This is a genomic window from Nocardioides kongjuensis (assembly GCF_013409625.1).
GTDB classification, from domain to species: domain Bacteria; phylum Actinomycetota; class Actinomycetes; order Propionibacteriales; family Nocardioidaceae; genus Nocardioides; species Nocardioides kongjuensis.
In genome coordinates, this window is sequence record NZ_JACCBF010000001.1 from 339712 (window position 1) to 395771 (window position 56060).

Sequence of the window (56060 nt, forward strand, 5' to 3'; positions counted from 1 at the left end):
CGGATGCTGCAGCCTGCGAAGTACGGCGGCGCGGAGGCGCACCCCGCCGACTTCGCCGAGGCCGTGATGCGGCTGGCGAGCCTGGACGGCTCGACCGGCTGGGTCGCCGGCATCGTCGGCGTGCACCCGTGGGAGATGGCGATGTGCGACCCGCGTGTGCAGGAGGAGGTGTGGGGCGAGGACAACGACACGTGGATCGCCTCGCCGTACGCGCCGATGGGAGTGATCCGCCCGGTCGACGGCGGCTACGTCTTCAACGGCCGCTGGCAGTTCTCGTCGGGCACCGACCACTGCGACTGGATCTTCCTCGGTGCCTACCTCGGCGACGAGAAGGGCGAGGCGATCATGCCGCCGCGCGTCCACCACGTGATCCTGCCGCGCTCGGACTACACGATCGTCGAGGACTCCTGGGATGTCGTCGGCCTGCGCGGCACCGGGTCCAAGGACATCATCGTCGAGGACGCGTTCATCCCCGACTACCGCGTCGTCGAGTTCTCGCGGTTCACCGACGGCAGCCAGCCGCGCGAGGCCGGACTGACCAACCCGACGTACCACATCCCGTTCACCACGGCCTTCCCGCTCGGCATCACCTCGGCCGTCATCGGCATCGCCGAGGGCGCGCTCGCGGCGCACCTGGCCTACCAGCGCACCCGGGTCCAGATCACCGGCACCAAGGTGAAGGACGACCCGCACGTGCTGTTCGCGATCAGCCAGGCCGCGGCGGAGATCCACGCGTCGCGGGTGACCATGCTCGACAACGCCCGCCGCTTCCACGACAAGGCCGAGCGCGGCGAGGAGGTGACCTTCGCCGAGCGTGCCGAGTCGCGTCGTACCCAGGTCTCGGCGGCCTGGCGTGCCGTGCGCGCCATGGACGAGGTCGTCGCCCGCTCGGGCGGCAACGGGATGCGGATGGACAACCCGATCCAGCGGTTCTGGCGCGACGGGCACATGGGCCTCGCGCACGCCATCCACGTGCCGGGCTCGGTGTTCCACGTGCAGTCGCTGACCGCGATGGACGTGACCCCGCCGCCCGGACCGATGCTCTCGATGATCTGACCCCCTGCCACCGACTGAGACTGAGGAGAACAAGATGACCGCGATCCGTGGCCTCGGCTACCTGATCGTGCAGAGCCAGGACCTGCCCCGCTGGCGCGAGCTGACGGTGGACTGCCTGGCGATGCAGGAGACCACCGGGCCGGTGGCCGACGGCCTCTACCTGCGCATGGACGAGCGGCACGCGCGGCTCGTCGTGCTGCCCGGCGACGTCGACCGCGTGGTCGCCGTCGGCTGGGAGGTGCGCGACCAGTTCGGCCTCGCCGAGGTCGCCGCCGCCGTCGAGGCCGCGGGCGTGCCGTTCAAGGAGCTCAGCCAGGAGGAGTGCGACGAGCGCCGGGTCGAGGCGGCGATCCGCTTCGACGACCCGGCCGGTACGCCGGTCGAGGTCTTCTTCGGCCCGGTCCTCGACCACAGCCCGGTCCTCACCGGCCACGGGCAGAGGTTCGTCACCAGCGAGCAGGGGATGGGCCACGTCGTCCTCCCGACCACGGTGGTCGAGGAGACGGTCGCGTTCTACACCGAGGTCCTCGACTTCCTGCCGCGCGGCTCGATCCGGATGGGCGCGGCCCTGCCGCCGCGCCGGGTGCGCTTCATGGGCGTCAACCAGCGCCACCACAGCCTCGCCGTCTGCCCCGCGCCGCACGGCGAGGCACCCGGCCTGGTGCACCTGATGATGGAGGTCGACAGCCTGGACGCGGTCGGCCGCGCCCTCGACAAGGTCAACAAGGCCGGCTTCTCCTTGTCCTCGACCCTGGGCCGGCACACCAACGACAAGATGGTGTCGTTCTACGTGCGCGCGCCCGGCGGCTGGGACCTGGAGTACGGCTGCGAGGGCATGCTCGTCGACGAGGCGTTCTACACCGCCGAGGAGATCACCGCCGACAGCTACTGGGGCCACGACTGGTCCGGCTCCGAGCCGCTCGCCGCCTTCCTCCCGCCGGCGTGAGCGACGCCGTGCACGACGTCGATGTGGTCGTCGTCGGCTTCGGCTGCGCCGGTGGCGCCGCGGCCCTCGAGGCCCGGCGCACCGACGCCTCGGTGGTGGTCCTCGAACGCGCCAGTGGCGCGGGCGGCTCGTCGGCACAGTCCGGTGGCGAGCTCTACCTCGGTGGCGGGACGGCTGTGCAGGAGGCCCTGGGCTTCGAGGACGACGCCGACAACATGCTCGCCTTCCTGCGCGCGGCCCTCGGCCCGCACGCCGACGAGGAGAAGCTGCGCCTCTACTGCGAGGGCAGCGTCGAGCACTTCGACTGGTTCTGCTCGTTGGGGCTCGAGTTCGAGAAGTCGCTCTACGACGCACCGTCGTGGCTGCCGCCGACCACCGACGGACTGATGTGGCTGGGCGAGAACGCCTGGCCGTACGACGAGCTCGCCCGCCCCGTCCCGCGCGGGCACCGACCCGCCACCTGCGGCTTCGGCGGCTGGCTGGTGATGGACCGTCTGGTCGCCGCGTGCGCGTCGGCCGGTGTGGTGACCGCGACCGACACCCGCGCGGTGTCGCTGGTGGTCGAGTCCGGCCGCGTCGTCGGCGTACGCGCCCGGCGGTTCGGCGACGACGTCACCTACCGCGCCCGCCGCGGCGTGGTGGTCACCACCGGCGGCTTCGCCGACAACCCCGAGATGCTCAGCGCGCACGCGCCCGACCTGCTCGGCCACGGCGTTGTCAGCGACGGGGGAGACGACGGCAGCGGCATCGTGATGGCCCAGGCGGTCGGCGCCGCCGTGCGCCGGATGTCGGTCGTCGAGGTCGCCTACACCGCTCTCCCGGCGCTCGCGTGCCGCGGCATGCTGGTCAACGCGCGCGGCGAGCGGTTCGTCAACGAGGACGTCTACCCGGGGCTGTTCAGCCACGCCGCGCTGCACGAGCCCGGCCCGTGCTGGGTGGTCGTCGACGGGCAGGCGCTCGAGGAGGTCGACGAGGCCGACCTGTGGGGCACCGTGCCGTCGTACGCCGCCGAGACGATCGAGGAGCTCGAGTCCGACCTCGGCATGCCTCCCGGCGCGCTGGCCCGCACCCTCGCGGGCTACAACGACGGCGCTGCTCGCGGTGGGGACCCGTTGTTCCACAAGAACGCCCGCTGGACGCGGGTGCTGACGGGGCCGTTCGCCGCGATCGACCCGCGCATCGGCTTCCACAACCCGACCCACCGCGCCGCTCCCGGCGCCACCGGGTTCGCCGGCTTCACCCTCGGCGGGCTGCACACGACGGTCGACGGCGCGGTGCTGTCGCTCGGCGGCGACCCGATCCCCGGGCTGTACGCCGCCGGACGCGCCAGTTCCGGCATGCACGGGCAGGGGTACGTCTCCGGCACCTCGCTCGGCGACGGGACGTTCTTCGGCCGCCGGGCCGGCCGGGCGGCTGCTCAGTCCCGCTGACCCGGCAGAACGTGGCCCGTGGATCGCGCCGTCCCGGCAGAAGGTGGCCCGAGGATCGCGCCGACCCGGCAGAAGGTGGCCCGTCAGGCAACCAGACCGCGACCGCGCCGCGCCTCTGCGACACCGCGACGCAGGACTGCCTCGACGTCCGCACGCGGACCGAAGAGGTTTTCCTTGCGTACGGCGACGACCCGGAACGGCGTCTCGTTCTCCACGAGTGCGCGGCGATCCCGGTCGTGCCGCAGCTGGTCGGGACTCGAGTGCCACTCGGCGCCGTCGTACTCGGCGGCGAAGGCGATCTCCTCGTTCCCCAGGTCCAGCCTGGCGAGGAAGGTTCCCTCGACGTCGTACACCTCGAGCTGAGGGACGGGCCTAGGGAGATGGGCCTGGAGCCAGCGCAGCCGGAGGATCGACTCGGGCGGGGACTCGGCGCGGCCGTCGACGTACCCGACCATCAGGCGCAGCGTCGTCACCCAGCGCATCCCCTTGAACCGGGGTACGCCGGCTACGAGCTCCGCGGCGGAGAACCGGCCCAGCCGGAGCATCTGGTCCATCGCGGCGAGTGACGGCTCGACGTACCGCTGGCGGCCGAGGTCCCAGGTCGTTCGCAGCGGCGAGGTGACGCGTAGTCCGTCGAGCTCCACGACGTCGCCTGGGCCGAAGCTGCGCTCCCCGCTGGCGGTCAGGCAGTTGCGCAGGCGCCGGCCGGGCGCGGGCAGGAAGACGCAGACCGGCGCGAGGTGCAGGTGCTCGTTGGGCGCGAGCACCATGTCGGCGCCGTGCAGCCAGCCGGCATGACGGTCGCACACCACCGCGTCCGCGGGTACGACGAGCCGCAGGGCCGCGCAGCGGAGCTCGAGGCTGTCGGGGACCGGGTTGGCGACGTACACGCTGCGGACGAGGCGGCGCAGGAATCCCTGCTCGACCAGCCAGGCCAGCTGGCGTGGGGACAGCCCGGCTTCACGACGCGCGGTGGCCGTCGTGAACGGGACATCGAGCGGCAGCGGGAAGTCGGCGGGCAGGAAGGACAGGTGTTCGAGGTCGCTGTGTCTCATGGTTGGCCGCGTGCCTCGCGGAGGCCGCGGCCAACCATGGCGCCCCACGGCCTGTGGACGAGAGCGTGACATGCCCGTCGCGAGAGACATCGTTCGTCCGGGTCGGCCGGAACGCGAGGTCACTTTGTGCCGGGTCAGCGCGTATCAGGAGCTCTTTTGTGCCGGGTCAGCGCTTATTAGGAGCCACTTCGTGCCGGGTCGCTACTCGGAGGCGGCAGGGAGGAGCTTCCTGGACTTGGCCAGCGCGTCCCGGACGAGTGCCGACCGGTCGTGGCCGCTGCGGATCTCGGCGAGCTTCTCGTTGCCTGCGGCGACCCGTACCGGGCCGTCCTGGAGCAGGGAGAGGGCCTGGCGGGCGACGTCGTCAGGCTCGGAGACGTGCATGCCGGGGATGTCGAAGTTGAGGCCGGCGCGCTCCATGGCGGGGGTGCGGGTGACGCCGAGGACGAACTCGAGGACGTCGACGTCGTACTCCTGCATCTCCAGCCACAGGCCCTCGGCGAAGACCCGGCAGAACGACTTCACGGCCGCGTAGATGCTGATCTGGGCCGAGCCCATGTAGCCGGCGAGGGAGCCGATCAGCAGGATGCCGCCGCGGCGCCGTTCGCGCATCGGGGCGCCGAAGAGCTGGACGAGGGCGAGCTGGGCGGTGACGTTGAGGTCGATGACGCCCTGGAAGCGGTCGAGGTCGCCGGTGACGAACTCGTGGCCGTAGGTGTTGGCGCCCGCGTTGAAGACGAGCAGACCGACCTCGAGGCCGTCGGTGACCTCGGCGACCTGCTTGACGGCGTCCGGGTCGGTGAGGTCCACCGCCAGGGTGCGGACGTCGACCCCGAGCTCGCGGCACCCGGCCGCCGTCTCCTCCAGCGGCCCGGGCTTGCGAGCCAGCAGGACCAGGTTCAGGCCGGTCTCGGCGAGCTGCCGGGCGAAGGACGCACCGACGCCCTCCGAGCCGCCGGCGATGACGGCCCAGGGGCCGTGGCGTTCCAGGTCGACGCCCATCAGGCGTGCACCTCCGTGTCGTGCTGGTCGCGATGGTGATCGGGGTTGGTCTTCAGTGGCTCGTCGTCCACGACGTCCAGGGTGCCGCGTACGGCGGCCTCCCGGATCGCCTCGCGCAGGGCGGCGCAGCCGGTGAAGGTGGCGCCGTTGGGTCCGGGCCGCGGGGTCGAGGCGCGGCGCTCGATGCAGGTGGCGAGCGCCGCGTCGTTCCACTGGATGCTGGTCTGGTCCCACGAGCTCTTCCGGGCCTCGACGAGCGCGCCGCAGGTCCCGCACGAGACGGGCTGCATCGGGGCGTCGTCGAGCCGGACGTCGGGCCGGACCGCCATCAGACCGGCTGGCCGGAGGCGGCCGCGCGCTTGGCGATGTTCTCCTCGACCTCGTGCCGCCAGGCCTCGTTGGGCTTCGTGGTGTCGATCTCGAACTCGAAGCGCTCGGTCATCTCGGGGGTGACGTCGGCGGCGTCGACGTAGAACTGCTCGTACCAGCGACGCAGCTGGTAGACGGGCCCGTCCTCCTCGCACAGCAGCGGGTTCTCGATGCGGGCCTTGTTGCGCCAGATCTGGACGTCCTGCTCGAAGCCGATCCGGATGAAGTCGCCGAGTTTGCGCGCGGTGGCGGTGGCGGCCTCGTCCTCCACGCCGGCCGGCTTCTTGGTCATGATGCCGTACTGCAGCACGAACGAGTTCGCGTCGATCGGGTAGTGGCAGTTGATCAGCGTCGTGGGCATGTCGTTGCCGTCGCTGTAGTGGTAGGTGACGTCGTCGATCATGAACGACGGTCCGTAGTACGCCGCCGTCGAGGTCGTCCCGGTGCTGCGCGGGCCGTCGCCGCTGTTCTGCGGGCGGGCGACGTCCTCGCGGCCGGTGCCGGTCATCAGCTGGGTGGCGACGGAGCCCTCGAAGATGTTCTTGAAGTATGTCGGGAAGGTGAAGTGCACGTAGAAGAAGTGCGCCATGTCCACGACGTTGTCGACGATCTCGCGGCAGTTGGAGCCCTCGATCGTCGTGGTGTACCAGACCCAGTCGGTCCACTCGGGGTTGTCGTAGCCCTCGATCCGCGGGATGACGGCGTCCTCGGTGGGCGGGTTGCCCTCTGGGTCGTTCCAGACGAAGAGCATCCCGTCCTGGGTCATCGTCTGCCACGCGGCGGTGCGGGCGCGCAGCGGGACCCGGCGGGCATAGGGGATCTGCTTGCAGCGGCCGTCGCCGCCCCAGCGCCAGTCGTGGAAGGGGCAGGCGATCTCGTTGCCCTTGACCTCGCCCTGCGACAGGTCGCCGCCCATGTGGCGGCAGTACGCGTCGAGGACGTTGATCGCGCCGTCCTCGCCGGCGAACACGACGAGCTTCTGGCCGAAGGCGTTGATCTGGTGGGGCTTGCCGTCGTTGAAGTCGCGGACCAGCCCCAGGCAGTGCCAGCCGCGTGCGAAGCGGGTGGGCGGCGGACCCGACTCGATGTGGCGGACCTCGTCTCCGACTGCGGTCATGTGCGGATCTCCCCTCGAGGATTCGTCGCGCCGGTGGCAGGTACGCCGGGCACGGATGTCTGGTCCGGCGAGTCTGTCCGGCGCCGTACGACGGCCGGTGCCGTCGGTCCCACTCACCGGAAGGGCTGCGGCGGCCGTTCGACCCGTCCGGGATCCCACTGACCGGTAGCATTCGACCCGATCGCCCCCGTCTGGTCCGACCATCGGGACGCAGCCACCGGAGGGAGTCAGCAGTGCCACGGATCGCCGAGGGCCGGCCTGCGGCCAAGCCGAGCTCGAGCGTCCAGAAGGACCGCTACCAGCGGATCCTGAGGGCCGCGGCGAAGCTCGGTGCCGAGCACGGCCTGGAGCACGTCCAGATGAACGACGTCGCCAAGCAGGCGAACGTCGCGATCGCCACGCTCTACCGCTACTTCCCCTCGAAGGTGGACCTGTTCAGCTCGGTGATGCGCTGGCGGGTGGGGGAGTACGACCAGCCCGAGGTCGTCGCCGTGGCCGACCCGGCCGCCGGCGTGGCCGACCTGCTGATCCGGATCAGCCGCGAGATGGCCCGGATGCCGAAGCTCTCGCTGGCGATGATCCAGGCCAACAGCCAGGCCTACGCGATGGGCTCCCAGGAGTCGGCCTTCGACGACGTGCGCTTCGCGCGGATCGTCCAGCGCGCCGCGGGGATGAGCGAGGTGACCGAGGAGGCCGAACGCCAGGTCCGGCTGATCATCTCCTGCTGGTTCGGAACCCTGGTCTCGCTGCTCAACAACCGGTTCTCGATCGAGGACGCCGAGGACGACATCCGGGCCGCCTGCGCGCTGCTGCTGCGTCCGCTCGAGGACTGAGCCAGCGCCACTCCCACTGACCGGTGACCGCGACGGCCCGGCGACGCGATCGTCCCTAGTCTCCGGGGCATGCAGAGGTTCAGCGGCACCAACGTCATCGTCACCGGAGCCGCGTCGGGCATCGGCCAGGCCACGGTCGTGCGACTGGTCGCCGAGGGTGCGGCCGTCTTCGCCGTCGACCGCGACGCGGCCGGTCTGGCCGACACGGTGGCGACCTCGGTCGGGACCGGCCGGGTGATGACCGACGTCGTCGACGTCACCGACGAGGCAGCCGTCGTCGCCGCGGTCCGGGCGGCGCACGCCGAGCTCGGCAGCGTGGAGGCGCTGGTCAACGTGGCCGGTGCCCACCGCACGACACCGATCGCGTCCCTTTCGGTCGAGGACCTGCGGGACCTGTTCGAGATCAACCTGGTCGGTACGGCGCTCTTCTGCCGCGAGGTGGTCCCGCTGCTCCCCGACGGCACCGGCGTGATCGTCAACGTCGCCTCGACGTCGGCCGCTCACGGCAACCCCTACATGTCGGCGTACTCCGCCTCCAAGGGCGCGGTCCTCGGCTTCTCGCTGAGCCTCGCCGCCGAGCTCGTCGGCCGCGGGATCCGGGTCGTGCCGGTCTCACCGGGCACCGTCGACACCCCGTTGACCCGCTCGGTCGCCGTCGAGCCCGGCCTCGACCTCAGCGCGTTCGACCGGATCCGCTCGCCCCTCGGCCCGGCGCGTCCCGAGCAGGTCGCGGCCGCGATCGCCTTCGCCGCCTCGCCCGACGCGTCCTACCTCACCGGCCTCGACCTGCGGGTCGACGGCGGCTCCCACATCTGACCCAGCAGCCCAGACACAGCACGGAGGAAGTCCATGTCCCGCACCATCGCCGTCACCGGTTCCGCCAGCGGGATCGGCGCGGCCCTCGTGAGGATCCTCGAGGCCCGTGGCGACCGCGTCATCACCGTCGACCGGGTCGAGGCGGACCTGGTCGTCGACCTCGCGAGCGCCGAGGGCAGGGCCGCCGCCGTCGCCGGCATCACCGAGCGCTGCGACGGCGTCCTCGACGGTCTGGTGACCTGCGCCGGCACCTCGGTCCCGAGCCCGCTGATGGTCGAGGTCAACTACGCCGGCACCGTCGAGCTCGTCGAGGGCCTGCAGCCGGCGCTGGCCGCCTCCGAGGCCGGCCGGGTGGCCGTGGTGGGCTCGATCTCCGGCACCCAGCCCAACGACCCCGAGCTGGTCGACCTCCTCCTTGCCGGCCGTACGGCGGCCGCCACCGACCGTGCCGCAGCCCTGGTCGAGCAGGGAGCACCGACCCGGATCTACCCGTCCACCAAGGCGGCCATCGCTCGCTGGGCACGCACCACCTGCATCGCGCCCGGCTGGGCCGACGCCGGCGTACCGCTCAACGTGATCGCCCCCGGCGTCATCCTCACGCCGATGAGCGCCGGGCTGGTGGACGACCCGAGGATGCGCGCGGTGATGGACGCCGCCGTGCCGATGCCGCTGAACGGGTACGCCGAGCCGGAGGCGCCGGCCGAGCTGCTCGCCTGGCTGGTCAGCGAGGCCAACAGCCACGTCACCGGACAGGTCATCTACGTCGACGGCGGCGCCGAGGCGACGCTGCGCCCGGCCGAGCACTACTGAGCGGGGACCCGATGCCGATCGACCTCGCCACCGCCCTCGCCGCACCGCCGGCGGTCCGCACCATCGCGTGGACCCGGCGCGACGTGCTGCTCTACCACCTGTCCCTCGGCGCCGGCCGGCACGCGGACGTCGACCCCGAGCTGGCCTACACCTTCGAGCGTGACCTCCAGGTGCTGCCGACCTTCGCGGTGGTCGCAGGCAGGACGATCTCGGCCGGGGACGAGCAGCACGCTCCGGCGATGCGGATGCCCGGCATCGACGTCGACCTGCGCCGGGTCCTGCACGGTGGCCAGGCGCTCACCGTGCACCGGCCGATCCCCGCCGCCGGCACGGCCGAGCTCAGCACCCGGGTCGCCGACGTGTGGGACAAGGGCAAGGCCGCCGTGGTCGTGCTCGAGCACCGGGTCACCGACGCCGACGGTCCGCTGTGGACCGCGCAGATGCAGGTCTGGGCGCGCGGCGAGGGCGGCTTCGGCGGCGAGCCGGGGCCGGACACCTCGTGGAGCGCTCCCGACCGCGCTCCCGACCACGTCCTCGACAGCCCCACGGACCCGGGGCAGGCGCTGCTCTACCGCCTCAACGGGGACCTGAACCCGCTGCACGCCGAGCCGGCCTTCGCCGCGTCCGCCGGCTTCGACCGGCCGATCCTGCACGGCCTCGCGTCGTACGGAATCGTCGCGAAGGCGCTCGTCGACGGACTCCTCGACGGCGACGCCGGCCGGCTGCGCAGCCTCGCGGTCCGCTTCGCCGGGACCCTGGTCCCCGGCGAGACGATCCGCACCTCGGTCTGGCGCGACGGCGACCGGCTCGCGCTCTCGGCGTACTGCCCCGAGCGCGGCGACCGGCCGGTGCTCAGCCACGCTGTCGCGGAGGTGTCCCGATGACGCTGACCGAGCTCACCGCACGACCCGACGAGTCGGGCATCGACACCGCCGTGGCCGCCGTACGACGCCTCGCGGCGGCGCTCCTGGCCGCCGGCGGCCGGGTCGACCTCGACCTCGACGACCTGGCCCGACGGCTGAGCGCGATGGCCGGCGAGGTCGAGGGCCTCGCCCCCGAGCTCGCCGACCGGATGGTCGACATGTGGTCGGGGGAGGGCGTGACCCGCCACGACCCGGTCACCGGACCCGAGAACGCGATCGCGCCGCCGCTCGTGCTCTGCGCCGAGGACGGGGGATCGGTGGCCGGCACCGTCAACCTCGGCATCCCCTACCAGGGCCCGCCGGGTTGCGTGCACGGCGGCATCAGCGCCCTGCTGCTCGACCACACCCTCGGCGTGGCCAACGCGCACGCCGGCACGTCGGGCATGACCGGCACCCTGACCCTGCGCTACGAGCGTCCGGTGCCGCTGCACACCGACCTGGTCGTGCGCGGCTGGCAGGAGCGGGTCGAGGGCCGCAAGATCTGGTCGCACGGCACGATCACGAGCGGCGAGGAGGTCCTCGTCCGGGCCGAGGGCCTGTTCATCGACAAGCACCTGGCGCGGCCCGGCCAGGAGGTCTCCCGGTGAGCGGGAGGACCTGTGTCGCCCGCCACAGCGGCCGACCTACGCTGCCGGACGTCCTGGGGGAGCACGCTCCCCGACACTGCCTGAAGGGATGCGAGCGGATGTCCTTGGATCCGATGCCGGCCGCGCCAGCCACGCCGGCCGGCCCTGGGGCGGCCCGATGAGCCGCCGCCTGGCGCTGCGGCTCGGCGAGCTGGTCGCCGTGCTGCTGCTGGTCAGCTTCGGCGTGTTCATGATGGTGTCGCTGATGCCCGGCGACCCTGCCGTCGCCGTGCTGGGCGAGGGCCACACGCCCGCGGAGTACGCCGCCAAGCGCGCCGAGCTCGGGCTCGACGGCAACGTGTTCGCGCGGTACGTCGACTGGCTCGGCAACGCACTGACCGGCGACCTCGGCCGTTCGCTCGTGCCGCCCAACAGCGACGTCGTCCACCGTGTCCTCACGGCGCTGCCCGTCAGCGTCGAGCTCGCGGGACTGGGCCTGCTGATGGCGCTCGTGCTGGCGATCCCGCTCGCCATGTGGAGCGCCTCGCATGAGGGCGGCCTGGTCGACCGGGCCATCGGCGCCTCGATGTTCGCGATCTTGTCCGTGCCGTCGTTCCTGGGCGGCCTGCTGCTGATCGCGATCTTCGCCAACGGCCTGGGCTGGTTCCCGCGGGCCCAGTGGGTGCGCTTCGGGGACAGCCCGCTCGACAACCTCTACCACGCGTTCCTGCCGGCGCTGACGATCGCGCTGATGGAGCTCGCGCTGTTCACCCGGGTGCTGCGCAACGACCTGCTCGTGACGTTGCACGAGGACTACATCCTCGCCGCACGCGCCAAGGGCATGCCGCCGCTGCGGATCCTGCTGCGCGACGCGCTGCGCCCCTCGTCGTTCTCGCTGGTCACCCTGCTCGGGATCAGCATGGGCAGGCTGATCGGCAGCACCGTGATCGTGGAGTACCTCTTCGCGCTGCCCGGCATGGGCAGCCTGGTCATCAAGTCCGCCAACAACGGCGACTTCCCGATGGTGCAGGGCGCCGTGCTCCTCATCGCCGCGATCTACGTCGTCATCAACGCCGGGATCGACCTCTCCTATGGCTACCTCGACCCAAGGACCCGCCGTGCTCATGCCTAGGAAGAACCCCGTCGGGTCGAAGCTCTCGGCCCGCAGCCTCGGTGGCCTCGGCGCCGGGATGGTCGTCGCCGGCCTCGCCCTGCTCGTCCTGGGCTGGAGCGCGCCGCTGCTGCTGTTCGTGAAGGCCGTGCTCTTCCTGGCCGGCGTCATCGTGCTCGCCCAGGGCCTGTCCCGGGTCGTGTGGGCGGTGCGCGGCGGCCGGCCGGACATCCTGCTGTGGCTGTGCTGCGGCTGGCTGGTGCTGCTGGCCGTGGTCGCCCTGCTCGCCCCGGTGCTGCCCCTCGGCGAGCACGTCGACGTGGTGAAGGCGCTCGACGCGCCGATCTACGAGCCTCCGAAGCTGCTCTCGGCCTACCCCCTCGGCACCAACAACTACGGCCTCGACATGCTGTCCCGCTCGATCTACGGCGCCCGGACCTCGCTCGTCATCGCCCTCTCGGCGGTCGCGATCGGCACCGTCGTCGGCGGCAGCATCGGCGTCGTGGCCGGCTTCCTGCGCTCGGGCGTCGACAGCGTCATCGGCATCGTCACCAACGCCCTGCTCGCGGTCCCGCCCCTGGTGCTGCTGATCGCGCTCGCCACGGTGCTCGAGCCGAAGCTGCGCAACGTCGCGCTGGCGCTGGCCCTGCTCACCATCCCGAGCATGATCCGCCTGGCGCGCGCCAACACGATCGCCTTCGCGCAGCGGGAGTTCGTCCTCGCGGCCCGGGCGATGGGTGCGACCAAGCTGCGGATCATGTGGCGTGAGCTGGTGCCCAACGTCGTGCTGCCGATCTTCTCGATGATGGTCGTGATGATCTCGGTGCTGATCGTGGCCGAGGCATCGCTCAGCTTCCTCGGATTCGGCGTCCAGGCGCCCGAGCCGACCTGGGGCAACATGATCTCGGAGGCGGAGGGCAGCACCATGCAGGAGCACCCGCACATCGTGCTGGTGCCCGGCGTGTTCCTGTTCCTGACCGTGTTCTCGTTCAACCTGCTGGGCGAGAAGGCCCAGAAGCGCTGGGACCCGAGGAGTGCGAAGCTGTGAGCGACCAGACCGTTCTCGAGGTCGAGGACGTCCGAACCGAGTTCCAGACCGCCCGCGGCCTCGTCCGCGCGGTCGACGGCGTCTCGCTCAGCCTGCGCGCCGGCGAGACGCTCGGCATCGTCGGCGAGTCCGGCTCGGGCAAGTCCGTCCTCGGCCGCACCATCATGGGCCTGATCACGACCGGTCACGCCACTCGGGTGCACGGCGCCGTGCGCATCGCCGGCCAGGACGTGCACGCGATCAGCGCCAAGCAGCGCCGCAAGCTGTGGGGCTCCGAGGTCGCGATGGTGTTCCAGGACCCGATGACCAGCCTCAACCCCGTCAAGCGGGTCGGCACCCACATCACCGAGGCCCTGCGGCTGCACCTGGGCCTGGACAAGAAGGCCGCTGCGGAGCGGGCGATCGACCTGCTGCGCCAGGTCGGGATCCCCGAGCCCGCACGCCGGATGAGCCAGTTCCCGCACGAGCTCTCGGGCGGCATGCGGCAGCGCGTCGTGATCGCGATGGCGCTGTGCTGCGACCCCAGGCTGCTCATCGCCGACGAGCCCACCACGGCCCTCGACGTCACCGTGCAGAAGCAGATCCTCGACCTGCTCACCTCGCTGGCCGAGAGCCGGCAGATGGCGACCATCCTGATCAGCCACGACCTCGGCGCCGTCGCCGGCCGCACCGACCGGGTGCAGGTGATGTACGCCGGACGCGTCGTCGAGCGGTCCGCCACCGGTGAGGTGTTCGAAGCCCCCCGGCACCCCTACACCGAGGGCCTGCTGGCCTCGATCCCGCGCCTGTCCGACCCGCCGCACACCACGCTGCGCGCGATCGTCGGCTCGCCGCCGAACATGGCCAACCCGCCGGACGGCTGCCGGTTCGCCCCGCGCTGCCCCTACGTGCAGGACCGCTGCACCGCCGAGCAGCCGGAGCTGCTCGAGATCGGCGTGCGGCGTACGTCCCACGTCGCGGCCTGCCACTTCCCGCTGCCCGACGTCGACCTCGGCGCGCCGCGGGCCGCCCTCGCAGAGGAGATCAGCTGATGGCCGGAAGCGGAACCGCGCACCTGCGCCCCGACCAGGCGCCCGTCCTCACCGTCGACCACATGGTCGTCGAGTTCCCCGTCGGCCGCGGGCAGAAGGTGCACGCGGTCTCGGGCCTGAGCCTCGACCTGCTGCCGGGGGAGACCCTCGGCATCCTCGGCGAGTCCGGTTGCGGCAAGTCCACCGCCGGTCGCGCGGTGATGCAGCTGCCGTCGCCGACGTCGGGCACGGTCCGCCTCGGCGAGCGTGAGCTGACCGGACTCACCTCGCGGCCGTTGCGCAAGGCGCGCTCGCGGATGCAGATGATCATGCAGGACCCCACGTCGTCGCTGAACCCGCGTCGCAAGGTCAAGGACCTGGTCACCGAGGGCCTGGCGATCTGGGGCTTCGAGGGCACGAAGCAGGAGAAGGAGGACCTCGTCCGCGAGACGCTGTCCGCCGTCGGCCTCGATCCCGACGTGGTCTGGGACCGGCGACCGCACGAGCTGTCCGGCGGCCAGTGCCAGCGCGTGTGCATCGCCCGGGCCCTGATGATGAACCCCGAGGTCCTCATCTGCGACGAGCCGGTCTCCGCGCTCGACGTGTCGGTGCAGGCCCAGATCCTCAACCTGCTCGAGCGCACCAAGGAGCGCTACGACCTGAGCATGGTCTTCATCGCCCACGACGTGTCGGTGGTGAAGAACATCAGCGACCGGGTGATGGTGCTCTACCTCGGCAAGACCTGCGAGGTGATCCCGTCCGGCCGCATCGAGCAGGACGCGGCGCACCCGTACACGCAGATGCTGCTCGCCTCGATCCCCGGCGCCGGCGACCGCGAGCTGAGCGCGTCGGCCGCCGCCACCGAGCTGCCCTCACCGCTGAACCCGCCCTCGGGCTGCCGGTTCCGCACCCGCTGCCCGCTCGCCACCGAGCGCTGCGCGGCCGAGGAGCCCGAGCTGCGCGAGATCCGGCCCGGGCAGTACGTCGCCTGCCACCACCCCGTCGTCGAACCCCGCACCGAGGAGTGACCCCATGAGCAGCGCCCTGCCCGATGCCATCGCCACGGCCGCCGCGATCCGCTGCGGCGAGACCAGCGCCCGCGAGGTGGTCGAGGAGAGCATCCGGCGTATCGAGAAGCTCGACCCGCAGCTCAACGCGATGGTCGGCACGCGGTACGACGAGGCGCTCGCCGAGGTCGACGCCGGCCTGCCCGACGGGCCGTTGACCGGGGTCCCGGTGGTCATCAAGTCGCTCGCCGCCGACGTCGCCGGGCTGCCCACGACCGGCGGCAGCCGGCTGTTCGCCGACGACGTGAAGGCCGAGGACAGCGAGCTGGTGCGCCGCTACAAGGCCGCAGGGATGGTCGTCCTGGGCACGACCAACACCCCCGAGCTCGGCAAGAACGGCAGCACCGAGCCGGTGCTGCACGGCGCGTGCCACAACCCGTGGTCGCTCGACCACTCGACCGGCGGATCCAGCGGCGGCTCTGCCGCAGCGGTCGCCGCCGGCCTGGTGCCGGTCGCCCACGGCAACGACGGCGGCGGCTCGATCCGGATCCCGGCCGCCGCCTGCGGACTGTTCGGTCTCAAGCCCAGCCGGGGCCTGATCCCCGGGGCGCCGTACCCGTCCACGCTCGCCGGCCCGACCAGCGTCCACGGCGCGCTCACGACGACCGTGCGCGACACGGCGCTGCTGCTCGACGTGTCCGCGGGCCGCGTGCCCGGCCAGGCGTCGTACGGACCGACGGCCCCGGCCGGCGGGTACCTCGCCTGCGTCGACCGCGAGCCCGGCCGGCTCCGCGTCGGCCTGGCGACCGTCGTCCCCGACGGCCCGGAGACGGACCCGGCCGGTGTCGCGGCGGTCCGTCGTACCGCCGACCTGCTCGCCGTCCTGGGCCACGAGGTCGTCGAGGTCACGCTGCCGGTGGCCTACCCCGAGTTCGCGCGCTGGTCCGGCCTGATGATGGGCGCCAACCTGGTCGCCCACGTCGACGACCGGCTGGCCGCTCTCGGTCGCGATCTGCGCGACGACGACATCGAGCCGTTCACGAGGGTGATGTACGAGCGCTACTCGGCGATGCCCCTCGCCGACCTGTTGCGCGCCCTCGAGGGCTTCGAGCAGGTGGGCTTCGCGACCGCGCGTCTGTTCGCGGACGTCGACGTCGTGCTGACCCCGACGCTGTGCATGCGCACGCCCCGGCTCGGCGTCCTCGACACCACGAAGCCCGAGGTGATGTACACCGTCGCACCCGCGATGGCCGGCTTCACCAGCCTGGTCAACACCACCGGTGGCGCGGCGATGTCGGTGCCCGCCGGCCTCGACCCCGACGGCCTGCCGCTCGGCGCGCACTTCTTCACCGACCTCGGCGGCGAGCCGCTGCTGCTCTCCCTCGCCGGCCAGCTCGAGCGGGCCGCCCCCTGGCCGCGGCACGCGCCGCTCGCCGGCTGAGTCGGCGTCGACAGTCCGCGGCGGTGGAGCTGCTCGTCCTCGCCGCGGTGGCGCTCGTGGTGTTCGTGGTGGCCGCGCTGGTCCAGGCGGTGACAGGCTTCGGGTCCGCGCTGGCCGCCGTACCCGGACTGCTGCTCGTCACCGACCCCGCGCCGGCGGTGGTTGCAGCGACTGTCGTCAGCCTCGTGCTGACCACCGGCATGGCCCTGCGGGAGCGGGAGCACGTCGAGCGGCGTGACGCGGTGGTGCTGACCGTGACCGGCCTCGTCGGCATGCCCGTCGGACTCGTCCTGCTCGCCGTCGCCGACGAGGGGCTGCTGTCGGCGGGCATCGCCGTGGCGATGCTGGTGATGGTCGCGCTGCTCGCCGCCGGGTTGCGCGTCGGCCGGCGTGGCCTGCCGGTCGTCGGCGTCGTCAGCGGGGGACTGCTGACCTCCACGGGGATGAACGGGCCACCGCTGGTGATGGCGCTCGTCGACCGGGAGCCGCGGCGCTACCGGGCCACCCTGCAGGCCGTGTTCGCGGGCCAGGACGTCGTCGCGGTGGCGGCATTCGTCCTCCTCGGTCATGTCGACGTCGACGTGCTGGCGCTCGCCGTCGGCGGCGTCGCGGGGCTGCCGCTCGGGTGGCGGTTGGGCGACGCGATCTTCCACCGGGTCTCGCCCGCCCAGCTGCGTCCGCTCGTCATCGGCACGCTGGTCGCCTCGGCACTCGCGGTCCTGGTGACCGCGCTCGCCTGAGGAGCCCATCGGCCGGGCTGCCGGGCACGCCACGATCCCCGCGAGCACTCGGTTCGCGGGGTGCGGGGCGGGGTCGCTACTCGTCGGGCGGGTGCACCGGGTGGGTGCCGCGGTGGTCGACCCGGAACCGGAACCCGCTCGGACTGGTCCACACGTAGGTCGCCGGCATCGGGGTCTCGTAGCGCCAGGCTGAGTGGGTCTTGGCGCGGTGGTGCCGTCGGCACAGTGGGACGAGGTTGCAGGGGCAGGTCGGCCCGCCCCGGTCGTGGGGCTGGTGGTGGTCGATGTCGCACCGGGTCGCGGGACGGGTGCAGTGCGGGAACCGGCAGATGTGATCACGAAGGATCACCCTCGTCTTGTGCCGGTCGGGGATCTCGTAGGCCGTGACGGGGAGATGGTCGGCGAGGTCGATGACCGGACGCACGATGATCGTGGTGTGCCGGGCACGTAGCCACTCCCGGATCTGCGCGGTGCTGACGGGGCAGCGGCCTTCGTCCCACCGCCCGACCGGGTTCACCAAAGGGTGGTCACCGGTGAGGCTGGTGTCGGTGACGTGCACGTTCAGCACGACCTTGCGGCCGGGGACGGTCGCGACCACCTCCCCGGTGTCGGGGTCCGGGACCAGCAGGTCGAGTGCCAGGTCCTGACGGGCGAGCTCGGCAGCGGCCTTGGAGCGGCGCACGTCGAGTGACGAGTCGTCCCCGAGCCGACCGAGCACCTCCGCCCGGCGTCCTACCGCTTGGTCGAGGTCGTGGCCGTCGGCGGCATCCAGGAGCCCGTCGAGGTGCACGAGTCCGTGCTCGTCGACGTCACCGATGTCGAAGTGCCGGTGGTCGGCAGCCTTCTGGCGGTCGGCTTCCGCGCGTTCGGGGTCGTAGCGGAGCACGGCTTCGGCGACGAGGCGTTCGAGCTGGGCCCACCCGATGCCGGAGGCGTTCCACAGCTGCCGGTCCACGAACCCCGCCGCCTCACCCGACAGGCCACGGGTGAGGTCCGCGATCCGTTCGGCCCGCCACGGCGCCAACCGCCCCGCCACCACCGCCTCGTAGACGTTGGGCAGCCGCCACGCGCACTCGATCACCCGCCCGACGTAGGCCTTGCCACCGTCGGGGGTGCGGCCGAGGACGGCGACGAGCTCCATCAACGCGAACTCCGACACCAGTGGTGCGCCGTCACCGGCGATCGGGACGCCGGTGTCGAGGTAGCCCTCGGTGATGGTCGCGGCACCCTGAGGGCCGGACACGATGTGGTCGCTCGCCCAGGCCGTGATGTCCTCCCACTCCTCGATGACGAGGGTGTTGCGGGAGCGGATCCGGTCGCCCACGCGCGACAGCAGGGCTGCCGTGCTGCGGGGGTGGGTTCCGAGATCCATGACTGAATTCTCCCATCCACCTCCGACAGAAGCGAACGTTCAGAACCCGCCTGGGGACAGGAGAAACTCGATTCCCGGGGTGTGGAGAACCGACGTCACCGACCGTCACGAAGGTGGCTGCGGGACCGCAAGCCGACCGCGGAACCCAGCCACCTCCCCACCTTCCTCGTCACTGCCCTTTCGGAACCCGACCGGCTACGCAACCGAAGGCCCGAGCACGGTCCCCGCAGCAGCGCTCAGCGCCTGAGCACAGGTCAGCCGTTGATGGTCTCGATGCCGGTGGTGTCCAGCTTCGCGACGCCGAACGCGGCGTACGTCTGGTACGGCGAGCGCCCCTCGAAGTACGGCGTCAGCTGGGCGTCGAGCTCGTCGACGCTGAACGTGCCGTCGGCCGCGACGAACTTGTTCTCGACGGTGGGGGCGGCCATCAGCGCGACCATGTCGCCGTACACGACGAAGACCTGGCCGCTGATCTGGGCCGCAGCGGGGGAGGCGAGGTAGCCGACGAAGGACGCGACCCGCTCCGGCGCGAGGATGTCGAGCCGCTGGGTGTCGCCGTCCTCGGCGAAGACCTCCGAGGTCATCGCGGTGCGGGCCCGCGGGCAGATCGCGTTCGCGGTGACGCCGTACCGCTCGAGGCCGCGGGACGTCGACAGGGTCAGTGCCACGATGCCCGCCTTGGCAGCGGCGTAGTTCGACTGGCCCGCCGCGCCGAACAGGAACGCCTCGGACGCGGTGTTCACGATGCGGCCGAACACCGGGCCGCCGGCGGTCTTCGACGCCGAGCGGAAGTGGACGGCGGCGGCGCGGGAGACGGCGGCGTGGCCCTTGAGGTGGACCCGGACCACGTCGTCCCACTGCGCCTCGGTCATGTTGAAGAGCATCGTGTCGCGGGTGATGCCGGCGTTGTTGACGACGACGTCGAGACTGCCGAAGGTGTCGACGGCGGCGTCGACGAGCTCCTGGCCCAGGGCCCAGCTGCCGACGTCACCCTTGACGGCGAGCGCCTTGCGGCCGAGCGCCTCGATCTCGGCGACGACCCGGTCGGCGGCGTCGCCCATGTCGTTGACGACGACGTTCGCGCCCTGCGCGGCGAGCGCCAGCGCCTCGGCGCGGCCGAGCCCGGCGCCCGCGCCGGTGACGACGGCGGTTCGGCCGGTGAGGTCGGTGTTGCCCACGATTGCTCCTTCGGTTGGTGCTGCCCTGTCGGCGCCGTGACCATAGGGACGTCGGCCGCGGACCTGCGAGCCCGACTCCCGCTCACCGGGTGCGGGCGGGCGCGACCCTGCCGTTGCTGGGCATGGTGGCGCGATGAGCACCCTTCCCACCCCTGGAGCACCCGCCGGCGACTGGCTCGGCCTGACCGTCGGTGAGCGCACCGTCGCCTGGACCGATCGCGACCCGATCCTGTTCGCGCTCGCTGCGGGCGCACGTCCCGACGACCTGGACCTCGTCTTCGAGGACCGGCTGCGGGTGCTGCCCGGCTTCGCGCTCACCCTCGCGCAGTGGGCGCCCGACGTGCTGGGCTCGGCCGGCGCCTGGGAGGTCGGTACGGCGCTGCACGGTGCCCAGTCGCTCACTGTGCTGGAGCCGCTGCCGGCGAGCGGTGAGCTGACCATGTCCGCGCGGGTCACCGGGGTGTGGGACAAGGGAGCGGCGGCGGTCTACGACCTCGCCGTCGAGAGCGACCACTTCGTCGCGACCTGGTCCCTCTTCGCACCGGGGCGCGGGGGCTTCGGCGGTGAGCGCGGTCCCGGCCGCCCGGCCGCGCCCGACGGCGAGCCTGCCTGGACCGCGTCCACGGCGACGGCGGACAACGCAGCGCTGCTCTACCGCCTGCTCGGCGACCGGCACCACATCCACGTCGACCCGGCCGCTGCGGCCGGGATCGGCCAGCCGCGCCCGATCCTGCACGGCCTCGCCACGCTCGCGGCCGCGACCCTCGTCGCCGCGCGGGAGACCGGCGCCCATCCCGCCGACCTGACGCAGCTGGAGGGGCGCTTCGCGTCGCCGGTGTTCCCGGGGGAGCCTCTCGTCGTCCGCGGCTGGGCCGACGGCGCTCTCGAGGTCGCCACCGAGCGGGGCCCCGCGATCACAGCCGGCAGGACTGTCTTCGGCTGATTCCGCTCAGCAGGAGTGCTCACCAGCTGAGCCGTTCGTCGTGACCATCATGACCGCGGGACCGCGGCGTGCGGTCATGGACGAGGAGGCTGGAATGGGTTCGCTGACGGGACAGGTCGCACTGGTGACGGGAGCCGGCCAGGGCGTCGGGCAGGGCATCGCGCTGGCGCTCGCCACCGAGGGTGCCGACATCGCGGTGGTCGGCCGGACCGCTGCCAAGCTCGAGACGACCTGTGCGCTGCTCCGCGAGCGTGGGGTGAAGGCGGAGCCGTTCGTCTGCGACATCGTCGAGACCGGCACCATCCCCGCGACGGTCGCCGAGGTCGTCGCGACCATGGGGGGTGTCGACATCCTCGTCAACAACGCCTACTCGGGCGCGTTCGGCCCGCTGCTCACCATCGACGACGACGCCGTCGAGCGCAGCTTCGCCTCCGGCCCGTTCGCCACCCTGGCCTTCATGAAGGCCTGTCACCCGCACTTCGTGGCCCGCGGTGGCGGCCACATCGTCAACCTGGTCACCTCCGCGATGGTGCGCTGGGACCCCACGACGTACGGCGTCTACGCCGCGGCCAAGCAGGCCGTGCGCGCCCTGACCCGCACCGCCGCGGTCGAGTGGGCCCGCGACGGCATCCGTGCCAACAGCATCGCGCCGCACGCCTTGTCGCCGGGCCTGAAGCGGTGGACCGAGAACAACCCCGAGGAGGCCGCCGAGTTCGTCGCCGCCATCCCCGCGGGCCGCATCGGCGACTGCGAGGACGACATCGGCCGTGCCGTCGTCGCCCTCGTGAGCAGCGACCTGCGCTACCTCACCGGCGCCACCATCCCGCTCGACGGCGGGCAGGCCTTCTTCGGCTGACCCGGCCCGAACCGGCTCCGAATTCGCGCCGACCCGGCAGGAAGTGGCCCGCACGCGAGCCACTTCCTGCCGGGTCGGCGGCTTCTTCGAGCTACTTCCTGCCGGGTCGCTAGAGAGCGCGGGCCACCCGCCAGGCGGAGTGGACGGCGCCATGGATGTAGCCGACCTCGCCGGCGTCTCCGACGACGTGCACGTCCAGGCCGCGGGCGCGCAGGTCGTCGGCGAGCGGGGCGCCGGCCTCGACGTACGACGCGACGACGACCAGGTCCGCGGGGACCCGCGCCATCTCGTCGCCGACCCGGTAGTGCACCTCGGACGCGGTGATCTCGACGACCTCGGCGTCGCGGTGGACGGTGACGCCGTGCTCGGTGGCCCTGCGTACGGCGGTCCAGCGGCGCGGGATCGCCATCGGGAGGCCGGCCTGGGCGCCGTGCTCGAGGACGGTCACCGTCTTGCGGCGCTCGGCGAGGAACTCGGCGAGCTCGAGGCCGACCAGGGAGCCGCCGATGACCACGACGTCCTTGCCGATCGGGAGCACCTTGCGGGTCAGGTCGCGGATCCGCTCGGGGTCGCGGGTCAGGCCGCTCATCCGCCCGGCCGCGCCGAGCAGGCGCAGGGTGCGGCTGCCCGACCCGCCCTCCCCGGTGATCAGGCCGCGCAGGGTGTCGCCGGTGTGGACGTGAGGGAGGTCGGCGCCGGGCACGGGCGGCAGGCCGCGGTGGGCGCCGGTGGCGACCACGACGGCGTCGGGGGCCAGCGCGGTGACGTCGTCGGCGTCCACCTGCTCGCCGAGTCGTACGTCGACCCCGAGCCGCGCGACCTCGTGCTGGAGCCAGTCCAGCAGCGGGCCGTTGGCGGGCGTGGTCAGCTGGGAGAACCAGGCCGACCCGCCGAGCCGGTCGCCCTTCTCGACGAGGGTGACCCGGTGGCCGCGCTCGGCCGCGACGCGCGCCGCCTCCATGCCGCCGGGACCGCCGCCGACGACCACGACGTGGCGCCGCGACGCGACGGTGGGGAAGGGGAGCAGGGTCTCGTTGCCGAGCGCCGGGTTCACCGCGCACACGGGTACGCCGTCCCAGAAGTTCTGCTCGACGCACACGTAGCAGTTGATGCAGGGACGCACCGACGCCGCACGCCCGTCGCGCAGCTTGCCGACCAGGTCCGGATCGGCCAGCAGCTGACGCCCCATGGCGACGAAGTCCGCGCCACCGCTCGCGATGAGCTCCTCGCCGAGCGCGGGCAGCACCCGGCCCACCGCGATCACCGGGATCGACACGGCGTCCTTCACGGCACGCGCCAGGTCGGCGTACGCGCCCACCTGGTTCGGCAGCGGGCCGTCGGTGAAGTCACGGAACGGGTTGCGCGCCCAGCCGGTGACGTGGATGGCGTCGGCGCCGGCCTCCTCGAACATGCGGGACGCGGCCACGGCCTCCTCGGTCGTGAGGGCGCCCTCCTCGCCGTACTCCTTGCCTGCGACACGGACCAGGATCGCGAGCCCGTCGCCGACCTCGGCGCGCACCGCGCGGATCACGTCGCAGGCGAGGCGCGCCCGGTTCTCGAGCGAGCCGCCCCACGCGTCGGTACGACGGTTGTCGGCCCGGCTGAGGAAGGTCCCGAGCACGTAGCCGTGGGCGCAGTGGATCTCGATCGCGTCGGCACCGGCCTGCTGCACACGCCGTGCAGCGGCGGCGAACTGCCCGACCAGCCAGGCGATGTCCTCCTCGGTCGCCTCGCGGAAGCTCGGCGTCCTCCCCTCGGAGACGGCACTCGCCATCGCGCCGAGCTCGGTCGGGGTGTTGTCGCGCAGGGCGGACATGTCCCGCTCGCCGACGGGCATCGAGGGCACGAGGAGCGGCCGGCCGTCGGCCGTGTCGACCTTCGACATCCTGCCGTGGTGCGTGGCCTGGACGCACAGCCTCGACCCGGCGGCGTGCACCGCATCGGCGAGGGCGGTGAGACCGGGGATGAACCGGTCGTCGGAGAGTCCGGGCTCCTTGCGGCTGGTCGCACCCACGGGGTACGCGACGGCGGCGGCAGAGGTGATCACCAGGCCGGTACCACCGGCGGCACGGGCCGCGTAGTGCGCGACGTCCTGCTCCTCGATGGCGCCCTCGTCGCACAGGTTCATGTCCATGGCGGGCATGACGACGCGGTTGGCGAGGCGCATCGGGCCGATCGTCCCGGGGGCCAGCAGGTGCTCGTAGGTGGCGGTTCGCGAGGTGTGCACGCGCGCAGCCTGCCGCGGCCGGCTGCTCGGGGCGCGCCGTCCTCCCGCACACCGGAAAGGTCGCGGCCACGCACGTCGGAGGGCCCGGTCGACCCGATCGACGAGGCTCTTCAACAACCAAGCAAGTGCTTGCTAAAGTGCTGGAACTCGAGCAGGAGGTGGCGATGAGCACGTCGGGCGGGGTCCTCGAGAGGGCCGATCGGGACGGTGCTGAGGAGCGCCCGCTGTCGATGGTCGAGCGGATGACCACGATCATGGTCGCCTTCGGTGGGCCCTCGGCGCGGCTCTCGCTGGAGGACGTCCAGGACGCCACCGGGCTGCCGCGGTCTACCGCGCACCGCATCCTCAACCAGCTGATCGCGCTGGACTGGGTGCGGCACACGGCGACGGGCTACGCGCTCGGCAGCCGGGCGCTCGGCCTCGGTGGTGGCGATGCCCCGGAGATGGACCTGCGCGCCGCGGCGGCCGAGACCCTGCGCAGCCTGCACCTGGAGACCGGGCTCGTCGTCCACCTCGGGGTGCTGGACGGCTCGGACGTGCGCATCCTGGACAAGGTCGGTGGCGCGTTGGCCGCACGCGTCCCGAGCCGGGTCGGTGGACGCCTGCCGGCGGTCTCGTCCCTGAGCGGCAAGGCCCAGCTGGCCTTCCTGCCTCCTGAGGAGGTGGATGCGATCGTTGCCGTGCAGCAGGCGGACCCGCCGGGCCGGGCGCGGGTCGACCTGGCCTCGCTCCACCGCGAGCTGGTCCGGGCCCGCGCGCGAGCGGGCGTCGTGCTCGACCGTGGGCGCAACCACCTGCGGCTCGGCTGCGTCGCTGCGCCGATCATCGGCCGCGACGGCCCGTGCGGTGCGGTCGCGCTCGTGGGCGGGGCGCAGATCGACTTCGAGAAGCTGGCGCCCGTGGTGGTGCGTGCGACGCGGGTGGTGGCCGACCGGCTGGCGACCTTCCGCTGATCGGGAGCCGGACCGGCGTCCGCGCGACGACGACGCCAAGGTGGTCCGGAACGTTCCCGACGCAGGAGGCCCGATGACCGCGCAGTACGACGAGACCTACGACGTGGTCGTGGTCGGCTCCGGAGCCGGCGCGATGGCCGCCGCCGTCACCGCCGCCCGCAACGGGCTGAGCACCGTCGTGCTGGAGAAGACCGCGCTGCTGGGCGGGACGTCGGCGTACTCCGGCGCGGCCGCCTGGCTGCCCGGCAGCGACGTCACCCGCCGCGCGGGATCGATGGACTCGACCGAGTCCGGTCGCACGTACCTGCGCTCGCTGCTCGGCGACGCCGAGACCGAGCGCCAGGAGGCGTACCTCGAGGGTGCGCCGGCCGTGGTCGCCGAGCTCGAGGCGGAGCCGGCGATCGAGCTGGTGGCGCAGGCGTTCCCCGACTACTTCGACGCGCCGGGCCGGGTGCCGGGCGGTCGCTCGATCGTCCCCGTCCCGGTGCCTGCCGACGCGCTTCCCGACGGGCTGGCCGACCTGGTGCGGCCCGTCGTCGACCGCGACCGCGCCGGCCTCGGCCACCACCCGGACCAGCCGCTCGTCGGTGGCCGGGCGCTGATCGGGCGCTTGCTCCACGCCTTCCACGACAACGGTGGCACCGTCCGCACCGGCACGGAGATGACCGAGCTGGTCGTGGCCGACGGCCGTGTCGTCGGCGTCCTCACCGCCACCGCCGACGGACCTCGCCGGATCGGCGCGCGCCGCGGGGTGCTGCTCGGCAGCGGCGGGTTCGAGCGCAACCAGGACCTCCGCACCAAGTACGGCGTCCCCGGGGCGGCCGCGTGGGCGATGGCACCGGCCGCGACCAACACCGGTGAGCCGATCGCTGCCGCCGTCGCGATCGGCGCGACCACCGAGCTGATGGGCGAGGGTTGGTGGTGCCCGGGCCTGGTCGCCCCCGACGGCCAGGCGGCCTTCACGCTCGGGTTCCGCGGCGGCATCGTGGTCGACCAGCAGGGACGCCGGTTCGCGAACGAGTCGCTGCCCTACGACCAGATGGGCCGCCGGCTCTCCGCCGAGCCCGGCCGGATCCCCGCCTGGTTCGTCTTCGACTCCCGCTCCGACGGCGTCGCGCCGGCGATCACGATGCCGGCCGCGCCCGTCGAGGAGCACCTCGCCGCCGGCACCTGGGTCCGCGCCGACACCGTCGCCGAGCTCGCCATCGACACCGGGCTCCCGGCCGAGGAGCTGCAGGCGACCCTCGACCGGTTCAACACCTTCGCCGCGAACGGCACCGACGAGGACTTCGGCCGTGGCACCGACGAGTACGACCGCTTCTTCGCCGTCGGCGACGGCCCCAACCCGGCGCTCGTCCCGCTCGACCGGCCGCCGTACTACGCCGCGAAGCTGGTCCTCGCCGACCTCGGCACCAAGGGCGGCCTGCGCACGGACGTCGACGCGCGGGTCCTCGGCGCGGACGACCGGCCACTGCCCGGCCTCTACGCCACCGGCAACGCCAGCGCCTCCCTCTCGGGCGCCTGCTACCCGGGACCGGGCGTGCCGATCGGCACCGCCATGGTCTTCGGCTGGCGCGCGGTCCAGGACATGCTGCGCGCCGAGCTCGCCGAGTAGCCGCGAGCGCGCCCGTCAGACGAGCGTGTCCTCCACCTCGAGCCCGAAGGCGTGGCGCCCGTACATCGTCAGCGCGCGCTCCACGTCGTTCGCGACGTGGACCCCGCCGGCATGGGCATCGCGCCACGCCCGCTCGATCGCGTTGCCGCGGCGCAGCGAGGACCCGCCGGCGGTCTTGAAGAGCGCGTCGACTGCAGCAAGCGCCCGCTCGGTCGCGGTGACCTGGTCGCGGCGAGCCCGGAACCGCCAGTCCATGGGGATCTCCTCGCCCCGCACGACGCACTCGTAGACGTCGCGGACGCTGCGCTCGGTCTGCAGCACCGCGGCGTCGATCTCGGAAGCGGCGCGGGCGACCGTGACGTGGGCGTGCGGGTCCTCGGCGAAGCGGCCGCCGCCGAGGCTGAGGCGCACCCGGTCGCGCATCGCGCCCATGTAACGGTCGTGGGCCCCGGCGACGATGCCGATCACCGGTGCCGTGATCGCCATCGGGAAGACCGTGCCGAACGGCATCGCGTAGAGCGGGCCGGTGTTGACGGTGCGGCCCGGCGCCTGCAGCTGGTGCTGCTCGTAGTTGCGCAGGGCGCGGTGCTCGGGGACGAACACGTCCTCCACGACGATGTCGTTGCTGCCCGAGCCGCGCAGGCCCATCGCGTCCCACACGTCGACGATCGTGTAGTCCGCGCGCGGCAGGAGCATGGTCATGAAGTCCTGCGGCCGGCCCTCGGCGTCGACGAGCAGGCCGCCGAGGGTCGCCCACGCCGCGTGGTCGCAGCCGGACGAGAAGCTCCAGCGCCCGGTCAGCCGGAAGCCGCCCTTGACCCGGGTGATCGTCCCGACGGGGGCGTACGACGACGCGACCAGCGTGTCGGAGTCGGCTCCCCAGACCTCCCGCTGGGCGGCGTCGGGGTACTGCGCGACCTGCCACGGGTGGCAGCCGACGACACCGGCGACCCAGCCGGTCGAACCGCACGCCCCGGCGATCGCCCGTACGACCTCGTAGAACTCCAGCGGGTTCCCCTCGCGGCCGCCGTACCGGCTCGGCTGGAGCATCCGGAACACGCCCGCTGCGACCAGCTCGGCCATCGTCTCGTCCGGGATCCGGCGCGCGTCCTCGGTGGCGGACGCCCGCTCGGCGATCCCGGGAAGCAGCTCCTGGACGGCGATGAGGACCTCGTTGCTCACGCGCGGATGCTACTGCCGGCCAGCGCTGCCACGAGGTGTCCGTTCCCGGTCAGTGCTCACGGCGGCGGACGGGCTGTCACACGTTGTTCGCTGCTCCACCCGCCGCAAGACCACGTGGAGGGGCCCCGTGCGGGGCTGGGAGAGGTGGCACACGGCTGCCGGGGGAGCGGACCACGTGTCACAGCGCCTCGCGAGACGCGACGACTCAGGCGCGGAAGCCGCCGAGGAACATCGACGCCATCACGTCGGCGAAGTCCTCGGTGGACCACGACGAGCGGTTCGGCCAGTGCATCGTGGCCCACAGGGTGTCGCGCAGCGAGCGGTAGAAGACGTCGCCCGGTACGTCGGCACGGAAGTCGCCGGCCGCGATGCCGGCGTCGATCGCGGTCCGCCAGTGCCGGCGTACGGCGCGGGACTTGGTGTCGATCGCGTCGAGCAGGCCGTGGGTGCGCAGGTAGGCGCGGTCGCGCTGGTAGATCCGGGTCGCGTGCGGGTGGCTGTCGATGCAGTCCAGGGTGGCGCGGACCAGGCCGCGCACAGTCTCCTCGGGCGATCCGGCCGCGGCGGCGACAGCGGAGAAGGCTCGCTCGACCTGGTCCATGAAGTCGGCGAGCACCTCGCGCACGATCTCGTCCTTCGACGAGAAGTGGTGGTAGAGGCTGCCGGAGAGCACGCCGGCCGACTCGCCGATCTCGCGGACCGTGGTCGCGCCGATGCCGCGCTCGGCGAACATCGCCGCCGCGACCTCCATGATCTCGGTACGCCGCCCGGTGGTGGTGCGCATGGGTCTCCTCCTGGTGGGTCGCCCCGGATTGTTTCCCGATGGTCGGGGTGCGGGGCAGCCGTGCCCGCTCAGCGGGAGTGGCGCTCGCGCCGGAGGTCCCGGGACGGACATCGTGAGCAGCACAGGGGCCGGTCCATCGGTCTATAACCAAGCGCTTGCTCAAGCAGGCGCGGGCGCGGAGGAAGGTCGATGCAGCAGCTCGAGGCCCGGTTCGGGGAGTTCGTCGGCGAGGTGGCCGAGCCGCCGCGCGTGGCGCGGTACGCGGTCAACGAGGCCATGATCCGCAACTGGGTCGAGGCGCACGACGACCTCAACCCCGTCTACGTCGACCCGGAGGCCGCGCGCGCCACCGGCCGCGACGACGTCATCTGCCCGCCGGCGATGGTCACCACCTGGGTGATGCAGGGCTACCGCCGCTGGCGGCAGGTCCAGGCGCTGCGGGCCGAGGGCGTCCAGGAGGACCATGCCTACTCCCGGCTGCTCGCCCTGCTCGACGAGCACGGCTTCACCTCGGTGGTCGCGACGGCGCAGGAGCAGGAGTACGTCCGCGAGCTGACGCCCGGCACCCGGGTCACCTGCCACTTCACGATCGAGGACATCTCCCCGGTCAAGCGGACCGGACTCGGCAACGGCTGCTTCATCACGCTGCGCAAGCGGTACGTCGACCAGGCCGACCAGCTCCTCGTCGACGAGAGGTTCGTGATCCTCCGCTTCGACCCCACCACGAAGGAGAGTGCTGCATGAGCGAGGCAACCCCCGAGCGGCGCACGGCCGTCCCCGGCCTGACGGTCACCCAGGACAACGAGTTCTTCTTCACCGCCGCCCGCGAGGGCCGGCTGGAGATCCAGCGCTGCACCGACTGCAGGACGCTGCGCCACCCACCCGGTCCCGCCTGCCCGGCATGCCGCTCCTTCGCGTGGGACACGGTCGAGTCGACGCGGCGAGCCACGCTGCACAGCTGGACCGTCGTCCACCACCCGCAGGACCCGGCGTTCACCTACCCGCTCGCGGTCGGCCTGGTCGACCTCGAGGAGGGCACCCGCCTGGTCGCCGACATCAGCGGCGTCGACCATGCCGACCTCCGCCGCGGCCTCGAGCTGGAGGTCGGCTTCGCCGAGCACGCCCACGGCGAGGTGCTGCCGCAGCTGCGCCCGGCCAGGACGACGGGCGGTGTCCGGTGAAGGCCGGCGACGTCCTGCCCGAGCTGGCCCTGCCGCTCGACCGGACCACCATCGTCGCGACCGCGATCGCCAGCCAGGACTTCGAGGACGTCCACCACGACCCCGGCAAGGCGAACGAACGCGGCACCCCCGACATCTTCATGTCGATCAACTCCACCAACGGGTTCCTGGACCGCTACGTGACCGACCTGTTCGGCCCGGCGACCCGGATCCGCAAGGTGGCGCTGCGCCTCGGCGTCCCCAACTTCCCCGGCGACACGATGACCTTCTCCGGGGAGGTCGCCGAGGTCACCGACACCGCCGTGACGCTGAAGGTCGCCGGCCGCAACGCCCGCGGCGCGCACGTCACCGCCACCGTCACCCTCGACCACCCCAGCGGAGGCATCCAGTGACCAGTCCCTTCTCCGGCGGCGCCGCGATCGCCGGCATCGGCGCGACCGAGTTCTCCAAGAACTCCGGGCGCAGCGAGTGGCAGCTGGCCTGCGAGGCCGTGCTCGCCGCGCTCGAGGACGCGCAGGTCGGCGTCGAGGAGGTCGACGGGTTCGCGCTGTTCACGATGGAGACCAACCCGGAGATCGCCGTCGCGCGTGCGCTCGGCATCCCGGAGCTCACGTTCTTCAGCCGGATCCCGCACGGCGGCGGTGGCGCCTGCGCCCCGGTGCAGCAGGCCGCGCTGGCAGTGACGTCCGGCGTCGCGGACGTAGTCGTGGTCTACCGCGCGTTCAACGAGCGCTCGGGCCACCGCTTCGGGCAGGGCCCGCCGCCGTTCGCCTACAACCAGAACACCGACCAGGAGTACCGCAACTGGATCAACCCCTACGGCCTGCTCACGCCGGCCCAGCAGGAGGCCTTCCTCGCGCGGCTCTACATGGAGAAGTACGGCGCCACCAGCGCCGACTTCGGCCAGATCTCCGTCCTCTCACGCAAGCACGCGGCGACCAACCCGAAGGCCTGGTTCTTCGAGCGCCCGATCACGCTCGAGGAGCACCAGGCCTCGCGGATGATCGCCGACCCGCTGCGCCTGCTCGACTGCTGCCAGGAGAGCGACGGCGGCCAGGCGCTGGTGATCGTCAGCACCGAGCGGGCCCGCGACCTGCCGCACCCGCCGGCCGTCATCACCGGCGCCGCGCAGGGCGTCGGTCCGCAGCAGATCTCGATGAGCAGCTACTACCGCGACGACATCGACGCGATGCCCGAGGTCGAGCTGGTCGCGCAGCAGCTGTGGCGCCAGGCCGGGATCGGCCCCGACGACATCGACGCCGCGATCCTGTACGACGCCTTCACGCCGATGGTGCTGCTGCAGCTGGAGGAGTACGGCTTCTGCGGCCGCGGCGAGGCGCGGCACTTCATCGCCGACGGCAACCTCGAGGTCGACGGCCGGCTGCCGGTCAACACCAACGGCGGCCAGCTCGGCGAGGGCTACATCCACGGCGTCAACGGCATCGCGGAAGGTGTGCGCCTGGTCCGCGGCACCTCCGTCAACCAGCCCGCCAAGGCGCTCGACAACGTGCTGGTCACGGGAGGGTCGCCGGTCCCGCACTCGGCGCTCGTCCTCGCCGCGGACCGCTGAGGCGCAGACCACGATGACTGCGTCGACGAAGAGGTTCGCGGGCCGCAGGGCGCTGGTGACCGGCGCCAGCCGCGGCATCGGCGCCGGCGTCGCCGAGCGCCTCGCCGCCGAGGGCGCCGACGTCGTCCTCGTCGCCCGCACGGCCGGGCCCGGCGGCAGCCGTCTCGACGGCAGCCTCGCCGAGGTGACGAGCCGGCTCGCGGTCCACGGCACCCGGGTGGCGCCGTACGTCGCCGACCTGGCCGACGAGGACAGCCGGGCCGGGATCGTCCCGGCCGCCGAGGAGCTGCTCGGCGGCACCGTCGAGATCCTGGTCAACAACGCCGCGGCGGCGATCTACCAGCCGCTGGCCGGCTTCCCGCTGCGCCGGCGCCGGCTGACCTTCGAGGTCAACGTGCACGCACCGCTCGACCTCGTCCAGGCCGTCCTCCCGGGCATGCGCGCGGCAGGGGAGGGCTGGATCGTCAACGTCTCCAGCGCATCCGCCCGGCACTTCGACGGCCCGCCGTTCGAGCTGGTCGAGCCCGGCGCCGACCTCGCCGTGTACGCCGCGTCCAAGGCGGCGCTCAACCGCATGACCAACGGCCTCGGAGCCGAGCTCCACGGCACCGGGATCCGGGTCAACACGGTGCAGCCGCGGGCCGCCGTCCTCAGCGAGGGCGCGTCCCTGCTCGTCGGCGGCACGATCCGACCCGACCAGGTCGAGTCGCTGGCGGAGATGGCCGAGGCCGTCCTCGCCCTGTGCGACTGCCCGGCCGACGTCACGGGCCGCACCACCGTGAGCCTCGACCTGATCCGCGACTGGGGACTCACCGTCCACCCCCTCGAAGGAGCACCCGCATGACCCCCGTGATCGTCGACGCCGCCCGCACGCCGTTCGGCAAGCGCGACGGCTGGCTGTCCGGCGTCCACGCCGCCGAGCTGCTCGGCCATGCCCAGCGCGGCGTCCTGGACCGCACCGGCATCGACCCCGACCTCGTCGAGCAGGCCATCGGCGGCTGCGTCACCCCGATCGGCGAGCAGTTCGGCAACATCACCCGGACCTCCTGGCTGCACGCCGGGCTGCCCACCGCCACCGGTACGACGACCATCGACGCCCAGTGCGGCACCGCCGCCCAGGCGCTGAGCCTGGTCGCCGGCCAGATCGCGATCGGCTCGCTCGAGGTCGGCCTGGCCTGCGGCGTCGAGCTGATGTCGCGGGTGCCGCTGACCTACAAGGTCGGCACCGGTCTCGGCACGCCACGGCCCGCGAGCTGGTCGGTCGACAACCCCGACCAGTACACGGCGGCCGACCGGATCGCCGTACGCCGTGGCTTCGGCCGCGAGGACCTCGACGCCTTCGGCCTGCGCTCGCAGCAGCGCGCTGCCGCCGCCTGGGGCGCCGGCCTCTTCGACGACCAGGTGATCCCGGTCGCCACGCCCGATCACGGCACGGTGACCCGCGACCAGGGCCTGCGCGAGTCCTCGACGGAGGGCCTGGCCCGGTTGAAGCCGGTCAAGGACGGCGGCCTGCACACGGCCGGCTCGTCCTCCCAGGTCTCCGACGGCGCCAGCGCCGCGCTGCTCATGTCGCAGGAGAAGGCCGAGGAGCTCGGCCTGAAGCCGAAGGCGCGGCTGCTCAACCAGTGCGTGATGGGCGGCGACCTGGAGTACATGCTCGACGCCCCGATCGAGGCCGCCGCCAAGGTGCTCGCCCGTGCCGGCATGACGATCGGTGACGTCGACGTCTTCGAGGTCAACGAGGCCTTCGCGTCGGTGCCGATGTCCTTCGCGCAGGTCCACGGCGTCGACGACGACCGGCTCAACCCCAACGGTGGTGCCATCGCCCTCGGCCACCCGGCCGGGGCCACCGGCATCCGGCTGATCGCGACCGCGCTCGCCGAGCTCGAGCGCCGCGACGCCCAGGTCGCGATGGTCGCGATCTGTGCCTCCGCCGCCACCACCTGCCTCCTGATCGAACGGCTCTGACATGCCTCTCGCCCTCACCGACGACCACCGCGACCTGGCCGACTCCGTCGCCGCCTGGGCCCGCCGCGCCGCCCCGATCGAGGCGACGCGCGCCCAGCTCGACGACCTCGCCGCCGGCAAGCGGCCCGAGGCGTGGGACGCGCTCGTCCAGCAGGGCCTGCACGCCATCCACCTGCCCGAGGAGGACGGCGGCGCGGGTGCGGGCCTGGTCGAGCTCGCCGTCGTCACCGAGCAGCTGGGCCGCGCCCTGCACCCCGGCCCCTTCCTGAGCACCGTCCTCGCCAGCGCGGTCGTCGCCGCAGCACCCGCGAGCGCGGTCCGCAGCGCCGTGCTGGGGCGCTTCGCCGAGGGCGCCACCGGCGCCCTGTCCGACGGCGACGGCCTCACCGCGACGTCGTACGACGGCAGCTGGGTGCTCGACGGCGAGACCCGTCCCGTCCTGGGCCTGCCCGGCGCCGAGCTGGTCGTCGTCCGGGCGACCACGGCCGCGGGCGAGCCGGTGTGGTGCGTCCTGACGCCCGCCGCCGGCGAGGTCGTCGGCGAGCCGGCCACCGACCTCTCCCGTGCGGTCGGCCGGCTCGTCCTCGACCGCCGCACCGTGACCACCGCGGAGCTGCTGCCCGCGCCCGACGCCGAGCGGGCCGAGCTGGCCACCGCCGCGCTGCTCGCCGCCGACGCCGCCGGCGTCGCCCGCTGGTTCGTCGACGCGGTCGTCGCCCACGTCTCCACCCGCGAGCAGTTCGGCGTCCCCGTCGGCAGCTTCCAGGCGGTGCAGCACAAGGCCGCCCTGCTGCTGGTGAAGACCGAGATGATCGGCGCCGCGGCGTGGGACGCGGCCCGCGCCGGCGACGACGCGCCGGTCCAGCAGTGCCTCGCAGCCGCCCAGGTCGGCCTCACCGCCCTGCCCGCAGTGGTCGACGTCGCGGCCGAGGCGGTGCTGCTCTTCGGCGGCATCGGCTTCACCTGGGAGCACGACGCCCACCTCTACTGGCGCCGAGCGATCAGCCTGTCGGCCGCCAACGGCTCGGAGTCGACGTGGGCGGCCCGCCTCGGCGCCGTGGCCCTCGAGGCCGAGCGGGACTTCGGGTTCGTCGCCGACGACGCCCTGCCCGAGCTGCGCGCGGAGCTGGCGACGATCCTCGATGCTGCGCTCGAGCTCCCCGAGGACGGCGTACCGGCCTCCGGGTGGGCGCCCTCGCGCGGCGGCCGCCGCCAGGAGCACCTCGCCGACGCGCGTCTCGTCGCGCCGCACTACCCCGAGCCGTGGGGGCGTGCGGCCGGCCCGGAGGAGCAGGCGGTGATCGCCCAGGAGCTCGCCCGCCGCGCGCTCGCGCAGCCCTCGACCGTGATCGGCGAGTGGGTGCTGCCGACGCTGCTGCTGCACGGCACGCCCGCCCAGCAGGAGCGGTTCGTCGACCCGACCCTGCGCGGCGAGGTGTTCTGGTGCCAGCTGTTCTCCGAGCCCGGCGCCGGCTCCGACCTCGCCGGCCTGTCCACCCGCGCCCGCAAGGTGGACGGCGGGTGGGTGCTCAGCGGCCAGAAGGTCTGGAACTCGATGGCCGCCGAGGCCGACTGGGGCGTGTGCCTGGCGCGCACCGACCCGGACGCGCCCAAGCACGCCGGCATCTCCTACTTCCTGGTCGACATGCGCAGCGCGGGCGTCGACGTCCGGCCGCTGCGCCAGGCCACCGGGCTCTCGGAGTTCAACGAGGTCTTCCTCGACGACGTCTTCGTGCCCGACGAGTGCCTGGTCGCCGAGCCCGGCGCCGGATGGCGGCTCGCCGTCACCACGCTCGCCAACGAGCGGCTCAGCATGGGCGCCCGGCTCAGCCACGGCTCCAGCGACCTGGTTCGCACCGTGCTCGCCTCCGGCGCCCACGAGGCGAGCCGCGACGCCGTCGTCGAGGTCCTCGGCCGCTGCGTCGGACGGGAGATGGCGCTGTCCGCACTCAACCTGCGCTCCGTCCTCGCCCGGATCGACGGTCTCGATCTCGGCGCCGAGATCAGCGTGCAGAAGGTCTGCAACGCCATCGCCCAGCGCGACAACTCGCGTGACCTGCTCCGCGTCCTGGGACGCGGCGCGCTGGTCGCCGTACCCCCGACCGGCAAGCACACCGCCGACCCCGTCATCGACCACCTCGGCCTGCCGGCCGTCCTCGTCGGCGGCGGAACCATCGAGATCCAGCTCAACGTGATCGCGCGCCGGGTGCTCCGGCTCCCGCGCTGACACCCCACCCACCAAGGAAGCAAGCCATGTACCCAGAGCTCTCCGACAGCTCCAAGGCGCTGCGCGCCGAGCTGCGCGCCTACTTCGCCGCCACCATCACCGACGAGGACCGCGCCGCCCTGGCCGAGCAGACCGAGGGTGGTCCGGTGTTCGACCGGGTCCTGCGCCGGATGGGCAGGGACGGCTGGCTCGGCCTCGGCTTCCCCGAGGAGTACGGCGGCCGCGGCGAGGACCCCGAGGCGCTCTACGTCTTCTACGACGAGGCGCTGCGGGCCGGCGCCCCGCTGTCGCTGGTCACCCTCAACACCGTCGCACCGACGCTGATGAAGCACGGCTCCCAGGAGCAGAAGGACTTCTTCCTCCCCAAGATCCTGCTCGGCGAGCTGATGTTCGCGATCGGCTACACCGAGCCCGGCGCCGGCACCGACCTCGCCAGCCTGCAGACCCGCGCCCGGATCGACGGCGACGAGCTGGTCATCAACGGCAACAAGATCTTCACCAGCGCCGGTGTCTTCGCCGACTGGGTCTGGCTGGCCGTCCGCACCGACCCCGACGCACCGCGCCACCAGGGCATCTCGGTCGTGCTGGTCCCGACCAGCAGCCCGGGCTTCTCGGTCACCGAGATCCACACCGTCGGCGGGATCAGCACCTCGGCCACCTACTACGAGGACGTCCGCGTCCCGCTGAGCAACGTGGTCGGCGAGCTCAACCAGGGCTGGAAGCTGATGACCAGCCAGCTCAACCACGAGCGGGTCGCGCTGGCCGCCCGTGGCGGCATCGCCAACCAGATGTACGACGAGGTGCTCGCCTGGGCCCAGGCCGAGAAGCTCGGCCCGGACAGCTCGACCACGCTGTACGACGTCGCGTGGGTGCGCAGCGCCCTCGCCGAGACCTACGCCCTGCTCAGCGCCGCCGACCTGATGAACCTGCGCCTGGTCTCCGACGTCGCCGCCAACACGCTCGGCGGCGGGGACTCGGCGGCCGCCAAGATCTTCGGCACCGAGGCGGTCGTGACCGCCTACGGCCGTCTGCAGCAGGTCCTCGGCGCAGCCGGACTGCTCCGCCCGGGCTCGGCCGGGGCGGCGATCGAGGGCCGGGTCGAGTCGCTCGGCCGCCGCGCCCAGAACAACACCTTCGGTGGCGGCACCAACGAGGTCATGCGCGAGATCGTCGCCGCCAAGACGCTCGGCATGACGCTCGGCGCCCGCCGCAAGGACAACCAGACCGAGAAGAAGGACGGGAACTGAGATGGACTTCGACCCCACCGACGACCACGCCGAGGTCCGCGACCTCGCCGCGCAGATCCTGGGCGACCTCGCCCGGGTCGAGCGTGTCGTCGACGTCGAGCGCCACCACGGCGGCTTCGACGCGAAGCTGTGGGAGGTGCTGGCCTCCTCGGGCCTGCTCGGCATCGCCGTCCCCGAGGACAAGGGCGGCGCCGGGCTCGGCATGGGCGGCCTGGTCGCCGTGCTCGAGCAGCAGGGCCGCCACGTGGCGCCCGTGCCGCTGTGGTCGGTCGTCGCCGGCGCGGCACTGCCCCTCGCCGAGTTCGGCTCGGCCGCGCAGGTCGAGCGGTGGCTCGCACCGATCGTCGAGGGCGGCACGATCGTGACCGGTGCCTTCGACGCCGCTCCCGGCCAGGTCGCCCGGCTGACCGGGCTCCGGGTCGACGGCGGACTGCGGGTCAGCGGCGAGCTGCCGCAGGTGCCGGCGGCGCCGGTGGCGGCGGCGGTCGTCGTCCCCGTGGCGGTGGAGGACGGCGGGCTGCGGGTCGCGCTCGTCCCCACGGACCGGGCCGGGGTCACCGTGGTCCCGGTCGCGGCCACCAGCAACGAGAGCGCAGGCGCGGTCGCCTTCGAGGACGTCGTCCTCACCGAGGACGACCTGCTGCCCGCCGACGGCACGGCGGTCGTCGCGTGGACCCGGCGCCGGCTGCGGGTCGCGCTCGCCGCGGTCGCGCTGGGCGTCTGCGAGGAGGACCTGCGGATCACCGCCGCCTACACCTCCGAGCGCGTGCAGTTCGGCCGACCGCTGTCGACCAACCAGGCCGTCGCGGTGCGGGCGAGTGACGCCTACCTCGACACCGAGGCGATCCGGCTGACCACGCTCAAGGCCGCGTGGCTGCTCGACCACCCCGAGCACGGTGGCGAGGAGGCCGCCGAGTCGGCCAGCCTGGTCGCCAAGTGGTGGGCCTCGGTCGGCGGCCTGCGCGTGGTGCTCGCCGGGCAGCACCTGCACGGCGGCATCGGTGCCGACGTCGACTACCCGATCCACCGCTACTTCCTCTGGGGTCGCCAGGTCGCCTTCTCGCTCGGCAGCGGCGACGCCATCGCCGCGGAGCTCGGTGACGTGCTGCCCACCGCCCCGCGCATCGGCGCGCCGGCCTGACCCTCGACCGACCAGGAGATCCCATGTCCCGACCCGTCATCGTCGACGCGATCCGCACGCCGTACGGCCGGCGTGGCGGCGCGCTGTCCGGCCTGCACGCCGTCGACCTGCTCGGCCGCGCCCAGCGCGGGATCCTCGAGCGCACCGGCGTGGACCCCGCGAGCATCGGCGAGGTGATCGGCGGCTGTGTCACCCAGGCCGGCGAGCAGTCCGGCAACGTCGTCCGTTTCGCCTGGCTGCACCAGGGCTTCCCCGACGACATCGGCTCGACCACCATCGACGCCCAGTGCGGCTCGGCCCAGCAGGCCGTCCACCTGGTCGCCGCCCAGGTCGCGGCGGGGTACGTCGACGCCGGCATCGCCTGCGGCGTCGAGGCGATGTCGCGGGTGCCCCTGCTGGCCAACCTGGGCGACGGCACGGTCGGCCGGCCCCGGCCCGACGACTGGACCGTCGACCTGCCGGCGCAGTACGAGGCGGCCGACCGGATCGCCGAGCGCCGCGGCCTGACCCGCGCCGACCTCGACGCCTTCGGCCTCCGGTCGCAGCAGCGCGCCCGCGCGGCGTGGGACGCCGGCCTGTTCGCGGGCCAGGTGATCGAGGTGAAGCTGCCCGACGGCACCGTCGTGACCCGCGACGAGGGCCTGCGGGACACCAGCCTGGAGGCGCTCGCCGGGCTCAGGACGATCCGCGAGGGCGGCCTGCACACCGCGGGCACCGCCTCGCAGATCTCCGACGGCGCCACCGCGGCGCTCGTGATGTCGGAGGACCGGGCGCGGGCCGAGGGGCTGCGCCCGCGCGGGCGGATCGTCGCCCAGACCCTGCTCGGCGCCGAGCCGCGGTACCTGCTCGACGGCCCGGTCCGGGCGGGGGAGCGGTTGCTCGAGCGCACCGGCATGTCGATCGGCGACATCGACCTGTTCGAGGTCAACGAGGCCTTCGCCGCGGTGCCGCTGTCGTTCGCCCGGGTCCACGGCGTCGACGAGGACCGGCTCAACGTCAACGGGGGCGCGATCGCGCTCGGTCACCCGGTCGGCTCCACCGGTGTCCGGCTGATCGCCTCCGTGCTCGACGAGCTCGAGCGCCGCGACCAGCAGCTGGCGATGGTGGCCATCTGCGCCGGCGGTGCCCAGGTCACCGGCGCGATCATCGAGCGGGTCTGACGTGCTGGCTGACACGGTGGCGGATCCGGTCGCCGAGGAGGTCGCCGCACTGGCGGCCGCCACCCGGCGGCTGATGCTGGCCGCTGCGACCACCGACGTCGACCTCGACGAGCTCCGCGCCGCCCGTGCCCGGATGGACGAGCTGACCGAGGCGCTCGGACGGCGTACCCGTCCCCGGGCGCTGCGCGCCTCGTTCGACGACCCCGCCCGGGCCCGCGAGGTCGGTCCGGACCTGGCCTGGCCGGTGTTCCGGTTCAACCCGCAGGCGCTGCCGCTCGCCATCCGGTTCGACGGCGACGCGGCGTACGCCACGACCGTGCCGAACGCGCTCTACGAGGGGCCGCCCGAGTCGGTGCACGGCGGCTACCTCGCGCACCTGATGGACTGCATGCTCGGCACGCTGGTCCAGGCCACCGGCCGCCGCTCGGTCACCGGCACCCTCGACCTGCGCTACAACGCGCGCACGCCGCTCGACGTGCCCCTCGAGCTGGGCGCCCGGATCGTCTCGACCACCGGTCGCAAGACCACCGCCGAGGCGTGGGTGGAGGTCGACGGTGCACGCACCGTCGAGGCACGCGGCCTGTTCATCGAGCTCCAGGAGGTGCCGTGGGAAGCGGCTACGAGCTGACCGGATTGACCGGCAAGGTCGCCGTGGTCACCGGCGCCGGGAGGATGCGCTCGATCGGCCGCTCGCTCGCGGTGGAGCTGGCGCGGGCCGGCTGCGACGTCGTCGTCACCGGCACCGGCCGGCGGCCCGAGGACCGGCCGGCCGACGAGGCCGCAGCCGGGTGGGACGACATCGCGTCGGTCGCCGACGAGGTGCGCGCACTCGGCCGCCGGGCGCTGCCCGTCGTGTGCGACGTCGCCGACCCCGACGACGTACGCCGACTGCTCGACCTGACGCTCGCCGAGCTCGGCCGCGTCGACGTCGTCGTCAACAACGCCGCCGCGTCGCGGGGCGAGGACCGGGTCCCGCTGACCGAGCTGTCCGTCGAGGCGTTCGACCGCGTGATCGCGGTCAACCTGCGCGGCACCTTCTTGATGACCCAGGTCTTCGGGCGGCAGCTGGTCGAGCAGGGCGACGGCGGCAGCATCATCAACATCTCGTCGATCGGCGGGAAGCTCAGCGGCGCCGGGACCGGCGCGTACTCGGCGTCCAAGGCGGGCGTGCAGTCGCTGACGTCGTCGGCCGCCAAGGAGCTCGGCAGCCACGGCATCCGCGTCAACGCGCTGTGCCCGGGCGTGACGGAGACCGGCCGGATCGCGGACCGGGATCCCGACACGTGGCAGGCCTACGTGCGTGCCAACCTCCCGCTCGGCAGGACCGGCCTGCCGTGGGAGGTGGCCGCCGCAGCGGTGTTCCTCGCCAGCGACCAGGCCGCCTGGGTCACCGGGCAGGCGTGGAACGTCGACGGCGGGCAGCTGACGATCCGGTGAGTGCAACGAGCGCCGTGGGCGCAGGGGAAGAGGAGAGGCAGAGGATGACCACGCGTGAGGAGGCCGTCGCGCGACTGACCGCGCCCGGCGCGCCGTACGAGATCCGGGTGGAGGACGTCCGCGGCGAGGACCTCGAGGTCTACGCCCGGCGGCAGCACTCGCTGCGCGAGCTGCTCGAGGCGTCCCGGGCCTTCGGGGACGCGGAGTACCTGGTGACCCGCGAGCGACGGATCAGCTTCGCCCAGCACCACGACGAGGTCGCCGCGCTGGCCCACGTGCTGCGCACCGAGCACGGCGTCGGCAAGGGCGACCGGGTGGCGCTGTGCGCGGCCAACTGCCCCGAGTGGATCGTCGGCTTCTGGGCCGCGGTCTCGCTCGGCGCCGTCGCGGTCGGGATGAACTCGATGTGGGCGCGACCCGAGCTGGCCCACGGCATGGAGCTGACCACCCCGAAGGTCCTCATCGCCGACGCGGCCCGCGCCCGGATGGCCGACGGGATGGGCGTCCCGGTCCTCACGGTCGAGGAGGACCTCCCGCGGATCGCCGCCGCCCACCGCGGAGCCGCACTGCCCGAGCCGGACGGGGAGATCGCCGAGGACGACCCCGCCGTCATCCTGTTCACCAGCGGCACGACCGGCCGCGCCAAGGGAGCGACCCACTCGCACCGCAACGTCATCGCGGCGGTGTGGTTCCACCTGCTCAACGACGCGATCGCCGCGGAGACGGGCTTCCCGCAGGTCGACCGGCGGTTCCTGCTCGTGACGCCGCTGTTCCACATCGCCGCGCTCCACAACCTCGCAGTGGTCCGGCTCGTCGTCGGCGACACGGCCGTGCTGCACCTCGGCAGGTTCGACATCGAGCAGGTGCTGCGGCTGGTCGAGTCGGAGCGGGTCACCAACTGGGGCGCGATGCCGACCATGCTCAGCCGGATCGTCGAGCTCGGTGACCGGCTCGCGGACTTCGACCTCTCGTCGCTGCGCAGCATCTCGGTCGGCAGCGCGCCCTCCTCGCCCGAGCTCAAGGAGGCGCTGCGCAAGGCGCTGCCCGGGGCGGGGCGGTCGCTGGGGACGACGTACGGGCTCACCGAGTCGAGCACCGCCGCCACCCTGGCACTGGCCGCCGAGCTCGCCGCCGATCCCTCGACCGTGGGCCGCACCGTGCCGACGATGCAGGTCGAGATCCGCGACACCGCCGGGCGGCCCGTGCCCGACGGCGTCGAGGGGGAGATCCACCTGCGGGGCGCCCAGATGATGCTCGGCTACTGGGGGAACCCCGAGGCGACCGCAGCCTCGACCGCCCCGCACGGATGGTTCCGCACCGGCGACCTGGGCCACCTCGCCGACGGTCAGCTGCACATCGCGAGCCGGCGCTCCGACCTGATCCTGCGCGGCGGAGAGAACGTCTACCCCGCCGAGGTCGAGGACCGGATCGTCGCCCACCCCGCGGTGCGCGAGTGCATCGTGATGGGCATCCCCGACCCCGACTACGGACAGGGCGTCGCCGCTGTCGTGGTGCTGCACCCCGGGGCGCAGGTCTCCCAGGAGGAGCTGTGCGCCCACACGCTCGCCGGCCTCGCCCGCTACAAGGTGCCCACCCGCTGGCAGATCACGCTCGAGGAGCTGCCCCGCAACGCGACCGGGAAGGTCAACCGCCGCGACGTCCGCCTCGTCTGACCTGGTCTCAATCCCCCCAACCGAAGGAGATCGCCATGTCCACCCATGTCCCGGGACTGCGTCGTGCCGCCGCTGTCGTCGTGGTCGCGACGCTGCTCGTGAGCGGATGCGCGTCCGAGGAGGAGAAGGAGCCACGTGGTCAGGGCAAGGCCCTGGCCGAGGGCTTCCGCAACGTCGACGACGGCGGCGAGCCCGTCGACGGCGGCACCCTGACGTACGGCGCCTACACCGAGCCCGCGTCGCTCGACCCGACCGTGACCATCGCGGCCGCGACTACGGGTGGCATCGAGATGGCCAACATCTACGACACGCTGCTCAGCTTCGACCCCGGGAAGCAGGAGTTCGTGCCCCGGCTGGCGAAGGCGATCGAGCACGACGCCGACTACACGACCTGGACGCTCACGCTGCGTGACGGCGTCACCTTCTCCGACGGCACGCCGCTCGACGCCGACGCCGTGGTCTGGAGCCAGCAGCGCTACGCCGCCGCGAAGGCGCCGGAGACCGCGCTGTGGGCGGGCAACGTCACCTCGGCCACCGCCACCGACGCGCACACGGTCACCTACGAGCTGGCCCGCCCGTGGCCGCTGTTCCCGGGCATCCTGAGCACCGGTCCCGGCATGGTCGTGGCGAGGTCGTCGGTGGGGGCCGACGGCAGCTTCAAGCCCGTCGGGGCCGGTCCGTTCACGCTCGGCGACTGGAAGCACGGCGAGTCCCTCGAGCTCGAGGCCCGCGACGACTACTGGGACGGCGCCCCGCACGTGGACAGCGTGAGGATGGCGTTCCTCGGCGACCAGCGCACCAGCCTGGACTCGCTCGAGGGTGGCGACATCGACGCCGCGCTCGTCCGCGACCCCGACCTCGTCGACGAGGTGCTCGAGGAGAAGCTGCCGGCGTACGTGAACATGCGCGCGGCCAGCAACGTCGCCATCATCAACGCCTCCGAGGGCGCTGCCGGCCACGACGTGCGGGTCCGCAGGGCGATCGCCCTGGCGATCGACCCCGACCTGATGCGGGAGCGGATGTTCGGCGGCACCGGCATCGCGTCGTCCGACCTGTTCCCCGACTACTCCGTGTGGCACACCGACGCGGCGGGGCTGCGGCCCGACCGCGCGGAGGCGACGAAGCTCGTCGAGGAGGCCAAGGCCGACGGCTGGGACGGCGTGATCCGGTACGTCGACGGCACCGACCCCGCGTCGCGGGCCGCCACCCAGGCGGTGAAGGCGTCGCTGGAGGCGGTCGGGATGACCCTCGACCCGAAGCCGGCGCGCACGATCTCCGAGCAGATCACCCGGATCGCGGTCGAGCGTGACTACGACCTCGCCGGCTGGAGCATCAACTTCGTGGAGGCCGACCCGTTCGCCCGGATGTACGCCACGATGCACAGCGGCGGGACCCAGACCTACGGGATGTACACCAGCCCGGCCATGGACGAGCACATCGCCGCCTTCCAGGCCGCGACCACGAAGGACGACCAGCTCGCTGCGATCACCGCCCTCCAGGAGCAGGTCAACGAGGACGTCCCGTTCGTCACCTTCGGCCCGTTCTCCGAGCTGAGCGTGTGGACCACGAAGGTCCACGGCATCACCGGCGGCGCGAACTCGATGATCCTGCTCGACGACGCGTGGCTCGGCTGAGCTCCGCGATGACCACCGGCCAGGAGGCCCGGGAGGACCGTTGGGTCCTCCCGGGCATCCTGCTCGTCACGACCGTCACCGGCGTCGTCGGCAGCCTCGGCACGCCGCTCGTCACCGGCATCGCCCGGACCGAGGGCGTCTCGCTGGTCACGGCGCAGTGGGCGATCACCGCCACCCTGGTCACCGCGGCCGTGGTCTGCCCGGTCGTCGGACGGATCGGTGCCGGACGACGGCGGCGGCCGGCGCTGCTGGGCTGCCTGGTGCTCGTCGTGGTCGGCACCGCGCTGGGCGCGCTGCCGCTCGGGTTCGGCCCGCTGCTGGTCGGCCGCGTCCTGCAGGGCCTCGCGTTCGCGATCGTTCCCCTGGCGTTCTCGATCGCCCGTAGCGAGCTCCCCGAGGAGAAGGTGCGCGGTGCGGTCGCGGCGATCTCGGTCGCCAACGTCACCGCTGCCGGTCTGGGGTTCCCGGTCACCGCGTTCGTCGCGACCGTCGCCGGCACGAAGGGCGCCTTCGGCTGGGCCTGCGCGCTGGCCGTCGCCGCGCTCGTCGTCGCGCTGCTCGTGGTGCCCGACAGCGACGAGGACGCGCCCCGCGGCGTCGACTGGTTCGGCGCGGTCCTGCTCAGCAGCGCCACCGCCGCGGTGCTCCTCGCCGTCACCCAGGCGAAGGCCTGGGGGGCCACGTCACCGCCGACCCTCGGGCTGTTGGGCGGCGGCGTGCTGGCGTACGGCGCCTGCGGCTGGTGGTTGCTGCGAGCCGAGCGGCCGCTGGTCGACCTGCGAGTGGCGGTCCGCCCCGGCGTGCTGGTCGCCAACGCGTGCGGGCTGCTCGCCGCGCTCGGCATGTTCGTGCTGCTGTCGGTGTCGATGATCCTCGTGCAGACCACCGAGGAGCACGGCTACGGCCTCGGCCGGTCCGTCGCCGTGGCCGGGCTGATGCTCACGCCGTACGCCGTGACCAGCGTCCTCGGATCGCGGATCGCCCTGTGGCTGGGGCGATTCGTGCCGCCCGACGTGGTGCTGGCCTGCGGCTGCCTGCTGTTCGCCGTCGCCAACCTCGCGCTCGCCCTCGGCCACGACGCGCTGTGGAAGGTGACCCTCGCCGTCGTGATCGGCGGCTTCGGCAGCGGGATGACCTTCAACTCGATGCCGTGGCTGATGGTGCGCTTCGTGCCGCCGGCGGAGACCGGGAGCGCGCTCAGCCTCAACCTGGTCCTGCGCTTCCTCGGCATGTCGACGGGCAGCGCGCTGGCGCTGGCCGTGCTGGCCGCGTTCGCCGCCAGCGGGCGGCAGACCAGTGAGTCCGGCTTCGTCGCCGGGGGCCTGGCCGGAGCGGCCCTCTCGCTCCTCGCCGCCGTCACCTGCCTGGTCCTGGGGCGGACCCGGCGCACCGAACCCGAGACACCAGAGAGAATCGAGACGCCGACGGGACCGTCGGCCGAGGAGAGAGTGTGATGGAGACCTTCGCGCAGATCGTGGCGAGCCGGACCGATGACGACAAGCCGGGCCTGCTCTTCGAGGACCGGCAGTGGACCTGGGCCGAGGTGGTCGGTGAGGGAGCCGCGCGCGCCGCGGCGCTGCGGGCCGCCGTACCCGCGCCCGAGGGCCGCCAGGTCCACGTCGGGGTGCTGCTCGAGAACGTCCCCGACTACGTCTTCTGGATCGCTGCGGCCTCGCTCGCCGACGCCGTCGTGGTCGGCCTCAACGCCAGCCGCAGCGGCCCCGAGATCGCCCAGGACGCCCGGCACGCCGACGTCGACGTGGTCGTCACCGAGGCCCGGCTGCGGCACCTCGCCTCCGACCTGGCCGGCGTGCCGGTGCTGGACGTCGACGACGACGCGTACGGCGAGTGGCTCGCACCGTACCGCGACGCCCCGGTGCCCGGCACCGCCGCGCTGCCCGGGCCGGACCACCTCGCGATGCTGCTGTTCAGCTCCGGCTCGACCGGTGCGCCGAAGGCGGTGGTGGTCGGCCAGGGTCGGCTCGGCCGGCTCACCCAGGCGATCGTCGGACGGGTCCGGATGCGCCGGGACTCGGTGACCTACCTGTGCATGCCGCTGTTCCACGGCAACGCGGTGATGATGAACCTCGCGCCCGCGATGGCGACCGGCGCCACGGTGACGATGACCCGCAAGTTCTCGGCGAGCGCGTTCGCGGACGACATCCACCGTCACGGCGCCACCTACGTCAACTACGTGGGCCGCGCACTGTCCTACGTCCTCACCCGCCCCGAGGACCCGCGCGACCGCACGAGCACGCTGGAGCTGGCCTTCGGCACCGAGGCCTCCGAGGCCGACGTCGCGCGCTTCACCGAGCGCTTCGGCTGCGAGGTGATGGAGGGCTACGGCCTCAGTGAGGGCGTGTTCCGGATCAACCGCACCCCCGACACCCCGGTCGGCTCGCTCGGCCTGCCCGCCGGCGGGGTCGACGTCCGGGTCCTCGACGAGGACACGGGGGAGGAGTGCCCCCGCGCGCGGTTCGACGCGCAGGGCCGGCTGGTCGACGGCGCGGCCGTCGGGCAGATGGTCGCCGTCGGCATGGCCGGCGCCTTCGAGGGCTACTACAAGAACCCCGGCGCCATGGCCGACCGGGTGCGCGGCGACGACTTCTGGTCCGGCGACCTCGCCTACCGCGACGAGGCCGGGTTCTTCTACTTCGCCGGCCGCTCCTCGGACTGGCTGCGCGTCGACAGCGAGAACTTCTCCGCGGCGCCGGTCGAGCGCGTCGTCCAGCGCCTCCCGTGGATCGCGGCGGCACCGGTGTACGCCGTGCCCGACCCGCGCACGGGCGACAACGTGATGGTCGCCGTCGACCTCGAGCCCGGCGCCACCTTCGACCCGGCGGCCTTCGGCGAGCACCTCGCCGCCCAGCCGGACTTCGGCGCCAAGTGGTGGCCGACGTACGTCCGCGTCGTCGACACGATGCCACTCACCGGGAGCGGCAAGATCGACAAGGCGCCGCTGCGTCGCGCGGCGTGGAACACCACCGACCCGGTGTGGGTGCGGGTCGGCCGGACCGCGGAGTTCCAGCTCCTCGACGACGCCGGCCGCGACGCGATCGAGAAGGAATTCGTCGAGCAGGGACGCCAGGCGCTGCTGCCTGCCCGCTGAGTGGGAATCACGCCGACTCGTGGGGTTCGCGCCTTCCTAGTGTGACGCCACGCACAGGCCACCGGGGGCCTGCAGGCGCCCGACAGCCCCAGTACGAGACCCACCTGGAGTGAACAGTGAAGACACGCATTTCCGTGCGCACGCGGATGGCCGCGGCCCTGTGTGCGACCGCTCTCGCCGCCACGGCCTGCGCCAGCAGCGATGACGGGGACAAGGAGTCCTCGGGCGCACAGGCGTCGCCGAAGGACCTGTACAAGGACGGGATCGTCAACCCGGAGAAGGACCCGGGCACGCCGGTCGACGGGGGCACCCTGCGGATGGCGGAGTACTCCGAGGCGGTCGTCCTCGACCCGACGAAGACGTACCCGACGGGCTCGACCGGGCTCAACGTGATGGCGTCGATCTACGACACCCTGATGCGCTACAACCCCGAGACCAAGGGCTACGACCCTCAGCTGGCCGAGTCGCTCGCCACCGATGACAACGTCACCTGGACGCTCGGGCTGCGCGACGGCGTGAAGTTCACCGACGGCACACCGCTCGACGCGGACGCCGTCGTCGCCAGCATCCAGCGCTTCATCACCAACCGCGGCCTGCACGGCCAGATCCTCGGCGCCAACCTGAAGTCGATGGTCGCGACCGACAAGTCGACCGTCACCTTCACCTTCAACGGCGCGTGGGCCCGCTTCCCCAGCCTGCTCGCAGCCGGCCCGGGCCTGATCCTGGCCCCGGCGGCGTACGCCGACCCGGCGAGCTTCAAGCCCATCGGCGCCGGCCCGTTCGTGCTCGAGAGCCAGTCGCCCGGTGAGAAGACCGTGGTGAAGGCCAACGAGGACTACTTCGGCGGCCGCCCGCACCTCGACAAGATCGAGTTCCTCCAGCTCGGTCCCGACCAGACCAAGCTCGAGTCCCTCGAGGCAGGCGAGGTCGACGCGGTCTACGTGGGGAGCGAGAAGGTCGTCAAGGACCTGGTCGCCAAGGGCTACACCGGCAACATGAGCGCCGTCAGCGGCGTGCCGACGATCAACTTCAACCACCGCGAGGGCACGGCCACGGCCGACGTCCGCGTGCGCCAGGCGATCGAGCTGGCCTTCGACGCCAAGACGTTCCTCAAGCGCACCACCGGCAGCGACCTGCTCGCCGACCGCGGCCTGATGGGCGCGAACTCGATCTGGGACACCGGCGTCGAGCCGGTCGAGACCGATGCGGCCGCCGCGAAGAAGCTGGTCGACGAGGCCAAGGCCGACGGCTTCGACGGCAAGCTCCACTACGTCGGTCTCAGCGACGCCGCCTCCAAGTCCGGTGCCGTGGCCATCAAGGCGATGCTCGACGCGGTCGGCTTCGACGTCCAGCTCGACCTGGTCTCCGCCGTGGGCGACGTCGTCAAGAAGGTGTACGTCGACGGCGACTTCGACCTCGCCCGCGGCTCCAACAGCATCCCGGACTCCGACCCGTACGCCGCCCTCGACACGGCGATGGACAGCACCTCGGGCGCCAACCCGGGCCGCTACGCCAGCCCGGAGATGGACGGCCTGCTCGCCGAGCTGCGTGCTGCCAACGGTCCCGAGGAGGGCGACGCGACCCTCGCCGAGATCGAGGAGCTGTGGAAGAAGGACGCGGTCTACCTCAACGTGGGCTTCGGCGGCTTCCTCGAGGCGTGGAACAAGAACGTGCACGGCATCACGCCGACCACGCAGACCGCGGTCCTGTTCGACGACGCGTGGATCAGCAAGTGAGCTGACCTCGCCTGATCAGCACCGACCCCTACGGTGTCCCGGACGTCTCCCGACGTCCGGGACACCGTCCGTCGTATCGAGAGGACCCCACCATGGACGACCGTGCCGCACTGATCGAGCGCCTGGCCGAGATCGCTGCCGCCATCGACGGGCGCGACTGGGAGACCATCGCCGGCGCGTTCACCCCCGACGCCCACGGCTACGGCAAGGACGGCGGCCCCGACGCCATCGTCGCGCAGATGCGGGCCCACCTCGACGGCGTCGGCGCGACCCAGCACCTGCTCGGCAACCACCGGGTCGAGGTCGACGGCGACCGGGCGCGCACCCTCACCTACGCCCGCGTCCACCACGTCGGCGCCGGACCGATGGCGGGCTCGTTCTACGAGTGCATGGGCGAGTACGACGACCGCTGGGTCCGCCACGGCGACGCCTGGCTGCTCAGCCGGCGAAGCTTCGAGATCCGGATCGGGCTCGGCGACTTCGCGGTGCTCCGCGGCGCCGACTGATCCTCAACCGCCCGAGGGCCGCACCCCGTCGAACGCCGCCAGCACCGCGCGCACCGCGGGGGAGTCGGCCATCGTGCGCCGGTGCAGCGCGTCGACCAGGCGCACCGGCTCCGGCTCGGCCACCGGAACGGCGACCAGGTCCTCACCGAGCGCCGCGCGCCCCATCCGCGGGACCAGCGCGACCCCGAGCCCGGCGCGCACCAGCGCCAGGTGGGACTCGAACTCCGCGGAGACGTGGGCGATCCGGGGCGGCCGGCCGGTGCCGTCGTACATCCGCGAGAGCCACTGCCGGCAGATCGTGCCCTCCGGCGTCGCGATCCAGCCGACGTCGACGAGGTCGTGCGGCGTCACTCGCGAGCGGGCGGCCAACGGGTCGTCGCGGTGCACGATCAGGTCGGCGACGTCGCCGTGCAGGGCAGTGGCGGCGACGTGGTCGGGCACGGCGAGCGGGACCCCACCCCAGCGGTGCACGATCCCGAGCTCGACCTGACCGCTGGCCACCAGCTCGACGACGTCCCACGGCTCGGCCTCGCGCAGGGTGAGGGTCAGGCCGGGATGGGCGTCGCGCAGGCTGCGCGCGATCGGTGCGACCAGGCCGCGCATCGCGGTGGAGAACGCGGCCAGCCGCAGCCGCCCGGCGACCACGCCGGCGCGCTCCTGCAGCCTCGCCTCGAGCTGCTCGAGGTCGGCGAGGACCTGTTCGCCGGCGTCGACGAGGTGCTGGCCGTGGCTGGTCAGCATCACGCCACGACCCACGCGCTCGAGCAGCGGGACGCCGGTCTGCTTCTCCAGGCGCTTGACCTGCTGCGAGATGGCGCTGGGCGTGTAGCCGGTCGCCGCCGCGGCCCCGACCACCGACCCGTGGGTGGCGACGGCGCGGAGTCCGGCGAGCGCGTCCAGGTCGATCATGCAGCAACGCTACATCGTTCACGGCAGATCTGTTTGCTGGTGCTTCAAGGTTGCGGCCGGGACGATGGACGCGTGAGCCGCCGTGACCAGTCCCTCGCCGCCCTCGTGGCCGCGATCTGGGGCTTCAACTTCGTCGTCATCGACTGGGGGATGGGCGAGGTGCCGCCGCTGCTGTTCCTGGCCGCGCGCTTCCTCGCCGTCGTCGTCCCGGCGGTCTTCCTGCTCGACCCGCCGCCGGTGCCGTGGCGCACGGTCGCCGCGGTCGGCACGTTCATGTCGCTGGGCCAGTTCGCGTTCCTGTACGTCGCCATGGACGCCGGGATGCCGCCGGGTCTGGCCGGGCTGGTGCTCCAGGCCCAGGTGGTGCTCACGATCCTGCTGGCCGCCGCGGTGCTGCGTGAGCGCCCGACCCGGCCGCAGGTGGCGGGTGTCGTGCTCGGCGCGCTCGGCCTGGTCGTCGTCGGCCTCGGCCGCGGCGGCCACGTCCCGGCCCTCGCCCTGCTGCTGTGCCTGACGGCAGCGCTGATGTGGGCGATCGGCAACGTGGTCTCGCGGGCCTCGGGTGCCACCGGCGGGCTGTCGCTGACCGTGTGGTCGGCGCTCGTCGTCCCCGTTCCCCTGGTGCTGCTCTCCCTCGTCGTCGACGGACCGGCGGCCGTGGTGGACGGGCTCGGCTCCTTCGGCTGGCGCGCCGCGGTCTCCACGCTCTACACCGCCGGCCTCGCCTCGCTGGTCGGCTACGGGATCTTCAACACCCTGCTCTCGCGCAACCCGTCGGCCGCCGTGGTGCCGTGGATCCTGCTCGTCCCACCCGTGGCGATCGGCTCGGCGTGGGCGCTGCTGGACGAGGTGCCGTCGAGCGGTGAGCTGGTCGGGGGAGCAGTGCTGGTGCTGGGCGTGCTGGTCGCCCAGCGCCGGTCCGGGGCAGCCGTCAGCGACCCGACTCGGTGTACGCCGGACCCGTCCCGGCGAGACTCGCCAGGGCGGCCCGCACCCGCCGGGCGGTGAAGTCGGCAGCCCGCTCGTCGATCTCGGCGAGGGTGAGGAAGTCGGCGGTCTTGATCTCCCGGGGCTGCGGGACGACCTGCTGCACGATCGAGGCGGGGTGCACGCCGCCGTCGAAGACCAGGCACAGTGCGTCGTCCCAGCCGCCCCACGGCGGCAGCCAGTCGGTCAGCAGCAGCCCGCCGGCCTCGATGCTGAGCTCGAGCTCCTCCTCGACCTCGCGCGCGACCGCGACCCGCGGCGACTCGCCGACCTCGACCACACCGCCCGGCAGGTCCCAGTCGGTCTTGTAGGTCAGGTTGCACATGAGCACCCGGGGCTCCGAACCGTCCGCCCCGTCTGAGTCGCGCACCAGCATCTGCGCGATCCCGCGCTTGCGCGGCAGGAACGAGTTCAGCAGCGCGCGGAACCCACCGGGCTCGTGCACGGGTACGTCGTCGACCAGCCGTGCGTAGACCACCACGTCGCCCGCGCGGCCGCGCTGCACGCCCTCGCGCCGCATCCCCGACCAGGTCGCGATCCGCTGCGCCTCGGCGTCGTCGATGGCGACCTTCACCTCGACCCGGTCGTGGTCGGTGAGCGCGGCGGCCACCTGACGACGCACGACGTCGACGGCCGCCTGCCAGCCACGCTCGGTCAGGTCCGAGGTCCAGGTCAGCCGAGCGACGCCGTCGTCGACGGTCGAGTGGCTGATCTCGGGCTCGGGCACGCCTTCACCCTAGAGGGTGCCCCCACTCAGGGCGCACGCAACCAGAGGGTGGCGAGAGGGGGCACCACGAGGTCGGCGTACGCCGGGCTGCCGCCGGGCGCACCCGACTCGAGCGGCCCGGCCGCCCGGGCGTGGACCACGCCGAGGTTGCCGACCCCGCTGCCGGCGTACGTCGTCGCGTCGGTGTTGAGCAGCTCGACCCACTCGCCGGCGACCGGGAGGCCGAGGCGGTAGTCGTGGGGGACGGCGGCGAAGTTGGTGACGCAGACCAGGTCGGGCGTGCCGGCCTCGCCCGCGCGGCGGACGAAGGAGAAGACGTTGTGGCCGGCGTCCTGGGCGTCGATCCACGCGAACCCGGCGGGGTCGTTGTCGAGGCGCCACAGCGCCGGCTCCTCGCGGTAGCGCGCGTTGAGGTCGCGCACGAAGTCGCGGAAGGCGGCGTGATCCGGCTTCTGCAGCAGCCACCAGTCGAGCTCGCGGGCCTCGGCCCACTCGGTCTCCTGGGCGAGCTCGGTGCCCATCATCACCAGCTGCTTGCCGGGGTGCGCCCACATGTAGGCGAGGTAGGCGCGCAGTGTCGCGAGCTGCTGCCAGCGGTCGCCGGGCATCTTGCGCACCAGCGAGCCCTTGCCGTGGACCACCTCGTCGTGGCTGAGGGGCAGCACGTAGTTCTCGGAGAACGCGTAGACCAGGGAGAACGCCATCTCGCCGTGGTGGTAGGAGCGGTGCACCGGGTCGTGCGCCAGGTAGCGCAGGCTGTCGTGCATCCAGCCCATGTTCCACTTGAACCCGAACCCGAGCCCGCCGCCCGACGTCGCGCCGGTGACCCCCGGCCACGCGGTCGACTCCTCGGCGATGGTGACGATGCCGGGGACGCGCTTGTACGCCGTCGCGTTCAGCTCCTGCAGGAGCTGGACGGCCTCGAGGTGCTCGTGGCCGCCGTACCTGTTGGGCGTCCACTCGCCGTCCTTGCGGCCGTAGTCGAGGTACAGCATCGACGCGACGCCGTCGACGCGCAGGCCGTCGACGTGGAACTCCTCGAGCCAGTACAGCGCGTTGGCGACGAGGAAGTTGCGGACCTCGGGACGGCCGAAGTCGAAGATGTAGGAGCCCCACTCGGGGTGCCAGCCGCGCTGCGGGTCGGGGTGCTCGTAGAGCGGCGTCCCGTCGAAGCGGACGAGCGCCCAGTCGTCGGTCGCGAAGTGCCCGGGCACCCAGTCGAGGATCACCGCGACGCCCGCCCGGTGGAGCGCGTCGACCAGGCGGCGGAAGCCGTCGGGGTCGCCGAAGCGCGCGTCGGGGGCGAAGTACCCGGTGACGTGGTAGCCCCACGAGCCGCCGAACGGGTGCTGCATGACCGGCATCAGCTCGACGTGGGTGAACCCGAGGTCGGCGAGGTAGCCGGGCAGGTCGGCGGCGAGCTCGTCGTAGGACCAGAACGATCCGTCGGGGTGGCGCTTCCACGAGCCGAGGTGGAGCTCGTAGGTCGCCATCGGCTCGTTGACCGGCTGCCGGGCGGCGCGGGCGGCGAGCCAGGCGTCGTCCTGCCACACGTGGGTGCTGGCGAACACCCGGGACGCGGTCGCCGGCGGGGCCTCCGCGTGGAAGGCCATCGGGTCGGCCTTGTGCCGCCACAGCCCGTCGGCGCCCTCGACGACGTACTTGTACGACGCGCCGGAGCCGACGCCCGGGACGAACACCTCCCACAGGCCCGAGCCGATCGTCGTCAGCCGGTGGGCGTTGCCGTCCCAGCCGTTGAAGTCGCCCACGACGCTGACGTTGCGGGCGTTGGGGGCCCAGACCACGAAGCTCGTGCCTGGCTCGGGCTCGTCGTGGACGTGAGCGCCGAGGACGTGCCACAGGAGCTCGTGTCGACCTTCTCCGATCAGGTGGAGGTCGACCTCGCCGACGGAGGATCCAGAAGTGCTGCGCGGGACGGGCGGCATCTCGTTGAGTCTAGCCGGTGGGCAATGATGCACGAGTGAGCGAACGCATCGGCTGGAGGTACACCGTCCTCGTCCCCGCGGTCCTGGCGGTCTTGTCGATGATCGGGCCGTTCAGCATCGACACGCCGTTCCCGGCGTTCCCGGAGATGGGGCGCGACCTCGACGTCGACACCGGTGCCCTGCAGCTGATCGTCACCGTCTACCTCGGCTCGTTCGCCCTGATGAGCGTCTTCCACGGGCCGTTGTCCGACGCGGTCGGCCGGCGTCCCGTGATGCTCGGCGGCATCGCGGTCTACGTCCTCGCCTCGCTGGGCTGCGTGGTCGCCGCAAGCCTGCCGCTGCTGCTGGTGTGCCGTGCCCTGCAGGGCCTCAGCGCCGGCGGCGCGACCATCGTCAGCCGGACCGTGATCCGCGACCTCTTCGACGGACCCCAGGCGCAGAAGCTGATGAGCCGGGTCGCGATCATCTTCGGCCTCGCTCCTGCGGTCGGGCCGATCCTCGGTGGCGCGCTGCTGCAGCTCGGGCCGTGGCAGCTGATCTTCGGCTTCCAGGCCGCCATGGGCGTGCTGCTCATCCTCTCCGTGCTCTTCCTGCTCCCCGAGACCCACCCGCGCGAGCGCCGCGTCCCGCTGCGGGTCGGTGCCGTCCTCGGCGGCCTGGTCGAGGTCGGCCGGGTCGGCGCCTTCCACCGCCTCGCCTGGGCGACCGCACTGATCTTCGGGGCGCAGTTCCTCTACATCGGTGGCGCCGCCATCTTCGTCGTCGACGTCCTCGGCGAGGGCGAGCTCGACTTCTGGAAGCTGTTCGTCCCGATGATCGGCTCGATGATGCTCGGCTCCTGGCTGTGCGGCCGCGCCGCCGGTCGGATCTCCGCGCGCCGCCTCGTCTCCTGGGGGTGCACGACGTCCTTCGCCGGCGGGGTCGTGGGCGTGCTGGTCGCCGCTCTCGGCGCCGGCGACGAGCTGCCCTGGGCGGTCCTCGGGGTCTCCCTGATCGCGCTCGGCAACGGCATCACCTACCCGACCCTGCAGCTCATGCTCCTCGACCGGTTCCCCACCCGCCGCGGTGCCGTGGTCTCGCTCGCCACCTTCGTCGCCCTCGTGCTCAACGCGGTCACCGCCGTGGCCGTCGTCCCCGTCATCGGTGGCTCGGCCCTCGGCTTCGCCGTCGCCGCCCTCGTCGGCGTCGGTGCCGGCCAGCTGTGCTGGAGCTGGCACGTCGCCGTCGAGGACCGGGACTGCGCCGTCTCCCGCGACGTCGGGGAGAGGGAGCCGGTCGAGCTGCTGTAGCCAGCGCGTGAACCGCCTGTCGGCTGGGATGCCTGGGGCTGGTGGGAGCTCAGCGCTGCCAGGTCTGCCTCGGCGCGTACCCGCCGCGCCGCAGCCAGTGCTCGGTGTGGACGATCCGGTCCGGGGTGATGACGGTGAGCGGGTCGGTGGGCGGCTGCGAGAGCGACCGGCCGCGCTCCACGTGGTCGGACTGCCAGCGCACCGCCTCCCAGTACGCCTGGGCGTCGCGGTCGTCGCGCCGTCCCTGCTCGGCGACGACAGGTCCTGGGCTGGCCCGCCGCCGCGGACTCACATGTCGACGCCGATGAACTGCGGGTCGCCGCCGGTCACCTTCAGCCTGCCGACCTCGTCGCACCGCGGAGCGCCGACCACGCAGTCGTAGATCGTGAAGCCCGGGTAGTCGGTGCCCGTGGCGACCAGGATCGAGCCGTCGGTGTCCACGGCGTACCAGCCGAAGGAGTCGCCCATCGCCGGCGGACCGACGGGGAGCACGACCGGGGCCTCCCCGGGTGTCGTGGGCTGCAGGGTGCTGCTCCAGTACAGGACGTAGCGGCCGTCGAGGGTCAGCTGGGCGTCGATCGCCCCGGCCACGAGGCGCCACTCCCCGAGGTCCGTGGGTCGGGGGCCGTCGTAGAGGACCACCCCGGCGCGTACGTCGGCCACCCGGGTCCCGGGTCCGGCGAAGTCCCGCCACTCGTCGGCTCCCCAGGACCAGGTGCGGGTGCCGGAGCGGTCGCGGACGAACACTGCACCCCGGTCGATCCCGTCGATCACGAGGTCGCCACAGGCTCCGCAGTCGAGGGTCGTGGAGCCCAGCTCGTCGCCGGTGGCGAGGTCGCGGACCGCGATCGTCGCCGTCCCGTCGTGCAGCGTCGCCCACGCGACCACCCGCCCGGACCCGTCGACCTTCGCGGTCGGGTGGAAGCCGTGGGGCGCGTCGAGCGGCCCGTCGACCAGGCGGGACACCTCGCCCTTCGTGTCGAGCAGCATCGGCCGCCCGGCATCGAAGAAGACGATCCCCTCCTGCGTCGCGGCCGCATCGGTGTCCAGCCAGGTCATGTCGCCGTAGGGGAAGTCGCGCCCGCCCAGGTGGAGCGTGGCGCCGGGGTCGGCGTAGGCGCGGGCACCGTGGCTGAAGTCCAGGGGTCCCACCGAGGCGTACGCCGGGTCGCGCACCGTCCGCCCGTCGCGGCCGCTCCCCGGGAGGGTCACGGCCAGGCCGA

At 72.8% G+C, this 56060-nt stretch carries 52 protein-coding genes (2 of these 52 only partly in view); 38 read left to right on the forward strand and 14 right to left on the reverse strand.

Going from position 1 to position 56060, the window contains the following annotated elements; translation table 11 throughout:
- The 3 genes in view from BJ958_RS01645 to BJ958_RS01655 are tightly spaced (at most 34 nt apart) and all read left to right on the forward strand, a layout consistent with a single transcriptional unit that may run on beyond the window.
- On the forward strand, nucleotides 1–1056 hold the 3' portion of the coding sequence (locus tag BJ958_RS01645; RefSeq protein WP_179724948.1) for an acyl-CoA dehydrogenase family protein. 126 nt of this gene lie to the left of the window's left edge; only the last 1056 of its 1182 coding nucleotides appear in the window; its start codon lies off the left edge, out of view; the stop codon is at nucleotides 1054–1056.
- A 34-nt stretch (nucleotides 1057–1090) separates the two neighbouring features.
- A complete protein-coding gene (locus BJ958_RS01650; protein ID WP_179724950.1) occupies nucleotides 1091–2002 on the forward strand; it encodes a VOC family protein in 912 nt (303 codons plus the stop codon).
- Entirely contained in the window at nucleotides 1999–3432 is a 1434-nt protein-coding gene (locus BJ958_RS01655; protein ID WP_218865541.1) for an FAD-dependent oxidoreductase, read from the forward strand. The genes BJ958_RS01650 and BJ958_RS01655 overlap by 4 nt, the downstream gene beginning before the upstream one ends.
- 83 nt (nucleotides 3433–3515) lie before the next feature.
- Here BJ958_RS01655 and BJ958_RS01660 read toward each other — a convergent pair whose 3' ends face one another.
- The 4 genes from BJ958_RS01660 to BJ958_RS01675 form a co-directional block, all read right to left on the reverse strand.
- The gene (locus BJ958_RS01660; protein ID WP_179724952.1) at nucleotides 3516–4487 is read right to left on the reverse strand and encodes a type IV toxin-antitoxin system AbiEi family antitoxin domain-containing protein; all 972 of its coding nucleotides are present in this window, start codon (nucleotides 4485–4487) and stop codon (nucleotides 3516–3518) included.
- A gap of 201 nt (nucleotides 4488–4688) precedes the next feature.
- Nucleotides 4689–5489, reverse strand: coding sequence for an SDR family NAD(P)-dependent oxidoreductase (locus BJ958_RS01665; RefSeq protein WP_179724954.1), 801 nt, complete (start codon nucleotides 5487–5489; stop codon nucleotides 4689–4691).
- Complete coding sequence (locus BJ958_RS01670; RefSeq protein ID WP_179724956.1) at nucleotides 5489–5818, reverse strand: ferredoxin; 330 nt, start codon at nucleotides 5816–5818, stop codon at nucleotides 5489–5491. The genes BJ958_RS01665 and BJ958_RS01670 overlap by 1 nt, the downstream gene beginning before the upstream one ends.
- Complete coding sequence (locus BJ958_RS01675; RefSeq protein ID WP_179724958.1) at nucleotides 5818–6975, reverse strand: 3-ketosteroid-9-alpha-monooxygenase, oxygenase component; 1158 nt, start codon at nucleotides 6973–6975, stop codon at nucleotides 5818–5820. Before BJ958_RS01675 ends, BJ958_RS01670 begins: the two co-directional genes overlap by 1 nt.
- 233 nt (nucleotides 6976–7208) lie before the next feature.
- Here BJ958_RS01675 and BJ958_RS27515 point away from each other — a divergent pair, with 233 nt between their 5' ends.
- From BJ958_RS27515 to BJ958_RS01730, 11 genes are all read left to right on the forward strand, one after another.
- Nucleotides 7209–7808, forward strand: a complete 600-nt coding sequence (locus tag BJ958_RS27515) for a TetR family transcriptional regulator (RefSeq protein ID WP_179724960.1) — start codon at nucleotides 7209–7211, stop codon at nucleotides 7806–7808.
- Between the two features lie 69 nt (nucleotides 7809–7877).
- On the forward strand, nucleotides 7878–8624 hold the full coding sequence (locus BJ958_RS01685) for an SDR family NAD(P)-dependent oxidoreductase (RefSeq protein ID WP_179724962.1): 747 nt from the start codon (nucleotides 7878–7880) through the stop codon (nucleotides 8622–8624).
- 33 nt (nucleotides 8625–8657) lie between these two features.
- The gene (locus tag BJ958_RS01690; protein WP_179724964.1) at nucleotides 8658–9434 is read left to right on the forward strand and encodes an SDR family oxidoreductase; all 777 of its coding nucleotides are present in this window, start codon (nucleotides 8658–8660) and stop codon (nucleotides 9432–9434) included.
- An 11-nt stretch (nucleotides 9435–9445) separates the two neighbouring features.
- Nucleotides 9446–10318 (forward strand): MaoC/PaaZ C-terminal domain-containing protein, encoded by an 873-nt coding sequence (locus tag BJ958_RS01695; protein ID WP_179724966.1) that lies wholly within the window; start codon nucleotides 9446–9448, stop codon nucleotides 10316–10318.
- Complete coding sequence (locus tag BJ958_RS01700) at nucleotides 10315–10944, forward strand: PaaI family thioesterase (RefSeq protein WP_179724968.1); 630 nt, start codon at nucleotides 10315–10317, stop codon at nucleotides 10942–10944. The genes BJ958_RS01695 and BJ958_RS01700 overlap by 4 nt, the downstream gene beginning before the upstream one ends.
- A 157-nt stretch (nucleotides 10945–11101) precedes the next feature.
- The gene (locus BJ958_RS01705) at nucleotides 11102–12055 is read left to right on the forward strand and encodes an ABC transporter permease (protein ID WP_179724970.1); all 954 of its coding nucleotides are present in this window, start codon (nucleotides 11102–11104) and stop codon (nucleotides 12053–12055) included.
- The gene (locus BJ958_RS01710) at nucleotides 12048–13082 is read left to right on the forward strand and encodes an ABC transporter permease (protein ID WP_246319160.1); all 1035 of its coding nucleotides are present in this window, start codon (nucleotides 12048–12050) and stop codon (nucleotides 13080–13082) included. The genes BJ958_RS01705 and BJ958_RS01710 overlap by 8 nt, the downstream gene beginning before the upstream one ends.
- Entirely contained in the window at nucleotides 13079–14113 is a 1035-nt protein-coding gene (locus BJ958_RS01715; RefSeq protein WP_179724972.1) for an oligopeptide/dipeptide ABC transporter ATP-binding protein, read from the forward strand. The genes BJ958_RS01710 and BJ958_RS01715 overlap by 4 nt, the downstream gene beginning before the upstream one ends.
- Entirely contained in the window at nucleotides 14113–15120 is a 1008-nt protein-coding gene (locus tag BJ958_RS01720; protein ID WP_179724974.1) for an ABC transporter ATP-binding protein, read from the forward strand. The genes BJ958_RS01715 and BJ958_RS01720 overlap by 1 nt, the downstream gene beginning before the upstream one ends.
- 4 nt (nucleotides 15121–15124) lie before the next feature.
- The gene (locus BJ958_RS01725) at nucleotides 15125–16540 is read left to right on the forward strand and encodes an amidase (RefSeq protein ID WP_179724975.1); all 1416 of its coding nucleotides are present in this window, start codon (nucleotides 15125–15127) and stop codon (nucleotides 16538–16540) included.
- A gap of 23 nt (nucleotides 16541–16563) precedes the next feature.
- A complete protein-coding gene (locus BJ958_RS01730; protein WP_179724978.1) occupies nucleotides 16564–17280 on the forward strand; it encodes a TSUP family transporter in 717 nt (238 codons plus the stop codon).
- Between the two features lie 76 nt (nucleotides 17281–17356).
- Here BJ958_RS01730 and BJ958_RS01735 read toward each other — a convergent pair whose 3' ends face one another.
- Nucleotides 17357–18652, reverse strand: a complete 1296-nt coding sequence (locus BJ958_RS01735) for an HNH endonuclease signature motif containing protein (protein WP_179724979.1) — start codon at nucleotides 18650–18652, stop codon at nucleotides 17357–17359.
- Between the two features lie 254 nt (nucleotides 18653–18906).
- Nucleotides 18907–19830 carry a 3-oxoacyl-ACP reductase gene (locus BJ958_RS27520; RefSeq protein WP_273518127.1) on the reverse strand — a complete coding sequence of 308 codons (924 nt, stop codon included), beginning with the start codon at nucleotides 19828–19830 and terminating at the stop codon, nucleotides 18907–18909.
- 133 nt (nucleotides 19831–19963) lie between these two features.
- On the opposite strand from BJ958_RS27520, the gene BJ958_RS27525 reads away from it, so the two are divergent.
- Nucleotides 19964–20773 (forward strand): MaoC/PaaZ C-terminal domain-containing protein, encoded by an 810-nt coding sequence (locus tag BJ958_RS27525; protein WP_179724982.1) that lies wholly within the window; start codon nucleotides 19964–19966, stop codon nucleotides 20771–20773.
- Nucleotides 20774–20867: 94 nt separating this feature from the next.
- Nucleotides 20868–21629: an SDR family NAD(P)-dependent oxidoreductase gene (locus BJ958_RS01750; protein ID WP_179724984.1), complete on the forward strand. Its 762-nt coding sequence runs from the start codon at nucleotides 20868–20870 to the stop codon at nucleotides 21627–21629.
- A gap of 109 nt (nucleotides 21630–21738) precedes the next feature.
- On the opposite strand, the gene BJ958_RS01755 is transcribed toward BJ958_RS01750, so the two are convergent.
- Nucleotides 21739–23856 carry an oxidoreductase gene (locus tag BJ958_RS01755; protein WP_179724986.1) on the reverse strand — a complete coding sequence of 706 codons (2118 nt, stop codon included), beginning with the start codon at nucleotides 23854–23856 and terminating at the stop codon, nucleotides 21739–21741.
- 164 nt (nucleotides 23857–24020) lie between these two features.
- Here BJ958_RS01755 and BJ958_RS01760 point away from each other — a divergent pair, with 164 nt between their 5' ends.
- Both BJ958_RS01760 and BJ958_RS01765 read left to right on the forward strand, forming a co-directional pair.
- Nucleotides 24021–24809 (forward strand): IclR family transcriptional regulator, encoded by a 789-nt coding sequence (locus BJ958_RS01760; RefSeq protein ID WP_179724988.1) that lies wholly within the window; start codon nucleotides 24021–24023, stop codon nucleotides 24807–24809.
- Nucleotides 24810–24882: 73 nt separating this feature from the next.
- Complete coding sequence (locus BJ958_RS01765) at nucleotides 24883–26424, forward strand: FAD-dependent oxidoreductase (protein ID WP_179724990.1); 1542 nt, start codon at nucleotides 24883–24885, stop codon at nucleotides 26422–26424.
- Between the two features lie 15 nt (nucleotides 26425–26439).
- On the opposite strand, the gene hsaA is transcribed toward BJ958_RS01765, so the two are convergent.
- Entirely contained in the window at nucleotides 26440–27606 is a 1167-nt protein-coding gene (hsaA, locus tag BJ958_RS01770) for a 3-hydroxy-9,10-secoandrosta-1,3,5(10)-triene-9,17-dione monooxygenase oxygenase subunit (protein WP_179724992.1), read from the reverse strand.
- Between the two features lie 205 nt (nucleotides 27607–27811).
- Nucleotides 27812–28390 carry a TetR/AcrR family transcriptional regulator gene (locus tag BJ958_RS01775; RefSeq protein WP_179724994.1) on the reverse strand — a complete coding sequence of 193 codons (579 nt, stop codon included), beginning with the start codon at nucleotides 28388–28390 and terminating at the stop codon, nucleotides 27812–27814.
- 189 nt (nucleotides 28391–28579) lie between these two features.
- Here BJ958_RS01775 and BJ958_RS01780 point away from each other — a divergent pair, with 189 nt between their 5' ends.
- The 18 genes from BJ958_RS01780 (at nucleotide 28580) to BJ958_RS01865 (ending at nucleotide 48979) form a co-directional block, all read left to right on the forward strand.
- The gene (locus BJ958_RS01780) at nucleotides 28580–29134 is read left to right on the forward strand and encodes an FAS1-like dehydratase domain-containing protein (protein WP_179724996.1); all 555 of its coding nucleotides are present in this window, start codon (nucleotides 28580–28582) and stop codon (nucleotides 29132–29134) included.
- The gene (locus tag BJ958_RS01785; protein WP_179724998.1) at nucleotides 29131–29571 is read left to right on the forward strand and encodes a Zn-ribbon domain-containing OB-fold protein; all 441 of its coding nucleotides are present in this window, start codon (nucleotides 29131–29133) and stop codon (nucleotides 29569–29571) included. Before BJ958_RS01780 ends, BJ958_RS01785 begins: the two co-directional genes overlap by 4 nt.
- Nucleotides 29568–29963: a hotdog family protein gene (locus BJ958_RS01790; protein ID WP_179725000.1), complete on the forward strand. Its 396-nt coding sequence runs from the start codon at nucleotides 29568–29570 to the stop codon at nucleotides 29961–29963. The genes BJ958_RS01785 and BJ958_RS01790 overlap by 4 nt, the downstream gene beginning before the upstream one ends.
- Nucleotides 29960–31141: a thiolase C-terminal domain-containing protein gene (locus BJ958_RS01795; protein ID WP_179725002.1), complete on the forward strand. Its 1182-nt coding sequence runs from the start codon at nucleotides 29960–29962 to the stop codon at nucleotides 31139–31141. The genes BJ958_RS01790 and BJ958_RS01795 overlap by 4 nt, the downstream gene beginning before the upstream one ends.
- A gap of 13 nt (nucleotides 31142–31154) precedes the next feature.
- Nucleotides 31155–31985, forward strand: a complete 831-nt coding sequence (locus tag BJ958_RS01800; protein WP_179725004.1) for an SDR family NAD(P)-dependent oxidoreductase — start codon at nucleotides 31155–31157, stop codon at nucleotides 31983–31985.
- Entirely contained in the window at nucleotides 31982–33109 is a 1128-nt protein-coding gene (locus BJ958_RS01805; RefSeq protein ID WP_179725006.1) for a steroid 3-ketoacyl-CoA thiolase, read from the forward strand. The genes BJ958_RS01800 and BJ958_RS01805 overlap by 4 nt, the downstream gene beginning before the upstream one ends.
- A gap of 1 nt (nucleotide 33110) precedes the next feature.
- Nucleotides 33111–35336: an acyl-CoA dehydrogenase family protein gene (locus BJ958_RS01810; RefSeq protein WP_179725008.1), complete on the forward strand. Its 2226-nt coding sequence runs from the start codon at nucleotides 33111–33113 to the stop codon at nucleotides 35334–35336.
- Between the two features lie 26 nt (nucleotides 35337–35362).
- Complete coding sequence (locus BJ958_RS01815; protein ID WP_179725010.1) at nucleotides 35363–36583, forward strand: acyl-CoA dehydrogenase family protein; 1221 nt, start codon at nucleotides 35363–35365, stop codon at nucleotides 36581–36583.
- Between the two features lies 1 nt (nucleotide 36584).
- A complete protein-coding gene (locus BJ958_RS01820) occupies nucleotides 36585–37724 on the forward strand; it encodes an acyl-CoA dehydrogenase family protein (RefSeq protein WP_179725012.1) in 1140 nt (379 codons plus the stop codon).
- 23 nt (nucleotides 37725–37747) lie between these two features.
- Nucleotides 37748–38884, forward strand: coding sequence for a steroid 3-ketoacyl-CoA thiolase (locus BJ958_RS01825; protein WP_179725014.1), 1137 nt, complete (start codon nucleotides 37748–37750; stop codon nucleotides 38882–38884).
- A 1-nt stretch (nucleotide 38885) separates the two neighbouring features.
- Nucleotides 38886–39512, forward strand: coding sequence for a PaaI family thioesterase (locus BJ958_RS01830; protein ID WP_179725016.1), 627 nt, complete (start codon nucleotides 38886–38888; stop codon nucleotides 39510–39512).
- Nucleotides 39491–40321 (forward strand): glucose 1-dehydrogenase, encoded by an 831-nt coding sequence (locus BJ958_RS01835; protein ID WP_218865548.1) that lies wholly within the window; start codon nucleotides 39491–39493, stop codon nucleotides 40319–40321. Before BJ958_RS01830 ends, BJ958_RS01835 begins: the two co-directional genes overlap by 22 nt.
- Nucleotides 40322–40365: 44 nt before the next feature.
- The gene (gene casG, locus BJ958_RS01840; RefSeq protein ID WP_179725018.1) at nucleotides 40366–41994 is read left to right on the forward strand and encodes a steroid-24-oyl-CoA synthetase; all 1629 of its coding nucleotides are present in this window, start codon (nucleotides 40366–40368) and stop codon (nucleotides 41992–41994) included.
- Nucleotides 41995–42029: 35 nt separating this feature from the next.
- Nucleotides 42030–43628 carry an ABC transporter substrate-binding protein gene (locus tag BJ958_RS01845; RefSeq protein ID WP_179725020.1) on the forward strand — a complete coding sequence of 533 codons (1599 nt, stop codon included), beginning with the start codon at nucleotides 42030–42032 and terminating at the stop codon, nucleotides 43626–43628.
- An 8-nt stretch (nucleotides 43629–43636) separates the two neighbouring features.
- Nucleotides 43637–45082 carry an MFS transporter gene (locus BJ958_RS01850; RefSeq protein ID WP_179725022.1) on the forward strand — a complete coding sequence of 482 codons (1446 nt, stop codon included), beginning with the start codon at nucleotides 43637–43639 and terminating at the stop codon, nucleotides 45080–45082.
- On the forward strand, nucleotides 45082–46737 hold the full coding sequence (locus tag BJ958_RS01855; protein WP_179725024.1) for an AMP-binding protein: 1656 nt from the start codon (nucleotides 45082–45084) through the stop codon (nucleotides 46735–46737). The genes BJ958_RS01850 and BJ958_RS01855 overlap by 1 nt, the downstream gene beginning before the upstream one ends.
- Before the next feature lie 116 nt (nucleotides 46738–46853).
- Nucleotides 46854–48473, forward strand: coding sequence for an ABC transporter substrate-binding protein (locus BJ958_RS01860; protein WP_179725026.1), 1620 nt, complete (start codon nucleotides 46854–46856; stop codon nucleotides 48471–48473).
- Nucleotides 48474–48565: 92 nt separating this feature from the next.
- The gene (locus tag BJ958_RS01865) at nucleotides 48566–48979 is read left to right on the forward strand and encodes a nuclear transport factor 2 family protein (RefSeq protein ID WP_179725028.1); all 414 of its coding nucleotides are present in this window, start codon (nucleotides 48566–48568) and stop codon (nucleotides 48977–48979) included.
- A gap of 3 nt (nucleotides 48980–48982) precedes the next feature.
- Here the strand turns inward: BJ958_RS01865 and BJ958_RS01870 are convergent, their stop codons facing one another.
- The gene (locus tag BJ958_RS01870; protein WP_179725030.1) at nucleotides 48983–49888 is read right to left on the reverse strand and encodes a LysR family transcriptional regulator; all 906 of its coding nucleotides are present in this window, start codon (nucleotides 49886–49888) and stop codon (nucleotides 48983–48985) included.
- A gap of 72 nt (nucleotides 49889–49960) precedes the next feature.
- On the opposite strand from BJ958_RS01870, the gene BJ958_RS01875 reads away from it, so the two are divergent.
- Nucleotides 49961–50896: an EamA family transporter gene (locus tag BJ958_RS01875; protein WP_179725032.1), complete on the forward strand. Its 936-nt coding sequence runs from the start codon at nucleotides 49961–49963 to the stop codon at nucleotides 50894–50896.
- On the opposite strand, the gene BJ958_RS01880 is transcribed toward BJ958_RS01875, so the two are convergent.
- Nucleotides 50820–51602: an NUDIX domain-containing protein gene (locus BJ958_RS01880; protein ID WP_179725034.1), complete on the reverse strand. Its 783-nt coding sequence runs from the start codon at nucleotides 51600–51602 to the stop codon at nucleotides 50820–50822. The genes BJ958_RS01875 and BJ958_RS01880 overlap by 77 nt on opposite strands.
- Nucleotides 51603–51628: 26 nt before the next feature.
- A complete protein-coding gene (glgB, locus tag BJ958_RS01885) occupies nucleotides 51629–53548 on the reverse strand; it encodes a 1,4-alpha-glucan branching protein GlgB (RefSeq protein WP_179725036.1) in 1920 nt (639 codons plus the stop codon).
- 35 nt (nucleotides 53549–53583) lie between these two features.
- Between glgB and BJ958_RS01890 the strand changes: the two genes are divergently transcribed.
- Nucleotides 53584–54837, forward strand: a complete 1254-nt coding sequence (locus BJ958_RS01890) for a Bcr/CflA family efflux MFS transporter (protein WP_218865550.1) — start codon at nucleotides 53584–53586, stop codon at nucleotides 54835–54837.
- Between the two features lie 49 nt (nucleotides 54838–54886).
- Here the strand turns inward: BJ958_RS01890 and BJ958_RS01895 are convergent, their stop codons facing one another.
- Both BJ958_RS01895 and BJ958_RS01900 read right to left on the reverse strand, forming a co-directional pair.
- Nucleotides 54887–55129 (reverse strand): hypothetical protein, encoded by a 243-nt coding sequence (locus tag BJ958_RS01895; protein WP_179725038.1) that lies wholly within the window; start codon nucleotides 55127–55129, stop codon nucleotides 54887–54889.
- A protein-coding gene (locus BJ958_RS01900; protein WP_179725040.1) for a hypothetical protein crosses the window boundary here: on the reverse strand, nucleotides 55126–56060 show its 3' portion. It continues 157 nt past the right edge of the window; the window shows 935 of its 1092 coding nt (coding positions 158–1092); the start codon falls outside the window, past its right edge; the stop codon is at nucleotides 55126–55128. The genes BJ958_RS01895 and BJ958_RS01900 overlap by 4 nt, the downstream gene beginning before the upstream one ends.

Excerpts from the sequence above, each read along its gene's own strand:
- casG (WP_179725018.1), top strand. The coding sequence starts at position 40,366 with ATGACCACGCGTGAGGAGGCCGTCGCGCGACTGACCGCGCCCGGCGCG.
- BJ958_RS01870 (WP_179725030.1), bottom strand. The coding sequence starts at position 49,888 with ATGATCGACCTGGACGCGCTCGCCGGACTCCGCGCCGTCGCCACCCAC.
- BJ958_RS01670 (WP_179724956.1), bottom strand. The coding sequence starts at position 5,818 with ATGGCGGTCCGGCCCGACGTCCGGCTCGACGACGCCCCGATGCAGCCC.
- BJ958_RS01845 (WP_179725020.1), top strand. The coding sequence starts at position 42,030 with ATGTCCACCCATGTCCCGGGACTGCGTCGTGCCGCCGCTGTCGTCGTG.
- BJ958_RS01800 (WP_179725004.1), top strand. The coding sequence starts at position 31,155 with ATGACTGCGTCGACGAAGAGGTTCGCGGGCCGCAGGGCGCTGGTGACC.
- BJ958_RS01705 (WP_179724970.1), top strand. The coding sequence starts at position 11,102 with ATGAGCCGCCGCCTGGCGCTGCGGCTCGGCGAGCTGGTCGCCGTGCTG.
- BJ958_RS01855 (WP_179725024.1), top strand. The coding sequence starts at position 45,082 with ATGGAGACCTTCGCGCAGATCGTGGCGAGCCGGACCGATGACGACAAG.
- BJ958_RS01700 (WP_179724968.1), top strand. The coding sequence starts at position 10,315 with ATGACGCTGACCGAGCTCACCGCACGACCCGACGAGTCGGGCATCGAC.
- BJ958_RS01690 (WP_179724964.1), top strand. The coding sequence starts at position 8,658 with ATGTCCCGCACCATCGCCGTCACCGGTTCCGCCAGCGGGATCGGCGCG.
- glgB (WP_179725036.1), bottom strand. The coding sequence starts at position 53,548 with ATGCCGCCCGTCCCGCGCAGCACTTCTGGATCCTCCGTCGGCGAGGTC.
- BJ958_RS01660 (WP_179724952.1), bottom strand. The coding sequence starts at position 4,487 with ATGAGACACAGCGACCTCGAACACCTGTCCTTCCTGCCCGCCGACTTC.
- BJ958_RS01775 (WP_179724994.1), bottom strand. The coding sequence starts at position 28,390 with ATGCGCACCACCACCGGGCGGCGTACCGAGATCATGGAGGTCGCGGCG.
- BJ958_RS01825 (WP_179725014.1), top strand. The coding sequence starts at position 37,748 with ATGTCCCGACCCGTCATCGTCGACGCGATCCGCACGCCGTACGGCCGG.
- BJ958_RS01750 (WP_179724984.1), top strand. The coding sequence starts at position 20,868 with ATGGGTTCGCTGACGGGACAGGTCGCACTGGTGACGGGAGCCGGCCAG.
- BJ958_RS01685 (WP_179724962.1), top strand. The coding sequence starts at position 7,878 with ATGCAGAGGTTCAGCGGCACCAACGTCATCGTCACCGGAGCCGCGTCG.
- BJ958_RS01675 (WP_179724958.1), bottom strand. The coding sequence starts at position 6,975 with ATGACCGCAGTCGGAGACGAGGTCCGCCACATCGAGTCGGGTCCGCCG.
- BJ958_RS01810 (WP_179725008.1), top strand. The coding sequence starts at position 33,111 with ATGCCTCTCGCCCTCACCGACGACCACCGCGACCTGGCCGACTCCGTC.
- BJ958_RS01725 (WP_179724975.1), top strand. The coding sequence starts at position 15,125 with ATGAGCAGCGCCCTGCCCGATGCCATCGCCACGGCCGCCGCGATCCGC.
- BJ958_RS01760 (WP_179724988.1), top strand. The coding sequence starts at position 24,021 with ATGAGCACGTCGGGCGGGGTCCTCGAGAGGGCCGATCGGGACGGTGCT.
- BJ958_RS27525 (WP_179724982.1), top strand. The coding sequence starts at position 19,964 with ATGAGCACCCTTCCCACCCCTGGAGCACCCGCCGGCGACTGGCTCGGC.
- BJ958_RS01850 (WP_179725022.1), top strand. The coding sequence starts at position 43,637 with ATGACCACCGGCCAGGAGGCCCGGGAGGACCGTTGGGTCCTCCCGGGC.
- BJ958_RS01805 (WP_179725006.1), top strand. The coding sequence starts at position 31,982 with ATGACCCCCGTGATCGTCGACGCCGCCCGCACGCCGTTCGGCAAGCGC.
- BJ958_RS01735 (WP_179724979.1), bottom strand. The coding sequence starts at position 18,652 with ATGGATCTCGGAACCCACCCCCGCAGCACGGCAGCCCTGCTGTCGCGC.
- BJ958_RS01815 (WP_179725010.1), top strand. The coding sequence starts at position 35,363 with ATGTACCCAGAGCTCTCCGACAGCTCCAAGGCGCTGCGCGCCGAGCTG.
- BJ958_RS01780 (WP_179724996.1), top strand. The coding sequence starts at position 28,580 with ATGCAGCAGCTCGAGGCCCGGTTCGGGGAGTTCGTCGGCGAGGTGGCC.
- BJ958_RS01720 (WP_179724974.1), top strand. The coding sequence starts at position 14,113 with ATGGCCGGAAGCGGAACCGCGCACCTGCGCCCCGACCAGGCGCCCGTC.
- BJ958_RS01820 (WP_179725012.1), top strand. The coding sequence starts at position 36,585 with ATGGACTTCGACCCCACCGACGACCACGCCGAGGTCCGCGACCTCGCC.
- BJ958_RS01865 (WP_179725028.1), top strand. The coding sequence starts at position 48,566 with ATGGACGACCGTGCCGCACTGATCGAGCGCCTGGCCGAGATCGCTGCC.
- BJ958_RS01695 (WP_179724966.1), top strand. The coding sequence starts at position 9,446 with ATGCCGATCGACCTCGCCACCGCCCTCGCCGCACCGCCGGCGGTCCGC.
- BJ958_RS01765 (WP_179724990.1), top strand. The coding sequence starts at position 24,883 with ATGACCGCGCAGTACGACGAGACCTACGACGTGGTCGTGGTCGGCTCC.
- BJ958_RS01650 (WP_179724950.1), top strand. The coding sequence starts at position 1,091 with ATGACCGCGATCCGTGGCCTCGGCTACCTGATCGTGCAGAGCCAGGAC.
- BJ958_RS01665 (WP_179724954.1), bottom strand. The coding sequence starts at position 5,489 with ATGGGCGTCGACCTGGAACGCCACGGCCCCTGGGCCGTCATCGCCGGC.
- BJ958_RS01710 (WP_246319160.1), top strand. The coding sequence starts at position 12,048 with ATGCCTAGGAAGAACCCCGTCGGGTCGAAGCTCTCGGCCCGCAGCCTC.
- BJ958_RS01785 (WP_179724998.1), top strand. The coding sequence starts at position 29,131 with ATGAGCGAGGCAACCCCCGAGCGGCGCACGGCCGTCCCCGGCCTGACG.